The 57,671-nt window shown below is 50.1% G+C and carries 54 protein-coding genes, 1 tRNA gene and 1 pseudogene (1 of these 56 running past the window's edge); 20 read left to right on the plus strand and 36 right to left on the minus strand.

The window, feature by feature from the left end:
• The 3 genes from AC01YT_RS07280 to AC01YT_RS07290 all read right to left on the minus strand — a co-directional run.
• Positions 1-3,461 (minus strand): GAF domain-containing protein (locus AC01YT_RS07280; protein WP_476674092.1); only part of this gene is annotated, 3,461 nt, incomplete at its 3' end.
• An 18-nt stretch (positions 3,462-3,479) separates the two neighbouring features.
• Positions 3,480-3,914 carry an ATP-binding protein gene (locus tag AC01YT_RS07285; RefSeq protein WP_476674094.1) on the minus strand — a complete coding sequence of 145 codons (435 nt, stop codon included), beginning with the start codon at positions 3,912-3,914 and terminating at the stop codon, positions 3,480-3,482.
• A complete protein-coding gene (locus AC01YT_RS07290; protein WP_476674096.1) occupies positions 3,907-4,242 on the minus strand; it encodes an STAS domain-containing protein in 336 nt (111 codons plus the stop codon). The genes AC01YT_RS07285 and AC01YT_RS07290 overlap by 8 nt, the downstream gene beginning before the upstream one ends.
• Positions 4,243-4,439: 197 nt before the next feature.
• Here AC01YT_RS07290 and AC01YT_RS07295 point away from each other — a divergent pair, with 197 nt between their 5' ends.
• Entirely contained in the window at positions 4,440-5,183 is a 744-nt protein-coding gene (locus AC01YT_RS07295) for a LysM peptidoglycan-binding domain-containing protein (protein ID WP_476674098.1), read from the plus strand.
• Positions 5,184-5,516: 333 nt separating this feature from the next.
• A complete protein-coding gene (locus AC01YT_RS07300) occupies positions 5,517-6,734 on the plus strand; it encodes a hypothetical protein (RefSeq protein WP_476674100.1) in 1,218 nt (405 codons plus the stop codon).
• On the opposite strand, the gene AC01YT_RS07305 is transcribed toward AC01YT_RS07300, so the two are convergent.
• The 5 genes from AC01YT_RS07305 to AC01YT_RS07325 all read right to left on the minus strand — a co-directional run bounded on the left by AC01YT_RS07305 (position 6,726) and on the right by AC01YT_RS07325 (position 12,256).
• Positions 6,726-7,994, minus strand: a complete 1,269-nt coding sequence (locus tag AC01YT_RS07305; RefSeq protein ID WP_476674102.1) for an MFS transporter — start codon at positions 7,992-7,994, stop codon at positions 6,726-6,728. The two genes, AC01YT_RS07300 and AC01YT_RS07305, sit on opposite strands and share 9 nt — an antisense overlap.
• A gap of 91 nt (positions 7,995-8,085) precedes the next feature.
• Positions 8,086-8,319: a hypothetical protein gene (locus AC01YT_RS07310; RefSeq protein WP_315623260.1), complete on the minus strand. Its 234-nt coding sequence runs from the start codon at positions 8,317-8,319 to the stop codon at positions 8,086-8,088.
• A gap of 30 nt (positions 8,320-8,349) precedes the next feature.
• Positions 8,350-8,769, minus strand: a complete 420-nt coding sequence (locus AC01YT_RS07315; RefSeq protein ID WP_476674104.1) for a vitamin K epoxide reductase family protein — start codon at positions 8,767-8,769, stop codon at positions 8,350-8,352.
• 10 nt (positions 8,770-8,779) lie between these two features.
• Entirely contained in the window at positions 8,780-10,030 is a 1,251-nt protein-coding gene (locus AC01YT_RS07320; protein WP_476674106.1) for a molybdopterin molybdotransferase MoeA, read from the minus strand.
• Positions 10,031-10,060: 30 nt separating this feature from the next.
• Positions 10,061-12,256 carry a RelA/SpoT family protein gene (locus tag AC01YT_RS07325; RefSeq protein ID WP_476674108.1) on the minus strand — a complete coding sequence of 732 codons (2,196 nt, stop codon included), beginning with the start codon at positions 12,254-12,256 and terminating at the stop codon, positions 10,061-10,063.
• Positions 12,257-12,504: 248 nt separating this feature from the next.
• Between AC01YT_RS07325 and pfkA the strand changes: the two genes are divergently transcribed.
• Positions 12,505-13,473, plus strand: coding sequence for a 6-phosphofructokinase (pfkA, locus tag AC01YT_RS07330; RefSeq protein ID WP_315623268.1), 969 nt, complete (start codon positions 12,505-12,507; stop codon positions 13,471-13,473).
• 36 nt (positions 13,474-13,509) lie between these two features.
• On the opposite strand, the gene prfB is transcribed toward pfkA, so the two are convergent.
• From prfB to AC01YT_RS07365, 7 genes are all read right to left on the minus strand, one after another.
• A protein-coding gene (prfB, locus tag AC01YT_RS07335; protein WP_476674110.1) for a peptide chain release factor 2 occupies positions 13,510-14,620 on the minus strand; the annotation gives its coding sequence in 2 pieces (ribosomal slippage) (positions 13,510-14,553 and positions 14,555-14,620; 1,110 coding nt in all).
• A gap of 15 nt (positions 14,621-14,635) precedes the next feature.
• Complete coding sequence (gene ftsY, locus AC01YT_RS07340) at positions 14,636-15,547, minus strand: signal recognition particle-docking protein FtsY (protein ID WP_476674112.1); 912 nt, start codon at positions 15,545-15,547, stop codon at positions 14,636-14,638.
• 21 nt (positions 15,548-15,568) lie between these two features.
• On the minus strand, positions 15,569-16,636 hold the full coding sequence (gene rlmN, locus AC01YT_RS07345) for a dual-specificity RNA methyltransferase RlmN (RefSeq protein WP_476674114.1): 1,068 nt from the start codon (positions 16,634-16,636) through the stop codon (positions 15,569-15,571).
• Positions 16,633-17,430, minus strand: coding sequence for an HAD-IIA family hydrolase (locus tag AC01YT_RS07350; protein ID WP_476674116.1), 798 nt, complete (start codon positions 17,428-17,430; stop codon positions 16,633-16,635). Before AC01YT_RS07350 ends, rlmN begins: the two co-directional genes overlap by 4 nt.
• Before the next feature lie 97 nt (positions 17,431-17,527).
• Positions 17,528-18,133 (minus strand): ATP-dependent Clp protease proteolytic subunit, encoded by a 606-nt coding sequence (locus AC01YT_RS07355; RefSeq protein ID WP_299028337.1) that lies wholly within the window; start codon positions 18,131-18,133, stop codon positions 17,528-17,530.
• Between the two features lie 25 nt (positions 18,134-18,158).
• Positions 18,159-19,661 carry a trigger factor gene (gene tig / locus AC01YT_RS07360; protein WP_476674118.1) on the minus strand — a complete coding sequence of 501 codons (1,503 nt, stop codon included), beginning with the start codon at positions 19,659-19,661 and terminating at the stop codon, positions 18,159-18,161.
• Between the two features lie 37 nt (positions 19,662-19,698).
• Positions 19,699-19,780, minus strand: a tRNA-Leu gene (locus AC01YT_RS07365).
• Between the two features lie 172 nt (positions 19,781-19,952).
• Here AC01YT_RS07365 and AC01YT_RS07370 point away from each other — a divergent pair.
• Entirely contained in the window at positions 19,953-20,387 is a 435-nt protein-coding gene (locus AC01YT_RS07370) for a hypothetical protein (RefSeq protein WP_476674120.1), read from the plus strand.
• A gap of 52 nt (positions 20,388-20,439) precedes the next feature.
• Here AC01YT_RS07370 and ftsH read toward each other — a convergent pair whose 3' ends face one another.
• The gene (gene ftsH, locus AC01YT_RS07375) at positions 20,440-22,299 is read right to left on the minus strand and encodes an ATP-dependent zinc metalloprotease FtsH (RefSeq protein WP_315623303.1); all 1,860 of its coding nucleotides are present in this window, start codon (positions 22,297-22,299) and stop codon (positions 20,440-20,442) included.
• 197 nt (positions 22,300-22,496) lie between these two features.
• On the opposite strand from ftsH, the gene AC01YT_RS07380 reads away from it, so the two are divergent.
• Positions 22,497-23,435 (plus strand): hypothetical protein, encoded by a 939-nt coding sequence (locus AC01YT_RS07380; protein WP_476674122.1) that lies wholly within the window; start codon positions 22,497-22,499, stop codon positions 23,433-23,435.
• On the opposite strand, the gene AC01YT_RS07385 is transcribed toward AC01YT_RS07380, so the two are convergent.
• The 12 genes and pseudogenes from AC01YT_RS07385 to AC01YT_RS07440 form a co-directional block, all read right to left on the minus strand.
• A complete protein-coding gene (locus AC01YT_RS07385; RefSeq protein ID WP_476674124.1) occupies positions 23,432-24,652 on the minus strand; it encodes a DinB family protein in 1,221 nt (406 codons plus the stop codon). The two genes, AC01YT_RS07380 and AC01YT_RS07385, sit on opposite strands and share 4 nt — an antisense overlap.
• Before the next feature lie 364 nt (positions 24,653-25,016).
• The gene (efp, locus tag AC01YT_RS07390) at positions 25,017-25,580 is read right to left on the minus strand and encodes an elongation factor P (protein WP_476674126.1); all 564 of its coding nucleotides are present in this window, start codon (positions 25,578-25,580) and stop codon (positions 25,017-25,019) included.
• Positions 25,581-25,710: 130 nt separating this feature from the next.
• Positions 25,711-26,286, minus strand: coding sequence for a ribosome hibernation-promoting factor, HPF/YfiA family (hpf, locus tag AC01YT_RS07395; protein ID WP_476674128.1), 576 nt, complete (start codon positions 26,284-26,286; stop codon positions 25,711-25,713).
• Positions 26,287-26,345: 59 nt separating this feature from the next.
• Positions 26,346-26,864, minus strand: a complete 519-nt coding sequence (locus AC01YT_RS07400; RefSeq protein WP_476674181.1) for a ComF family protein — start codon at positions 26,862-26,864, stop codon at positions 26,346-26,348.
• A 21-nt stretch (positions 26,865-26,885) separates the two neighbouring features.
• Positions 26,886-27,110, minus strand: a pseudogene (locus AC01YT_RS07405) (double zinc ribbon domain-containing protein); the annotation flags it as partial.
• An 11-nt stretch (positions 27,111-27,121) separates the two neighbouring features.
• Positions 27,122-28,072 carry a type II secretion system F family protein gene (locus AC01YT_RS07410; RefSeq protein WP_315623314.1) on the minus strand — a complete coding sequence of 317 codons (951 nt, stop codon included), beginning with the start codon at positions 28,070-28,072 and terminating at the stop codon, positions 27,122-27,124.
• A gap of 19 nt (positions 28,073-28,091) precedes the next feature.
• A complete protein-coding gene (locus AC01YT_RS07415) occupies positions 28,092-29,060 on the minus strand; it encodes a type II secretion system F family protein (RefSeq protein ID WP_476674131.1) in 969 nt (322 codons plus the stop codon).
• Between the two features lie 31 nt (positions 29,061-29,091).
• Complete coding sequence (locus AC01YT_RS07420) at positions 29,092-30,489, minus strand: CpaF family protein (RefSeq protein WP_476674133.1); 1,398 nt, start codon at positions 30,487-30,489, stop codon at positions 29,092-29,094.
• Between the two features lie 3 nt (positions 30,490-30,492).
• The gene (locus AC01YT_RS07425; RefSeq protein WP_476674135.1) at positions 30,493-31,734 is read right to left on the minus strand and encodes a CpaE/TadZ family protein; all 1,242 of its coding nucleotides are present in this window, start codon (positions 31,732-31,734) and stop codon (positions 30,493-30,495) included.
• Positions 31,735-31,770: 36 nt separating this feature from the next.
• A complete protein-coding gene (gene cpaB / locus AC01YT_RS07430) occupies positions 31,771-32,862 on the minus strand; it encodes a Flp pilus assembly protein CpaB (RefSeq protein WP_476674137.1) in 1,092 nt (363 codons plus the stop codon).
• Between the two features lie 189 nt (positions 32,863-33,051).
• Positions 33,052-33,198: a Flp family type IVb pilin gene (locus AC01YT_RS07435; protein WP_476674139.1), complete on the minus strand. Its 147-nt coding sequence runs from the start codon at positions 33,196-33,198 to the stop codon at positions 33,052-33,054.
• Positions 33,199-33,388: 190 nt separating this feature from the next.
• Positions 33,389-33,535 (minus strand): Flp family type IVb pilin, encoded by a 147-nt coding sequence (locus AC01YT_RS07440; RefSeq protein ID WP_476674183.1) that lies wholly within the window; start codon positions 33,533-33,535, stop codon positions 33,389-33,391.
• Positions 33,536-33,738: 203 nt separating this feature from the next.
• Between AC01YT_RS07440 and AC01YT_RS07445 the strand changes: the two genes are divergently transcribed.
• From AC01YT_RS07445 to sucD, 4 genes are all read left to right on the plus strand, one after another.
• A complete protein-coding gene (locus AC01YT_RS07445) occupies positions 33,739-34,281 on the plus strand; it encodes a hypothetical protein (RefSeq protein ID WP_476674141.1) in 543 nt (180 codons plus the stop codon).
• A 42-nt stretch (positions 34,282-34,323) separates the two neighbouring features.
• Entirely contained in the window at positions 34,324-35,358 is a 1,035-nt protein-coding gene (locus AC01YT_RS07450; RefSeq protein ID WP_476674143.1) for an SPFH domain-containing protein, read from the plus strand.
• A 128-nt stretch (positions 35,359-35,486) separates the two neighbouring features.
• The gene (gene sucC, locus AC01YT_RS07455; RefSeq protein WP_476674144.1) at positions 35,487-36,644 is read left to right on the plus strand and encodes an ADP-forming succinate--CoA ligase subunit beta; all 1,158 of its coding nucleotides are present in this window, start codon (positions 35,487-35,489) and stop codon (positions 36,642-36,644) included.
• Positions 36,628-37,506, plus strand: a complete 879-nt coding sequence (gene sucD, locus AC01YT_RS07460; RefSeq protein ID WP_476674145.1) for a succinate--CoA ligase subunit alpha — start codon at positions 36,628-36,630, stop codon at positions 37,504-37,506. Before sucC ends, sucD begins: the two co-directional genes overlap by 17 nt.
• 64 nt (positions 37,507-37,570) lie before the next feature.
• Here the strand turns inward: sucD and acpP are convergent, their stop codons facing one another.
• Positions 37,571-37,810 (minus strand): acyl carrier protein, encoded by a 240-nt coding sequence (gene acpP / locus AC01YT_RS07465; RefSeq protein WP_315623332.1) that lies wholly within the window; start codon positions 37,808-37,810, stop codon positions 37,571-37,573.
• Between the two features lie 197 nt (positions 37,811-38,007).
• Here acpP and fni point away from each other — a divergent pair, with 197 nt between their 5' ends.
• Genes fni through folE form a run of 3 tightly spaced genes read left to right on the plus strand, consistent with a single transcriptional unit; the run spans position 38,008 to position 40,735 of the window.
• Positions 38,008-39,048: a type 2 isopentenyl-diphosphate Delta-isomerase gene (gene fni, locus AC01YT_RS07470; RefSeq protein WP_476674146.1), complete on the plus strand. Its 1,041-nt coding sequence runs from the start codon at positions 38,008-38,010 to the stop codon at positions 39,046-39,048.
• Positions 39,045-40,064, plus strand: coding sequence for a polyprenyl synthetase family protein (locus tag AC01YT_RS07475; RefSeq protein WP_476674147.1), 1,020 nt, complete (start codon positions 39,045-39,047; stop codon positions 40,062-40,064). The genes fni and AC01YT_RS07475 overlap by 4 nt, the downstream gene beginning before the upstream one ends.
• 44 nt (positions 40,065-40,108) lie before the next feature.
• Complete coding sequence (gene folE / locus AC01YT_RS07480) at positions 40,109-40,735, plus strand: GTP cyclohydrolase I FolE (RefSeq protein ID WP_476674185.1); 627 nt, start codon at positions 40,109-40,111, stop codon at positions 40,733-40,735.
• On the opposite strand, the gene folK is transcribed toward folE, so the two are convergent.
• From folK to AC01YT_RS07500, 4 genes are read right to left on the minus strand one after another with little or no spacing between them, the layout of a single operon-like run.
• The gene (folK, locus tag AC01YT_RS07485; protein WP_476674149.1) at positions 40,732-41,583 is read right to left on the minus strand and encodes a 2-amino-4-hydroxy-6-hydroxymethyldihydropteridine diphosphokinase; all 852 of its coding nucleotides are present in this window, start codon (positions 41,581-41,583) and stop codon (positions 40,732-40,734) included. The genes folE and folK overlap by 4 nt on opposite strands.
• A gap of 11 nt (positions 41,584-41,594) precedes the next feature.
• Complete coding sequence (locus AC01YT_RS07490; protein WP_476674151.1) at positions 41,595-42,320, minus strand: SDR family oxidoreductase; 726 nt, start codon at positions 42,318-42,320, stop codon at positions 41,595-41,597.
• Between the two features lie 3 nt (positions 42,321-42,323).
• On the minus strand, positions 42,324-43,058 hold the full coding sequence (locus AC01YT_RS07495; protein ID WP_476674153.1) for a prolipoprotein diacylglyceryl transferase: 735 nt from the start codon (positions 43,056-43,058) through the stop codon (positions 42,324-42,326).
• Between the two features lie 15 nt (positions 43,059-43,073).
• Positions 43,074-43,592: a TlpA family protein disulfide reductase gene (locus AC01YT_RS07500; protein WP_476674155.1), complete on the minus strand. Its 519-nt coding sequence runs from the start codon at positions 43,590-43,592 to the stop codon at positions 43,074-43,076.
• A 218-nt stretch (positions 43,593-43,810) separates the two neighbouring features.
• On the opposite strand from AC01YT_RS07500, the gene AC01YT_RS07505 reads away from it, so the two are divergent.
• The 6 genes from AC01YT_RS07505 (at position 43,811) to AC01YT_RS07530 (ending at position 52,251) form a co-directional block, all read left to right on the plus strand.
• Entirely contained in the window at positions 43,811-44,092 is a 282-nt protein-coding gene (locus AC01YT_RS07505) for a metal-sensitive transcriptional regulator (protein ID WP_476674157.1), read from the plus strand.
• A gap of 5 nt (positions 44,093-44,097) precedes the next feature.
• On the plus strand, positions 44,098-44,307 hold the full coding sequence (locus AC01YT_RS07510; protein ID WP_476674159.1) for a heavy-metal-associated domain-containing protein: 210 nt from the start codon (positions 44,098-44,100) through the stop codon (positions 44,305-44,307).
• Between the two features lie 63 nt (positions 44,308-44,370).
• Entirely contained in the window at positions 44,371-46,803 is a 2,433-nt protein-coding gene (locus tag AC01YT_RS07515; protein ID WP_476674161.1) for a heavy metal translocating P-type ATPase, read from the plus strand.
• A 138-nt stretch (positions 46,804-46,941) separates the two neighbouring features.
• On the plus strand, positions 46,942-48,957 hold the full coding sequence (gene tkt, locus AC01YT_RS07520; RefSeq protein ID WP_476674163.1) for a transketolase: 2,016 nt from the start codon (positions 46,942-46,944) through the stop codon (positions 48,955-48,957).
• A 15-nt stretch (positions 48,958-48,972) separates the two neighbouring features.
• Complete coding sequence (rpiB, locus tag AC01YT_RS07525; protein WP_476674165.1) at positions 48,973-49,428, plus strand: ribose 5-phosphate isomerase B; 456 nt, start codon at positions 48,973-48,975, stop codon at positions 49,426-49,428.
• 21 nt (positions 49,429-49,449) lie between these two features.
• Complete coding sequence (locus tag AC01YT_RS07530; protein WP_476674167.1) at positions 49,450-52,251, plus strand: bifunctional transaldolase/phosoglucose isomerase; 2,802 nt, start codon at positions 49,450-49,452, stop codon at positions 52,249-52,251.
• 37 nt (positions 52,252-52,288) lie between these two features.
• Here the strand turns inward: AC01YT_RS07530 and AC01YT_RS07535 are convergent, their stop codons facing one another.
• Together AC01YT_RS07535 and AC01YT_RS07540 are read right to left on the minus strand one after the other, a co-directional pair.
• Positions 52,289-53,290 (minus strand): hypothetical protein, encoded by a 1,002-nt coding sequence (locus AC01YT_RS07535; protein ID WP_476674169.1) that lies wholly within the window; start codon positions 53,288-53,290, stop codon positions 52,289-52,291.
• Positions 53,291-53,323: 33 nt separating this feature from the next.
• Complete coding sequence (locus AC01YT_RS07540) at positions 53,324-54,223, minus strand: ROK family protein (protein WP_476674171.1); 900 nt, start codon at positions 54,221-54,223, stop codon at positions 53,324-53,326.
• A 202-nt stretch (positions 54,224-54,425) separates the two neighbouring features.
• Between AC01YT_RS07540 and AC01YT_RS07545 the strand changes: the two genes are divergently transcribed.
• Positions 54,426-55,604: an aminotransferase class I/II-fold pyridoxal phosphate-dependent enzyme gene (locus AC01YT_RS07545; protein ID WP_476674173.1), complete on the plus strand. Its 1,179-nt coding sequence runs from the start codon at positions 54,426-54,428 to the stop codon at positions 55,602-55,604.
• Positions 55,605-55,649: 45 nt separating this feature from the next.
• On the opposite strand, the gene AC01YT_RS07550 is transcribed toward AC01YT_RS07545, so the two are convergent.
• Positions 55,650-56,501, minus strand: coding sequence for a DegV family protein (locus AC01YT_RS07550; RefSeq protein ID WP_476674175.1), 852 nt, complete (start codon positions 56,499-56,501; stop codon positions 55,650-55,652).
• Between the two features lie 71 nt (positions 56,502-56,572).
• On the opposite strand from AC01YT_RS07550, the gene AC01YT_RS07555 reads away from it, so the two are divergent.
• Positions 56,573-57,671, plus strand: partial view of a hypothetical protein gene (locus AC01YT_RS07555; protein WP_476674177.1) — the 5' portion only. It continues 170 nt past the right edge of the window; only the first 1,099 of its 1,269 coding nucleotides appear in the window; it begins with the start codon at positions 56,573-56,575; its stop codon lies off the right edge, out of view.

Here is a 57,671-nt window from a genome sequence, read left to right on the forward strand (position 1 = left end):
TTATGTCCTGCGTTTGCAAACTCAACTCTGCCATCTTCAAGGTGGAGGATAGCATATATTGCGGTAACATATAGGCCGTCAGGCGAATCAAAGAACAAGGAACGATTGACTCTCTGCAGAACTCTTGCTGGTGATGGTTGACCCGAAAGAGCAAAGGCGCGAATAAGAGTTCGTGCGACCGTCATATACAATGCTGCTGGCACCCCTTTATCGGACACATCGCCAATGACTAATCCCCAACGGTGCTGGGGGAGGCGAATAATATCGTAAAAATCTCCACCAACCTGACGGGCTGTTTCCCAATAAACATGGATATCCCACTCGGGGTGGGTTGGAAGTCGGGTCGGAAGAAACGTTTTCTGAATCTGACGGGCAACTTGAACTTCGCGTTCTAAGCGTTCCCGCTTTAGCATTTCGCGATTCAGATGCTCATTTTGAATGGCCAGGGCCACTTGTTGGGCTATGCCAGCGATAATCTCCAAACGGCGCTCTTGGGATCTCGTTGGGTGGAGGGCATCCCGGACAAGGATTGCCCCATACCGTTCCCCCTTCATGGAAAGGGGAATGCCTAGTAGCCTAAAAGAAGCGTTGGTTTCCGTTTCTTCATTGGCCACAAGGGGATGCCTTGCCCAGTCAGCGATGGGTAAATCGTTGTGGTGAAGCGGGCAGACCACCAATGTGTCATACTGGAGGAGAAAATCCAATAGCGGGGCTTCTCCTTGGACATACCGTGTGCCTTCTACTTCGCTCAAATGATGATGATTTTGATCAAAGGCCTTAACAAGGTGATATTCCTTGCGCTCTGCGTCCCACAGATAGATAGCACACGCCTCGGTTCCAACCAGGATGGGGATAAGGTGAACCGTGGTATCCAAGATGTCTTCCAGGTTGGACTGACTTACAATAGCCTGGGCCACCTGTAAAAGGGCAGCAGTAACGTAGGCTTCCTCCTGACGGGCTTCGAGGAGGCGAATGTTTTCTAGCGCCATAGCGGCTTGTTGAGCAATGCCCTGAAGAATGGCAAATAATTGGGGATCTATGCGGTAGTCATTAGAGATACGCTCGGGGTAGTATCCGATGAGCAGAGCACCGAGGATCTCTTCCCGACTGAGAAGGGGCAACACCAAATAAGTTCCTTGGCCGGTTTCCAGGTCAATGCCTAAAAAGGCCAATTCTTTGGCTGGATCCTGGATAAAAATCGGGCTTTGAGTTTCAAGTAAGCGCGCCACAGCCGGAACCCGGCTGTCAAATGGAACTTGGAAATATGATGATGAGGAAGAAAGGCCATGCTCTGCGATCAAGAAAAAGGCGCGGCGTGCTTCATCCCACAAAAAAATAGCACACTGTTTAACACCAACTAACAGCGGAATCAAGCGCGTTAGGGTCTCAGCCAACTCCTCCGCCGAACGTAGGGCCTGGCTGGTTTCGGCCACCTGAAGCAGGATGGTGGAGATCCAGGCCTGTTCTTGAGCCGAGGTGAAAAGGCGATTGTTTTGTATAGCCACCGCGGCATAACTTGCCAATGTGGCGGCGATAAGAAGCGCCTCGCTCCCATAGCGACCCGCTGTATGATGACCAAGAAGGAGTAGTCCCAGAGGTTGGCCTCCTGCTCTTAACGGGGCAAGTATAGCGGAATAATCGGAGGGGAACTTTAAGGCCAACCCTAAGGGATCGTGGGGATCAAGTGGGCGGCGAATTTTTGGCTCGGTTTGGGACAAGGCGCTTCTTAGCCAATTCTGCATCTCTTCTTGAGCGGTGATCCGTTCAAGTTGTTGAGATGGAATACCATGAACCGCAGCCAATCGGATGGCGGGTGGATTTAGGGCTTCTGGCCGGTAAGGTTCTTCTAATAGCCAAATGGCTGCTGCCTCACAGGGTAGGTTACGTTCTAATTCAGCCAGAATGCGCTCGAGCAATTCGTCTAAATTGATGTTCTCGGAAATCAACCCCGCGATATCACGGAAGGAGTCAGCAACCTGGCGCCGCCATGATTCGGTGCGGTATAACATGGCGTTACGCATGGCGATCGCTATGCTGGCGCCCAGTGCCTCGAGGTATGGGAGATCCTCAGGGTCAAAAGCGTTGCGATGATCGGATTGGAGGTCTAATACTCCAAGTACTTCGCCCCCATAAGCCAGGGGAATGGCCAGTTCAGATTGTGTTGTTTCGGGGGGGAGCGGTGAGGGACGGAACAAGGGATCTGACTCAACATCGTTTGCCAGGTAAAGTTTCCCCTCACGGGCTACCCAGGGAATGATACCAGTTGGGTCATCCAGATCATAGCTTACCTGGTGCTCTTCAAAAGCCTTACTGCGTGCTCCGCTACCAGCTTCATAAAAAATCTTTCGTCGCCCTTGGTGGACGCTAAATAAATGGACATATGGGTAACCGAACCAGCGCTGAATTGCCTCAACGACTTCCCCTAAAAGACGGTCCAGATCCAGGATAGATGTGAGTGCATGGCTGATTTCAAGCAGGGCGGAAATGCGGTCGGCACGATGGGCTAGGGTTTGGTAAAGTTTGATGCTTTCGAACGCAATGGCAATAGTGTCGGCAAGGGATCGGAATAATACCAAGTCATATTCGTGAAATGCATTAGGACGCTCACTTTGTAGATCTAAAACACCGAGTAGGCGGTTACCATGCTTAATGGGGAAAGCCGCTTCGGAGAGTGTTTGAGGTAGAGCCGGGCTAAAACGATAGCGGGGTTCCAATTGGACATTTCGGGCCACAATTTCCTGGCCGGTTTGAGCCACGGTTCCCACAATGCCTTGGCCGAGGTATATGGTGTCGTAGTCTTGATGATATTTTGGGGTATCTTTGCCGGCGCTCGCACAGAAACGCAACGCTGCTTGAACCTCATCCATCTCAAAGAGGCCTACATAGTAAAAATCGAACGTTTCTTGAATCTGGTGGGCGATTTGCTGGCATAAGGACGTTACATCGGTAAAGCGTGTGATCTGTGCAGTAATCGCTCGCACCAGGGTTAGTTGCTCGGTGCGCCAGATCTTAATGCGCTCTTGGCGGAAGGCCTGAAAGACCAGTGCAAGGTGTGCAGAGAGAAATTCCAGGAATCGGATTTCGTTTTGCTGGAAGGGATGTTCACGGATTACAGACAGAACCCCCAAAAGGGTACCTCGTAGGCTCAGTGGAAGCGCAATGGCGTGGGGCTCGGAGGATGGTGTGGTCGTCTCAAAGTCTGAGGCGGGTATTGGAAGCCGTAATTGAGCACAGTGTTGGATTAAAGGAGGTGTGCTCGGATCACTCAGAAGTGGAATTTCAGGTTCCCCAGGCAGGGGATACTGTGGTTGGGCAAACCAAAAAGAACATCGTCCTCCAATTTTATCTTGAAGATACTGGCCAATGGTTTCAATTTGGGCAAGGGTGTTAGGAAGCCCCAAAAGATTTTCCCCGAGGCGAATGACCTCTTCGAAGGTTAATACTCTCTCGGGCTTGGTCATAGGATGCCCCAAGGACTTCTATTTCTTTCGCTTAACCATGATAAGGGTATTGGTGCCCTCACCGAATTCAAAGCGCACGTCATCCATCCATTGGTAGATGAAGTAAAGTCCTAAACCATGGTTGCGGCGACGTTTCAATGGAGCCTTCTTATTGGGAGGGCGAATTTTTTGGGGATTGAAGGGCTTGCCATGATCCCGCAACGTTATGATAAGGGCATCGGCTTCAATTCGATACTCCAATTCAATTTCACCCCGTCCTTCACCACCATAGGCGTGCTCGATGATATTCGTACAGGCTTCATCAACGGCCATTTCGACCGTATAAGAGTCCAAAGAACTTAACCCCAATTCTTGAGTTGCTTGGCGAATCAGAGAGGCGATTTGGGCGAGGCTTTCATACCGCCCTGGAAAAGTGAATTTAGGCATTAGCGCATCGGCATGAGACTTAAACATTGGCTACGGCCGACACTACGTCGGGGTAGATTTTGAATAGCGTGGTAAAGCCGGCTAGATCGAGCGCGGCCTTGATGTTTTCTGGTACGTTGGTCAATACAACTTCACCCCGATTATAACGACGGCAAACCTTTTGGGCGCTGATCAGGGCACGAAGCCCGGCACTGGAGATAAATTGGAGGTCTCCCATGTCAATAACGATACGATAACGCCCCGAATTGGTTATTTGTTTGAGTTTCTCGTCGAATTCGGGTGCGCTGGCACTATCTAAGCGACCTTTAACCTTGACGAGATCGCAACGTTTGTAAGTAATGTGCTCGATTTCCATCGCGAGGCCTCCAAATTTTGTCTGGGTAAATTTCTTACGGAGATTATAACATGGGCAATCCAAAGACCTGGTTTTGATTGAGGAGATGTGGGCCTTAGGTTTTTTGGTAGAATCAATTCAGTTGACAAAATGGGTTTTACTATCTCTCGAACGCGGGTGTTTCATCCATAACCTAGCACAAGGAAAAGGAAAAAATCATGGCTGGAAAACAATCTCCCCAAAACGTCATCGAGGCTTATCGCCGTCGTCAACAGATGATGCCGTTTATCATTTGGGGACTGGCAATCCTTCTGATCGTTGTTGGGGTGATCGTTCTCGTTGTCTCGCTGACGGGTCCCAACCGCGGTAGTCTATTGGCGCTGTTCGCTTCGCCGACCCCGTCGGCGACTGCAACGGCAACACCAAGTCCGACCCAACCCACACCTACACCCTCCAACACCCCCACAGTTACTGAAACCTCATTATCTACCGAAACCCCAACTCCCAATGCACCTTTTGAGTACACGGTCCAGGAAGGGGATACCTGCTACGATTTAGCCATTAAGTACAATGTTGATTTGTTGGTACTTTTGGCGATTAACAACTTCCCCCTCGATCAGTGCCCAATTCGGGTAGGGGATAAAATCCTGATCCCGATTCCTGGTCAAACGTTACCCACGGCCACGCCATTGCCAACCAATTTGCCCCGAGGAACACGGATTGAGTATTATGTGATAGCCAATGATACACTGGACCTCATTGCAGCCCGCTTTAACAGCACCGTGGACGCGATTATGCGGGAAAATAAACTCGAGGATAAAAATAAGATATTTGTGGGACAGAAGTTAATCATCCCTGTAAATATTGTTACGCCGACGCCAACCCGCGCTCCTACCAACACTCCGGCGAGTACCACATCTCCCACCTCGACTGTGACGCCTTCTGCTACGCCTTTGCCTTAAAGTAATGGGAGTGTTGGTGTGGGTAGATTGTCTTATGTAATTGTTGTTATAGGCGCTTAACACGCCCTCAATTGAATAAGGTGCCAGTAATGGCATAGAGGAAGCCTTTTGGGTAAATCACGTTGGGGCTAGCCTGATGGAAATGGGTTATTTGCCCCACAACATTGTTTAGGTCTTGAGATAGAGTTACACGCTACAATGTTGAAGCAAAGACACTGGTTTTGGATGACTTTGATCATTCTTATAGGAGGATGGATCGGTTTCAGGCTATACGGGGCTAGTGCGGATTTTCTCCCTTCTCTTCGCTTGCCTGATGAGGGAAGTATTGGGGAAATGGGTCCCATTATTTTGGAGTTCCCCGGATCCGTAGAGAGATCCAAAGTGGAGGCGGCCTGGTACCTTGAGCCTTCGGTTAAAGGGCGTTTTGAGTGGCATGGACGGCAGTTATGGTTTTGGCCACAGACCGGATTGCAGCCCGATCAGGAGTATACCCTGAGGCTACAAGCGGGTTGGAGGAAAGACCAAGGAGGGTCGCCAATTCCGGAAGTCCATTTCACCATAAATGTTCGCGCACCGCGCTTACTTTATTTGGGGGCTCCCAACGAGTCCCCTGAAGTTTATAGCGCTACCCTTGATGGGCGCGATGTTAAACAATTGACGTATACGGGGGGACAAGTGTTAGAATTTGCCGTTTCCCCCGGCGGTAAATACATTGCGTTCAGTATGCGCAATGCTCAGGGTGGGACGGATATTGGCGTTGTCATGCGTGGAGGACAAGATCAGCGCATTCTCTCATCTTGTGGGCGGGATAGTTGCCGTTATCCTGTTTGGTCCCCAGATGGAAGATGGGTGACATTTATACGCATGACTCTAGCCGGGGGCGAAAAACGCTCAGTGTTGTGGAGTTACGATTTTAATGATCATCGTTTAATTCAAGTGCTGGATGCTCCCAATGTTGTGCCTACCCAACCCACGTGGTCTCCCGATGGAAATTATCTGGCCGTTTATGATGAACAACTGCAAGGTATTCGGATTGTTGGGCGAGAAGGACGGGAAAATGCGCTCATCCCCACGAACGTAAGCCAACAGCCACGGTGGTCTTGGGATAGCCAACGCTTGTTTTTTACTGTTGAAAATAATACTGGATTAATTCCATATCACGAGGCTTATGTGGCCGATTTGGAAAAGCGGTCTACACGCCGCCTATTTGCTAATGTGCCTCAAATCTGGGATGTCAGCATTCCTGCCGAATCACCGGATGGACAGTGGCTTGTGGTTGGGATGCGCATCCCCAACGGCCCGGTGAACAAGCAACTATGGTTATTCCCCGTTGAATCACTCGATACGACAGCAGAGGGGGTGCCGATCATGGCTGAGGCGATGATCAACGCTGCCGCATATCAATGGGAACCTGCAGGGCGTGCCCTGGTTTATCAACAGATTGATCTAACCTCTTCAGATGCCCAGCCCCAAATTGTCGTGTGGTGGCGGGATGACGACCAAGTTAGAGTCATCGCCAAAGAGGCTGCATTTCCTGCTTGGCTACCCTGAGGAGGCAGATACAGAGGCTTGATGTTCGCGTTCTGGGGAGCGGACAAAGAAGTGGAGCACGATCAGAGCCCCGAGACCCAAGAAGGCAGATGCGGCAAAGGTGGCCAAATAGCCGAATTGATCGGCTAACCATCCCCCTACAAGTGGTGATAGTGCTGCCGCTGGGGCAATCAGGGTGTTGGCGAGTCCAACATACGTGGGACGTTGATCCTCCGGTCCAAATTCCAGCGTAATGGCTAAACCAATGGCCCAGAAAACGGTATTAGCAATACCGGTTAGGATTATTACGAAATAGAACCAGGTTAAAGATGGCGCCAGCCAGGCCAAAAGGGCGCTTAGAACAACCGCGAGGGCACCAAGTTCCAGAACCGGCTGACGCTTCCATCGGTCTGCCAACCACCCCAAAAGGGGATTGGCAATGACCTGGGTGACAAACAAAACACTGGTCATGATACCGGCTTCAAATTTTCCGAGACCACGTTCCTGGACGGCATAAACGATATAAAAGGCGAACGCCATCATCGAAAACTGAAAGATGATTCGTCCCACCAGAAACCAGGTAAAGGACTTATCCTGCCTAAGGATAGTACGTACCTCAGACCAAAAGGCCTTGGAGTCCTGTACAGGGGCTTCGACGGTGTGAGGGGGTTCGCGCGTTAGGCTGATGAAGAAAAATGAAAGTCCCATCATTATCGAAGCCAAAAGAAAGCACAAAGCGAAGTTCCCTGGAAACACCAAGCGTTCCAGGATTAAACCGGCAATGGCAGCGCCAGCGCTTCCCAAGAGGTTGGCAGCAGCCGACTGCAGGCCGAAGAACGTAGCCCGATATTCAGGTGGGATAATTTTCCCAATCATGTTTTGCCAGGCATTGGCGGTGAAGCCTCCCCCTAAACCTTGCCAGGTGAGGGCTAGGAAGGAAAGCCAAAGGGCGGTGCTCTTCCCCAATAGCGGGCTAAACCAGGCAATTAGGCTCAAGAAGAGAAAGGGTATCCTCTCATGCACGGTCATGAAGAGTACCCAGGGCTTAAAGCGGTTTAGAGCCCGTATTTTCTGAGCCGTAAAGAGTTGGGGTAACTGCCATCCTACGGTGTGAATTGCAGGTACTAAGCCAACCAGGAGCGCCGAGTCACTCATTGTAGCAATGTAAAGGGGTAGTACTGTGGAGAGGGAAGCAAAGCCGAAGGCAAAGCCAAAAAAGCCCCCATCGAGCAGATTGACCCAAAAATTGAAGCGAAAGTGCTTGCAGATCTCGTTATCCATAGAGGACTACACTTATACACCAAAAACCCCGGCATGGGTCCCGGGGCTTGGGAGGGGAGAGGTATTTTACTTGGAAGGTGTCGGGTGTGGTTTAGTACTCTTCCTCTTCATCATCCAGCCACTCTTCTTCCTCTTCTTCTAAATCTTCCAGGTCTTCCCATTCTTCCTCGAGTTCTTCCTCTTCCCATTCTTCCTCTACCGGAGTTTCGGTAGTGGGAGAGTAGGTCATGCATCCCGAGTCCGGATCAAGTTCAATGAGTGCCGCGCTGCAGTATCCATCATCCAGGAATGCGCAATCAATGTAATGGCAGCGAATCTTGGGCATGTATTTTTTCCTCCTCTATAGTGTTGCCCCTTATGCCTTGAACAGTCGGGTTGTTGCGATGATGAATAATAACCCCATAACGATTGCCGAAAGCAGGCAGAACGGGCAAATCGCTTTTATAATCGCAAATTCCAGGTAAGTCAAGTAACCTGAATAACCTGTTCCGGCTAAAGTTAAACCGAATAACGCCAGATTGGCAAGTTCCTTCCCCGAAGGATACCGCCATCCAATCCCAAGTACCAATAAAATGGTCAAGTAAGCAGCAACACCTAGCGCGGCGACAGGGATGCCCATGATCTCGGAGTAGCGACTGTTATTGACGATGTCACAGTTCCCGATTCCCGGCAGGCATAAGGCCTCAGTATGGCTAATCTTGATCCAGGTGAGGTAAAGTGAGTCTATTAATCCGATAAGGGCGAGAACAAGGATAAAAAGGCCTGAACGCTTCAAGGTTGCCCCTCTATATCAAAGAATCATCTAAAGGCCAGATATCTACCTCGTGACCCGTGGGCAAAGATTTTACACCCGCCGGGACGATAAGTAAAGCATTTGCTTGGCTCAACCCGAACAAGTTCCCAGATCCCTGGTGTCCAACGAGGCGAGCCAGACGCTGCCCATTCGTATAACTTACAATCGCTCGCAGATAACTCTCGCGCCCGTCGGATTCAATCGGATGTTCGAGAATCGCTTTGAGACGAAGGGGTGGAACAGATGGAAGCCCTGCTAAGCGATGTATAGCAGGGCGAACAAACACCCAAAACCCAACGAAGGCAGATACCGGATTGCCGGGCAGAGAAAGGACAGGCATCTCATGATATCGCCCAAACAGAATGGGTTTCCCGGGGCGCATGTTCACTCGCCAGAGATGGCGTTCGCCTTCCTGCTCGATTAGGTGACGCACGACATCAAATACCCCAACGCTGACCCCGCCTGAGGTAAGAACGAGATCAACATTGTTGCGACGTGCGGTATCCAGGGTTGAACGGACGTTGTCTAGTGTATCGGTGACGATGCCCAAGTCTATGGCCTCACCCCCTGCTTGCTCTATCAGCATTTTTAACATCAGGCGATTGGAGTCGTAAATTTTTCCCGGGATAGGTTCAGTGCCAAGGGGAATGAGTTCGTCACCGGTTGAAAAAATGCCAAGCCGTGGCTGACGATAGACCTCAATGTGGGAGATTCCCAATGCTGCCAGCAGACCGATATCCTGGGGACGTAAGCGATGCCCAGGTTCAAAGACAGGGCGACCACGAACAATGTCCTGCCCGCGAGGACGAACGTTATCACCGGGTTTCACCGGGGTAAAGACTTGCACGGAATAGGGGGGCTGAGTGGCTTGGTCATGGAATGACAGATTGGTGTTCTCTATTGGTACCACGGCGTCGGCGCCATTTGGCAAAGGGGCACCCGTCATGATACGGGCGGCATGCCCCGGTGGAAGTGTAAAGTGGGGCAAGAACCCAGCAGGGATATCAGCGAACACCTTCAATTCAATCGGATGTACTTGAGAAGCCCCTTTGACATCAGAGGCTCGAACGGCGAAACCATCTACACTACTGTTAGTAAAGGGAGGAAGGTCAGAGGGTGCAAGAATGGGCGTTGCCAGTACTCGCCGAAAGGCTTGTTCCAAGGATACGGTTTCGACAGGGAGAGGACTGAGTTGTGATAGGATGTGATGACGAACCTCATCTACCGATAATAAGGTGCTCACGCCTTAATCCTCCAGAATTGGATAGGTATATTATTCGATCAGGCGGCGCGCTTCCATGATATTCGGAAGATTCTCAATACGATTGAGAACACGACTGAGATGAACAATGTCTCGAATTTCAATGATGGCGCGAATAGATGCAAGATTGTGGGTGACGCGGGTGCTTAGGTTCAAGACATTGGCCTTCTCGTCGCCAAAAATCTTGGAAATGTCGCTGAGTAGCCCCTGCCGATCATAGGCCTTAATTTCAATCGTCACCGGGTAGGTACGTTGCGTTTCGCCCCAAGTCACCTTAACGATTCGTTCTCGTTCCTGTATACGTAGGAAGTTCGGACAATCACGGCGATGCACTGTAACACCCCGCCCGCGGGTAATATAACCCATGATTTCATCGCCGGGCAAGGGCTTGCAACAGCGAGCAAAGTTGATCAGTAGGCCCTTTACGCCCAAGACCGAGATTTCGGCTCCGCCATCGGAAGGTTTGGGCTCATGGCTGGGTACCTGAACCAGCAGAGGATCTTTTTTAGGGGCAATATCGCTAATGCGGTTAATCACTCGTCCCAGGGGAATATCGCCGCACCCGATGGCTACATAGAGATCATCTGCATTGCGGAAGTCAAACGATTGGGCTAACTTTTCAATGTCCACGTCTTTGATGCCCAAGCGCGTGAGTTCTTTCTCCAGCATTGCCCGCCCCTGGTGGATGTTCTGCTCACGATCTTGGTGTTTGAACCAGGCACGGATTTTTGAGATAGCGCGCTGGGTTTTGACTAACCCCAGAGCGGGGTTCAACCAGTCACGGCTGGGGCCACCCTGTTTTGCGGTAAGGATTTCGACTTGATCACCGGTTTTTAGGGTGTAATCCAAAGAGACTAACTTCCCGTTGACCTTTGCTCCACGGCAGCGGTGGCCGATTTCGGTGTGAATGTAGTAAGCAAAGTCAATCGGTGTGGAACCCGCCGGCAAATCCACAATATCGCCCCGCGGCGTGAACACGTATACCCGATCCTGGAAAATGTCGCTCTTAAGTCCATCCACAAATTCCTGGGCATCCATGACTTCCTGGCGCCACTCGCTCAGAGTCTTGCGTAGCCAGTTAATACGCTGCTCGTAAAGTTCATCGCGGGGACTGCGTTCTTTATAGCGCCAGTGGGCGGCAATACCATACTCCGCGTTCTGATGCATTTCGTAGGTGCGAATCTGGACCTCGAGCGGTTTGCCATCATCATAGATGACCGCGGTGTGGAGAGATTGATAGAAGTTATCCTTGGGGGCGGCGATGTAGTCATCAAACTCTTGGGGAATGGGGCGCCAGTGCCCATGGATAACGCCCAGGGCGGCGTAACAAGTGGCTTTATCTTCTACCAGCAAGCGTACCCCGCGCAAGTCGCGCACCATGTCAAAGGTTTTGCCACGATCTACCATCTTGCGGTAAATCGAATAAATGTGTTTGGGACGCCCGGTGACTTCGGCTTTAATTCCGTTTTCCTCAAGTACCTTTTTCAGGCGAACGATTATCTGCTGGATCTCGCGCTCGCGATCTTCGCGCCGCTCGGCCAGCTTTTCAGCGATCTCGCGATATTTTTCTGGATTGACATAGCGAAACGCCAGATCCTCCAGTTCCCATTTGATCTGCCAAATCCCCAGGCGGTTGGCTAGCGGAGCAAAGATATCCAGCGTCTGTTGCGCAATGCGGCGGCGTTCCTCTTCTGGTAAGTAGCCCAGGGTGCGCATGTTATGCAGACGATCTGCCAGTTTTATCAGCACAATGCGAATATCGTCCCCCATTGCCAGAAAAACTTTGCGCAGTGTCTCATTCGTCAAATCGCTCTTCTTAGGGCGGGGGTAAGTGCTGATATTCGCCGTGGTTTCACCGTCACGGGTGGGTTTCTCATCAGGTGAGATGCGAGGTAGATTAGAGAGTTTGGTTACACCATCTACCAGGTGAGCGACTTCATCGCCGAATTCTCGCCGGAGATCTTCACGTGTGACAGGGGTATCTTCAACCGTATCATGGAGCAGTCCGGCTATAATCATGACCGGCGGTACCTGTAATTCGGCCAAGATGGCGGCAACTTCTACACAGTGTGTGATATAGGGTTCCCCTGAGGCACGCTTTTGGCCGCGATGGGCTTCTTCGGCAAAGCGATAGGCCCGCATTATGAGCTCACGTTCCACTAACGTGTAACTCTGTGGCAGACGTTCCATCAGGGACTCAATTTTCATATCTAATTCTTCCGCACCCATTGTTCTACCGATCATACCTTTAATTGCCTGTTCTAAAAGTAAGATCTAAATTTTCGTACCGATCCGATTTTTGATCTGCGTGATAGTATACTCCATACAAGATCAAAAGCAAGAGAGTCATCCGTAAGACATATAATTTGTTCAGACCTGAGCGTTATCTTTAGACTGATTCGAGATTTTTGTGTGTTAAAATCTACGCCGTTATGCGATTTTTTTCGGAGGGACTTATGAAACGGATTGCGGTACTGACAAGTGGGGGGGATGCGCCGGGGATGAATGCGGCGATCCGAGCAGTAGTGCGGACCGGCATATACCGCGGTTGGGAAGTCTATGGGGTACAGTTGGGTTACCAAGGGCTTATTGACGGTAAGGTGATCCCGCTAACTGCGCGAGATGTGGGTGGAATTATCCAACGCGGGGGCACCATCCTTGGCAGTGCGCGGTCGCTGGAATTTAAGACCAAAGCGGGACAACTTAAAGCGATTCGGACGCTTAATCAACATGGCATTGAAGCGCTGGTTGTCATTGGCGGTAACGGCTCTCAAACTGGATCGTATGCGCTGCACAGTTTGGGATTTCCGGTGGTAGGTGTAGCCTCGACCATTGATAATGATCTCTATGGTTCAGATATTACCATTGGAGTGGATACCGCGCTCAACATTGCTCTGGAAGCCATTGACCGATTAAAGACAACTGCATCTTCGCATCAGCGGGCGTTTCTGGTTGAAGTGATGGGAAGAGACTGTGGCTATCTGGCGCTGATGTCGGCTATTGCAGGAGGCGCTGAAGCGGTGGTGATACCCGAGGTGGAAGTGGATCCAGAGGAAATTGCTCAGCGTCTGATTCGCGCTTATGAACGTGGTAAAGCGCATGCGTTGGTTGTGGTGGCCGAAGGTGCGCGTTACAACGCGGAAGGTTTGGCCGAATACTTCAAGCAACATCATGAGCGCTTGGGTTTTGACTTGCGGGTTACCATTCTTGGCCATGTGCAACGTGGAGGCAATCCCAGCGCCTATGATCGCATTCTCGCCAGCCGCTTGGGGGCTGCAGCCACCGAAGCCATTGAACGGGGTGAGACGGGAGTATTGGTAGGATTAATTCGCGGCGAAGTGACAACAACGCCTCTCGAAGAGGTGGTCAATAATAAAAAGCCGATTGACCTGCGCTTGTTTGAACTAGCCAAGGTGTTGGATTAAAAAAGCCGGGCGCCGTTTCTTGGCGCCCGGTTTGATTCACTGCGTGGTAGAAACGTAGCGCGACCGCGCGCTTTGGCGTAAGTAGGCTTCAATAAAGCCATCAAGGTCACCATCCAAGACGGCTTGCGTGTTACCCACTTCATAATCCGTGCGATGATCCTTAACCATTTGATACGGATGTAAGACGTAGGAACGAATTTGATTACCCCATTCGGCTTTTTTGTATTCGCCTCTCAGTTCCGCCAATTTACGCTCTTGCTCCTCTTGTTTTAGCGCCGCTAAACGAGCGCGCAAGACGCGCATTGCATTCTCGCGGTTTTGTAATTGGGAACGTTCATTCTGACACGATACCACAATGCCGGTTGGCAGGTGAGTAATTCGGACGGCTGTGGCGTTTTTCTGTACATTCTGTCCGCCAGCACTGGACGAACGGAAAATATCGATACGTAGGTCGTTGGGGTTAATGACGATTTCCTCACTGTCTGAGGCGATCTCCGGGAGGACTTCAACCAAAGCAAATGAGGTGTGGCGGCGGTGAGCGGCATCAAATGGGGAGAGTCTTACCAGACGGTGAACTCCTTTTTCGGCTTTTAAGTAGCCATAGGCATTACGTCCGGCGATAACCATGGTGACGCTTTTAATGCCGGCTTCTTCTCCTTCGGAATAGTCCAGGATCTCAACTTCGTAGCCATGACGTTCTGCCCATCGCAGATACATACGTTGCAGCATGGCAGCCCAATCTTGGGCATCCACGCCGCCAGCACCAGCATGAATGGCTAAAATGGCATTGCCACGATCGTAAGGACCCGAGAGTAAAATATCCAGTTCGCGCTGTTCGAGGTCATGCTCAATGTCTTCGACCTCTTGCTCAATTTCGGTGCGGAGGGATTCGTCCTCAAGTTGTGCCAAGTCTAAAAGGTCTTGAACCCGCGAGGTTAGACGATCCCAGGACTCGAGTTCTTCTTTAACCTCCGCCAGGCGTTTCATGACGCGTTGTGCATGGCTTGGGTCGTCCCAAAGCGTGGGGTCTTCGCTTATTTTTTGCAGGGCTTCGAGGTCGGCACGTTTTTTATCCAGGTCAAAGATGCACCTGTAAATCGTGGATATGTCGTTTTATGTTCTCGAGACGTTCAATCAAATCCTGCATAAAACCCTCCCTAAACTAACCTTCTAAAATTCCTTGGACAAAGGCTTCCGGGTCAAAAATTTCCAAATCGCTTGGGGTTTCTCCTAGCCCGACAAAAAGGATGGGAATACCCAGAACGCTTTGGATGGCAAAAGTCATTCCCCCACGCGCGGAGGAATCAAGTTTAGCCAGAATAATCCCGTTCACATTAACCGCCTCTTTGAAAGCGCGCGCTTGCTGAAGAGCATTTTGCCCGGTGGTGGCATCTAAAACTAACCATACTGCATGCGGCGCTCCGGGGAGAGCCTTGCCCGCCACACGGTGGACCTTTTTGAGTTCCTCCATAAGATTATATCGGGTGTGCAGACGTCCGGCTGTATCTATCAAGACGACATCCGTTTTTCGTGCCAGGGCGGCCTGAATACCATCAAACGTGACGGCACCCGGATCGGCATTGAGTTGGCCAGCCACAATCGGGAGATTGAGGCGTTCTGCCCAAACTTGTAACTGATCTACAGCGGCAGCACGAAATGTATCAGCCGCAACCAAAAGAACTTTCTTGTTTTGGTTTTTGAACCATTGAGCCAATTTAGCAATGGTAGTGGTCTTGCCAGAACCATTAACCCCTACAATAAGGATAACTGCGGGTTGATGCGAGTCAAGGTCCAGGGTAGGAGGAGTATCTAAACGTTTAAGCAATTCCTCGCGCAAGGCTTGTTTGAGTTCGCCCGCCTTGGTTAATCCTTCCCGCTGCACGCGCTGACGTAAAGACTGCAAAATTTCTTGGGTTGTTTCTACTCCTAGATCAGATTGAAGAAGAAGTGCCTCAAGATCATCCCAGGTGCTATCGTCAATTTCGCTGACACCCAAGAGGGCTGCCAGACGACCAAAGGTGGCTTTGCGTGTGCGTTCAAGTCCTTGTTTCCATTTATTGATCAGGTCAATCATAGCGCGTAGATTATATCACTCCTATGAGTTCGAATTGTGTAATGTGGCCAATTGCCCGCATCCGGCTTGGATATCTATGCCGCGGCGGATACGGATGGTGCAGGGAATACCATGGCGTTCCAATTCTGCCTTAAACGCATTAGCACGCTCGCGAGTGCTTCCTGTTCCAGAGTAGCGGTGGGTTGGATTCAGGAGAATGACATTGACATGGCAAAGTAACCCTTTGAGCAGTGTTGCCAATTCTCGCGCCGTTTCTATCGAATCGTTTACGCCCTGAATAAGTGCCCACTCAAAGGTAATGCGCCGTCCCGTTTGTGCCACATAATCACGGCAGGCTGCTAAGAGATCTTGAAGGGGATATTTCCGGTTGATGGGGAGCAGGCTATTTCGTAATTCATCTCGGGTGGCATGCAGGCTGATGGCAAGGTTGACTTGCCGTTTTTCAGCGGCAAAACGCCGAATGGCCGGAACTAAGCCAACTGTGGAAATGGTGAAACGTCTGGCGCCAAGGTTCATGCCCAAGGGATGGTTAAGAATATCTATCGCTTTCATCGTAGCATCGTAATTGTGAAAAGGCTCTCCCATGCCCATGACAACAATATTAGTGACCTCTTCGTTTTCCTGGCGCAGTAGGTGGGCATAATACAGAACTTGTTCCACAATTTCCCCGGGTGAAAGATGGCGCTTAAAGCCCATTTGTCCGGTAGCACAGAAAACACAGCCCATCGCACAGCCCACTTGGGTGGAAATGCAGAGCGTATTGCGGCGTTCATACCGCATAAGAACGGCTTCAATAGCCAATCCATCAGGTAGTCGAAACAGGGTCTTGGTGGTATTGCCATCGCTAGAGCGCAATGAGGTTACCGGATTAAGGTAACTGAATGTAAACGCTTCACCCAACTTCTGGCGCAGATTTTTGGGTAAGGTGGTGAATTGATCTGGCAAGGTCCAAAGCTGTTGATAAATGCCGCGCCAGATTTGCTCGGCACGGTAGGGAGGTTCACCCCATTCTCGAAGGACAAGGTCCAATTCTGAGAACGAGAGGTCGAGAATAAACCGGCTTGGAGGGTTTAGATCTTTGGCTATCATTCTGCTTTTATACCTAAAAGATGGGCAAGGGTGGGTGCGATAAGAACAGGTGGGGGTGACCAGCGACTGGCTTCCTCGGCTGTGGTAACCCCACTTAACACTAAAGCCGCTCGCAGACCTGCCTGTTGAGCCCCCAAAATATCGGTATCTAATCGGTCCCCAACAACCAGAGTTTCATGGGAATCGCCATTCAAACGTTCCAGAGCTACTCGGAACAAAAAAGGAAAGGGTTTGCCGATAATAGTGGGTCGCACATCACTGGCAGCCTCTAGGGCGGCCAATACGGTGCCTGCACCAGGCACTAATCCTTCCGGACTTGGATAGGTGCGATCAGGATTGGTGCCAATAAAAGGAGTTCCTTGGCGAATGAGAAGGGTAGCTTTGCGCAGTTTTTCATAGGTGAGTTGGCGATCCAGGCCAGCGACCACAGCGAGGACTTGCCCATCTTCAACCGGATAAAAGCCATATTCAGCGAGTGCTTTTCGAAGTCCTTCTTCGCCGATTATGTAAACCGGGCCGCCATGTGGGAATTGCTGATGTAAGTAATGCGCTGTGGCATCGGCAGACGTAATGATAAATTGAGGATCAAATGTGACCCCAAGTTTTAGGAGCTTTTGGGCGTATTGCTCAGCCGTACGGGTAGCGTTATTGGTGGCTAAGGCCACGCGCAAGCCTTGTGTTTGGATGGCCTCGAAAATGGTCGGCAGGTTCCCAATGGGTTGATCGCCTCGCCAGAGGACACCATCCATGTCGAGGATCAAAGCGCGTACCGGGGGTGTGAGGTTTTGGACCATTGTTCTCTCCGATAGCGCAAGCCGGACAGCAAGGGCTATCCGGCTCGCAGTGGGCTACATAGGTGTAAAGATAACGGCAGAGCAAGTCTGTGATGCCTTACTTTTCCGGAGGTGTCAGCACCTGATCTACAATGCCGTATTCGACAGCCTGATAAGCATCCAGGTAGAAATCGCGCTCGGTATCCCGCTCGATAACTTCTAGCGGCTGTCCGGTGCACTCTGCCAGAATCTGGTTAAGTTGAGATTTGAGGCGAAGGATCTCTCGCGCCTGGATTTCGATATCCGATGCCTGCCCTTGCGCACCACCTAACGGTTGATGCATGTGAATCGTGGCGTGAGGCAGGGCGTACCGCTGACCCTTGGTACCCGCTGCAAGGAGCACGGTGCCAAAAGATGCAGTAACTCCGACCGCCACCGTGCTGATTTTGTTGGGAATCATCTTCATGGTATCGTAGATGGCCAAGCCAGCGTAGATCTGCCCACCGGGCGAATTGATATACATCTGGATGCCCTTTTCGGGATCTTCTCGACTCAGATAAAGCAATTGGGCAACGATCAGATTGGCGACCTGGTCATCAATAGGGGTACCAACAAAGATAATCCGCTCTTTGAGCAGGAGCGAATAGATATCATAGGCACGCTCACCCCGCGCCGAGGATTCGATGACCATTGGAATGATTAAGTCAAAGTTATTCAAACTCATAAAATCCCTTCACTTTCCTGATCTTCTAGGTTTCAGATGCTTCGGACATCTCTGCATTAGATTTTACTGTATTTGGCTCAACTTGGACAGCCTCTGTAGTATCTTCTCTCTCTGGCGATGATTCAGGAGTGGGTAGCTCAACCTTCTCAGAACCAGTTTCAGCGCTTGGGAGGCCTTCGTTTTCGGCTTGAGCTGAGATTTGGTCGAGTTGTCCATTTGCAATCGCTTTGAGGCGCTCAATCAGTTCTCCAACCAACTCATTGGTAAGACGACGCTCCAGTTCTGCTGAGATGCGGCGATTATCCAGCCGCTTTTGCTCTCGTTTGGGAAGTTGGGAGAGTTCTCCAGCCAGGCTTTGGAGCGCTCGTTGGTAGGATTCTTGCGAGAGTTGAATATTTTCTTGGGCGATAAGTTTGTCAATTAACAGCCGGCGCTCTAAGGCTTTAATCGCTTCGGGGCGTACGGTTTCGTTGACGAACGTTTGGGCGTCTTTGTTTGTGATTCGGAGGTAGGAATCGAGGTTAAGGCCGTATTTTTGCAATTCGCTTTCCCATCGGGCGAGCTGGCGCTGAATCTCTTCGTCAATGAGTTGAGGGGGGTACTTGAAGGTGGCTTGTTCGTGAATGCGCTCCAGCATTTTCTCAGCCAGGTCGGCATCTGCCCGTGCGCGTTGATTGGACTCGAGCACGGTGCGGACGCGGGCTCGAAATTCATCCACTGAGTTAAGATCAGTGAAGGTGGACTTTACAAAATCATCTGTAAGCTCGGGGATGTGCAATTCTTTCACACTTTGCACGGTGATTTTGTAAGCCACCTTCTTTCCCCGCAGGGTTTCATCTTCCCAATCAGCAGGGTATTCGTGAACAATAGTGACTTCCTGATCGGCGGTCAAGCCAATGAGGTGTTTGGAAAAACCAGGGAAAGGACGTTCTGTTTCGGTCTTTCGGCCCACAATATACTCGGCAGACTCGGGAGCCGAGAATTCATCCGATTGGTCGTCACTTTCGAGGATCGCCCACCGATACTTGACGTAAACCACATCACCTTCTTGAACTGGCCGTTCTACTGGTTCGGCTATCGAATTAGCCAATAATACGTTTTCGATGTAGTCTTCTACCTCTTCCTCAGAAACTGCTAGGGTCTCAGATTCGATTCGAATGCTGTGATAATCACCCAGTTCAACCACTGGCTCTAGAGGGACAGTGAAAGCCAAGCGTAAGGGATCGCGACTTATAATGTCTTCCAGGCGACCTGGTGCGCCGGGTGATACTTCGGCTGCAATGAGGACGTTGCCATACTCTTCGTCAACAAGCAATTCAATAGCAAGTTCTTCAACAGCCTCGTTGCCGACTACCCTGCGCACCATCTCTAGTGGGGCTTTACCCGGTCGAAATCCGGGGATGCGAACCCTTTCACCTAATTTTTTTGTGGCTTTTTGTTTATAGTTTTCCCAAACCTCGGGCTCGAATTCGGCTACGATGTAAGCCTGATGATCTTCACGCAGTGTTTTTTCGATGATGGTCACCACCTAAGTTATCCTTTCACTCAAGAGTTTTTCGCATTAGTGGGGAAGGCGGGACTCGAACCCGCACGCCTTGCGGCACGTGATCCTAAGTCACGCCTGTCTGCCAATTCCAGCACTTCCCCTAGCAGGCGGAATTATAAGCAGAACTATCCCTGACGTCAATGACCGCGGGATGAAGGGTGCTTCTGGACAAAAAAGCATGGGGCGGTTTGATTACAGTCGTTTGTTTAATGATGCCAGCCAATATAGGCTATAATTTGGGCAATTAAATCCTATATCCGCATAGGAGGACCTTTGAGCCGCGTTATCCAAACCGAAGGCGTAGGTAAGCAACGCCAGACATTGATGAGAGCATTGGCGTTAGCCGTGCGTGAATTGATGCGCAGAGGGGTGATCGATGCCCAAACGCGCGATCTGGTTGCCTTTCTCGTACTTGCGCTAGAAGATATTGCCCAAAATATCGATGATACCGTAAAAGCGTGGGAAAAACGGGGCTACTGGTTAAAGGCGGATCGCTTTAGACTCGATTGGGAATGGACTCAAACAGTAAGCCAACACTTAAGGAGGGCTATCGCCGAGGAAGATTGGGACTTGGTTGCTCAATTGGTCGGAGATATTGCAGGAAAAGTGTCTCATGTTGAAGTTCCCGCGCGACATCGTTTGGGAACTCCCTGGAGTGGTGCCTGGGAAAAACTAAAATTGAAGTCACTTGCAAAGGAAAGGGAATGAGAAGAAAAAGAGCGCCTTTCAGGGCGCTCTTTCAATGTCTGGGGACTTCAGCTTAGTTATTGGAAACCATGCTAGGAATACCGCTATGCTTCGGCACCGGTGGTGGGAAGATGGCTTCAAATTCTTCTCGGGAGAGTGTTTCAACCTCTAACAAGCGCTGAGCCACAGCATCCAGTTTGTCGCGATATTGAATCAGCAACTGGCGTGCCTTTTGATAGGCTTCATTGACAAGGCGACGAACTTCGCGGTCAATCTGTTCGGCCACGGCTTCAGAGTAATCTCGTTGTTCAGCAATTTCACGCCCAAGGAAGATCAATTCTTCTTTCTGGCCGTAAACCATTGGCCCGAGTTCTTCGCTCATGCCTAAGCGAGTAACCATAGTTCGTGCCAGTTGGGTAACGCGTTCCAGATCGTTGCCGGCACCTGATGTGATGTCATCAAAGACTAATTCCTCAGCAGCACGTCCTCCCAGAAGCCCTACCATCTCAGCAATGAGTTTCTTGCGCGGCATGAGGGTGCGATCCTCCTGGGGTAACGAGAGGGTATAACCAGCAGCCATACCGCGCGCAATAATCGAGACCTTTTGCACCGGGTCGGCCTCGGGTAGGGCGTTCATCACCACAGCGTGCCCGGCTTCATGATAGGCAATAATGCGTTTTTCTTCCTGGCTAATCAGGCGGCTCTTGCGCTCTGGCCCGGCGATAACGCGTTCAATGGCTTCCTCAAACTCGGCCATGGAAATGCTTTTGCGATTGCGACGCGCGGCGAGGATGGCAGCTTCGTTAACGAGATTTTCAAGATCAGCACCGACAAAACCAGGGGTGGCACGTGCTAATATTGAAAGATCCACATCACTATCTAAGGGTTTCCCTTTAACATGGACGCGTAATATTGCTTCGCGTCCTCGGACATCGGGGCGATCCAGGACAACCCGGCGATCAAAACGCCCCGGGCGTAGCAGAGCGGGATCTAGGATATCCGGACGGTTCGTGGCGGCCATGATAATAATGTTTGTGTCGGTGTCAAAGCCATCCATTTCGACCAGCAATTGGTTCAAAGTTTGCTCGCGTTCATCATGACTACCGCCCAATCCGGCGCCACGCTGACGTCCAACCGCGTCTATTTCGTCTACGAAAACAATGCAGGGTGAGTGTCGCTTGGCCTGGTCGAAGAGGTCGCGTACCCGGCTCGCGCCCACACCCACGAACATTTCCACGAACTCAGAACCAGAAATTGAGAAGAAAGGTACACCGGCTTCTCCTGAAACGGCTTTTGCCAGCAACGTTTTTCCCGTGCCTGGGGGACCAACTAAAAGCACACCCTTGGGGATACGTGCACCCAGAGCGATAAACTTTTGTGGCTCGCGCAGGAATTCCACGACTTCTCTGAGTTCTTCTTTGGCTTCGTCTACGCCAGCTACATCGGCAAAAGTTACCGTCGGATGGTCCCCGGTGAACATTCGCGCCCGCGATTTTCCAAATGACATGGCTGCGTTGTTAGTGCCTTGGGCTTGGCGAAAGATAAAGAAGAACGCCCCGATGAGAATGAGGAAAGGCAATATGTACCCCAAGGCAGTAATTACACCTAACCAGGGGCTTGGGGGTTTGATAATAATGCTAATGTTGTTCGGATGAAGTTGCTCTTGGGTTACACCCAAATTGAGCAATTGCTCAACCAGGGTGGCATCAGCTTCCTTCGTAGAGATTGCCTCCGTCAGGTCCTTGTATACAACGCGCAGACGATTTTCATTCTCTTCGATTTTACTGACGCGCCCTTGTTTGATATCCTCAGCCAGTTGATTGATTGAAACCTCAGACGTACTTCCCCGCTGGCTGAAATTGTAGACCACCATGACGATGATGGCCACGAACAGCAGCAGGTAGATGATGTAAGATTGGTTGCGTGAATTCACACTGACCTCCGTCAGTTTTTAACCTGTAAATTTTCTTGTCGCTTTCTCTAGGGAGGAATTATACCAATCTAAGCACCAAGATACCAGGATGAATAAAAACTGCTTGGTGGCTCGTACAGCCTTCTTAATCCTTTCCTTGCTTGACAGCCCAATTGGCGTGGATATACTCAAAATATCCTCAGAATAAGGAGGAAAAAATGTCTGATCAAGAGGCAAAATCAAACGCGGCTGAGGCAGAAGGTATTGTTAATATTGTTTCTGGGGCCGTAAAGGATCCAGTAACCCCGGAAGAAAATCCAAAAAGCCCTGTGGCTTCCGAGGTTGATAATTCTAATCCACCTGCAACGCCAGCACCTCATTCTTCGCTCGGGGAATCGTCAACCGCTGAGGAATCTGAAAGGCAGGCAGCAATCCCGCATATGTTTAGCCAACGAGCAGAGGAAGCGCGACTCAAAATCAAAACCGAACTCAACAATGCCGAAAAAGCAATGGCTTATCTCAATTTGTTGGAAAAAGCCCAAAATCTGGTTAGCCGGGGAAGTTCCTACTATGAAGAAGCGGAACGTCTTTTAAGCGAAGTGGAGTATCATTTAGCATTTCGTGAGCGGATGGTCAGAGCCTCGCGAGGGGTTGGGATGCCTCTGTTTTTCTATGAGGTGATTTGGTTCATTATACTTGTCTGGATACTGATCCAGATCAACACAGTACCCACCTATGAAATAATTCGCAATTCTAGCCCGATCACAGAAGTTAACCTGGTTCATTTGTTAAGCAGTCTAATTTGGGGAGGGCTAGGCGGGGTTGTTGGAGCGCTCTATGCGTTGTGGAAGCATATCGCGAAAGAGCAGGATTTTGATCCTCAATATGCATTGTGGTATCTCACCAATCCGGTACTGGGAGTGATGTTAGGTGGATTTATCTTTCTGGTCATTCAGGCGGGCTTCTTCTCGCTTACTGCGGGGGTTGAACCCGGTTTAGACATTCGTTCGGCCTTTGTAATTTACGTTCTAGCGTGGATATCTGGCTTTAAGCAGAATGTGGTCTACGAGATTGTGCGCCGCATTCTGGATGTGTTTCGCGTTGAAACACCCCCTACCTCTTCTGGAGCCAATGCTGAAACTAGGGCAGAGCGTTAGCTTGAAGGGATTATGCGCGCTTGATCAATAGTGTTTCCAATTTGACGAAGGTGCGTTTGGTCATGAGTTGCGACAAAGCCCATGAGCTCTTGCAGGGAGGTGTGACCAAAGATAGCATGACGGGCTGTCCGTTGCCAATCGCTCGGTGCGAGGGGCTCTAATTGGGTAAGGATGGTCTTTCGTGTAGCCGCAAAAGAATGGAGAGCCTCGGTGCCATCCTGAGCGCGATAATTGCGTGCTTCCGCCCAATTGTCGGTGTCTATTCCGGCGATAAAAGGATTGTCACTGGATAAAATGGCCCTTAGGCGGGGCAAATTGACTTCAGCATCTACATCCCGTAGATGACAAATAATTTCATTCACCGCCCATTCCTGCGGGGCAGGACGAACCATCCAGAGGGCAGGGGGTAAGTCACGGGTCAGGTTTTCTATAGCGGCTGGTGTGGCTGCTAGGGCGGCTAGAATTGCGGCTGGTGTTTTTAACTCGATTCCACTAGTGTGGTTTTCAATGGTGCTTAACCAGGCCCAAACCCCAGAAAGAGAGCCTTGGGAACTTAGAGGATGCTTTTGGTAGGTAAGGGGCTGAAAGTTCTCGTTGACCCAGTAGGTAGGTAAGCCAAGAGCCTCTGCAGGAAGGATGTCTTCCTCTATACTGTTGCCGATCATTACTGCAGGATCCTCGGGCCAGCGTAATGTCGCTAGTATCTCGGCTAGAAAAGCGGGATTTGGCTTGCAGTAGTGAAATGTTTCATAATCTGGTATCAAAGTGAAGGGATAGGTGTCGGGTGATAGGTTTGCCCACCGTAACCTTTCTAAAATTGCAACCCGAGGGAATAGGGGGTTTGTCGCAATAACTACTCGATGCCCATAGGAGACAGCCCTTTGAATTAAGTCGACGGCTTCGGGGCGCGGTTTGGTGTAACGACTTAGGGTTGGGAAAATTTGCGTATAAAATTTATCTATAAATGGTTGTAATGTAGAAGGGGAGACCCCAAGGGCAGGATAGAAATGGGTATCGAAGGTCTCTTTTAATGTTTCCTGCGGGATCTTCTTTTTATACATAGCACGGGTTGCGAATAAGAGTTGAGATATCATTTTTTCTGGCGGAACATATGGCTTAAGATGTTCAGCCAGAGCCTTCAAGTAAAACTCTTGAAATAATTCGGCATTATTAATCAGTAGGGTGTCATCCAGGTCAATCAATATGGTTAGAGTCATCGGTGGCGCTCAAGAAAGATGGAGGTAAGGGGTGGCACTCGCCGCAACCAATTTCGGGTTGAGCGACCCCATGTTGAACTTTCTGACAGAAGGCGGTTACTTTGACCTGCTTTCGCAACCCCAGCCACTGACGCTCTACACGTGCCCGAAGAATAAGATGGGGGCAAGCATTTGCCTGAAGGATCCGCGGAACAGGACACGTAGAGCATAAAGCAGGTGTCCAATGATTAGGTGGACGAGCCGCACCGATAAGGCGACATTCCTCCTGGGTTCGACCGCGAAAATAGTTCCCATAAAAGAATGGGCATTCGGTTCCGGCTGGGGTGCGCATGAGAATCACATGGTTGGGGCAACAAAACTTGGTTTAGGCTTGGACGCGCGTTACATACTCCCCGGTTCGGGTATCCACGCGGATGATATCACCGACTTCAACAAATGCCGGAACCTGAATTTGCATGCCGGTTTCAACGGTCACGGTTTTGGTCACACCTGTGGCCGTATCTCCCTTGACGGCAACGTCGGCCTGGACGACTTCAAGATCTACAGTAGTAGGAAGTTCAATGTCTAAAGGTTCATTATTGTAGAAAGTTAATTTCACTTCCAGATTTTCTTTTAGAAAGCCAGCCGATTCACCCAGGATCTCGGCACGAATGGGGTATTGCTCGAAAGTTTCGGTGTCCATGAAATAGTACGTGTCTCCATCATTGTATAGGTATTGCGCCGTATGATAGTCCAGGCGAATATCCTGCACCCGTTCGCCGGACACAAAGGTTTTCTCTATAGTAGCCCCAGAGCGGAGGTTACGGGCCTTAATGCGGATAATGGCATTCCCTCGCCCGGGTTTATGATGATGATATTCCAGCACTTTATACAGATTGCCATCAAGTTCAAAGGTTACCCCTTTACGGAGATCACTGACGTCGATCATAATAAAAACTCCTTCTTTGACTGTTAGAGTTGCAGGGCGGATTATAGCGCATGGGTTATGGCTTGGCAAGTCGAACTTTGACGCGTGGCAAAAAATTCCCCCTCAATATTGAGGGGGATACTCTTGGATTTTAGCCTATTTGGGGCTCAATAAGCCCGTATGTGCCATCCCTTCTGCGATAAAGGACGTTGATAGCATTGGTGTTGGCGTTATAAAACACAAAGAAGTTCTCGTGTCCCAAGAGTTTCATCTGTTCAATGGCTTCCATTTCGTCCATGGGAGCCAGTGTAAATGTTTTGCGACGAGCAATGATCGGCATTTCCTCTTCTTCAGTCTCTTGTGCCTCGGCGGGTGATACTACTGCCGCTACTGCTGAGGCGGGTGTACCATCTCCGCGCCCACGATAGTGCTTACCTTTATAGCGCGAAATTTGGCGTTGCATTTTATCAATAGCCTCATCGATGGCAGCAAAAAGATCATCAGAACGTTCTTCAACCCGCAGGATGAATCCCGGGCCGCGTAAAGTGATTTGGGCAACCTGACGATCTGCGGCATTGCGCGCCGATTTGACATAAGCCAGATCAACACGCGTTTCTTCAACTTCATTAATCAAACGCTCGAGTTTGGAAACCTTTTTATGAACATACTCCTTAATACGGTCGTTCAAGTCCAAATTGCGGGTAAATATTTCAATATTCATGCTCATAAGTCGTCCTCCGAAGTTTTTGCGCCCGCAGTGTTTTCGGGGCCTAATTCAAGTATATCTTAAAGTTGGTCATCTGAATGCGATAAGGCGCGTGCTAAAGTAAGGCCGTAAACAGAATGGGCACCCGCGTTTAGCAAGGCTTCTGCACATGCGCTCATTGTTGCGCCAGTGGTGACAACATCGTCTACTAATAGAATGCTGCGACCTGATACAAATCTGGAATGGGCGAAGAAGGCATCTTTGACATTCTCCTGGCGTTCATTTGCGGAACGCCCTACCTGAGAAGGCGTTTCGCGATGTTTGATAAGTGCACGTGAAATTAAGGGTTTATGAATAATCAGCGCTAATGGGAAGGCCAGAATTTCAGCCTGGTTATAGCCGCGCTGACGTCGGCGATTGGGGCTGAGGGGCACGGGAATAATGAGATCAATATTCCAATTTTGTGCTGCGAGTACCTGAATCAATGCTGGAGCAAAGTAGTCACCTAGGGCTAAGTTGCGATGGTATTTTAGCCCGTGGATCGCTTTACGCAATGGTCCCTGATATATCGCCCATGAGCGGATTGGGGGAATTGGCACGGAGGTTTCCCGACATGCAGGGCATATCGTATCTGAAAATGGATCAGTGGGGGCATAAGGGATACCGCACCAAGAACAAACCTGATTAAGGTCAATGGTTTTAATTTGTTCGCGGCACTCAGGACAAAGACGATATCCTGAGGTACCGCACCCCACACACACGGGTGGGAAAACCCAATCTATTACGCTCCAAAACGCGCGGGATAGGGTAAGAGTTATAGGAAATGATAGGCTTTCTGTTTTCAAAATTGATTCGCTTAGCGGAAGATGCCGGCCAAAGCGGAATGCATTAAACGCAAAGCCGCGGGGGTAAGTAGCACGATCATTAGTGATGGAAAGATTAATAGAGCCATTGGGATAAGCATTTTCAATGGGGCTTTGTGCGCTTCTTCCTCTGCGCGTTGTCGGCGTCGGATTCGCATTTGCTCGGACTGAATGCGTAGAACTTTTGCCAGACTTACACCTAACATTTCACTTTGTATCACGGCGGCAACGAACGAAGTCATCTCAGGAATTCCGATACGCTCAGCCATGGTACGCAGAGCTTCTCGGCGTGTTTTTCCTAATTGAATTTCCTGAATGGCGCGGGCAAACGCTAGTGAGAGTTCGCTTTGCCATTTTTCGCTCACTTTTTGCATAGCAGCATCGAATCCTAATCCGGCTTCTACACAGATGGTCAAGAGGTCTAATGCGTCAGGCATAGCCTTGCGAATCTCGCGTTGTCGGCGAGAGATACGGCTGGAGAGCAGCATGATAGGGAAAACAAAACCCAATAGGGCAAAGACAAAAGAGAAGAGGAGAGCAGTTCCAAGCGGTTGGCGGTTGGGTCCGAGCGTGAAGAGAAGAAATATCAAACCGCCAAACACAACGGCAAGCAGCCCTTGAGATACTAGGATGAGACCACCATCCCAAAAGCCGGTAACGCCAGCCAATTCTAGACGCTTATTGTAATTTTGAATAATATTAGCGGGTGTAAAGCGGGACGCAAACTCGCCTAATTTTCGCGCAAGAGGGAAGATAACGCGTTCTGTGAAAGGTTGAGAGAGTTCTAGTTTGCGCAAATCTACCGGTTCTCCGGTGCGGCTGAACTCTTCAAGGCGGGCTTGGAGAGCGCGTTCGCTGGCTAATTCGGGGTTACGTAACCCAATGACCGTTAAGATGATGACACCCACAATAATAAACACAAACAGCGCAATCACCAAACCCATACTTCACCTCCGAGATCGATCACACCTCGATGTTCCCTAATTTGTTCATTACGAAATAACCTGTAACGATTAGAAAAAGGGCTACTCCAAGTGCGATCAATCCACAAGGGAAATTTTCGGCTTTAAAGAATTCCATAATATAAGGGCGATTTATCAAATAAAGAACGGCGATCAGAATAATGGGTAGCAATGCAAGAAATCGCCCCGAATACATTACCTGAGTGGTTAAAACTCGAATCTCACCTTTTATGCGAACACGTTCGCGAATAGTGAATGAGATAGAGTCTAAGATTTCGGCTAAATTACCTCCAACTTCTCGCTGAACGTTCATAGCTGTGATCACTAGATCTAAATCGTCGCTAGGAATGCGTTGAAGCAGGTTATTCAATGCGCGATCCATCGGAACGCCTAACTGAATCTCTTGGACGACGCGTCGAAACTCGTCTGAAATAGGGCTGGGCATTTCGCGACTAACTGACTCCATGGCTTGAAGGGTGGAAAAACCTGCGCGTAAACCGTTTACCATGAGATTTAACATATCCGGAAGTTGTTCGTTGAATTTGATCAGTCGCTTACGCTGTTGTGTCTTAACATAGAACCGAGGAATCTGACTACCAATTATGGCGCCAAGAATCGCCATAACAATCGAGCGATCACCAATATTCCAGAAAATTAACCCCATAAGAGCAGTGCAGACTATGATGATCAGGATATATTCCCCGGATTTAAGTTTGAGATCCGCGCGAGCCAGTTCGCGTGAGAGACGGTCTCCATAGGATGTGCGTTCAACTTGGCGATTTAGCCAATCAACCAAAGGGCGTGTTCTTTCTTTCTCGCTCAGGGGTTGGACGCGTTGAAGTTCCACATAGCGCCCTAAGCGCTGCTCAACCAGTGCACGTTCACTGGTGATTGAAACAACAATTCCTATGAGCAAGAGGAGAAATGCTAGCCCTCCCCCGATCATCAAAACTACAAGTGGCTCGATCATAGTTCCTTATCCTAAAACCGAATGATCATTTCTACCGGCGCCGTTCCATCATTCCAAAAATCGAGGGTGGCAGGTGGATCCCGGCAGATTCAATCTTTTCCATAAACTTTGGACGTAAGCCAGTTGGGCGTAAACGTCCTATAACCTTACCGTTTTCGTAACCGGTTTGCTCGAAGACAAAGAGATCAGTCATGGTGATCACTTCGCCTTCCATACCCGTAATTTCGGAGATGCTTACCACTTTGCGTGTACCATCGCGCATGCGTTCTTGATGGATAACCAAATCAATTGCTGACGCAATTTGCTCACGAATAGCTCGACTGGGAAGATCCATACCGGCCATCATGGTCATCGTTTCAATGCGCGCCAAGGTATCACGTGGGCTGTTGGAGTGACAGGTGGTCATAGAGCCATCATGACCGGTGTTCATTGCTTGTAACATATCCAAGGCGGCTTCGTCGCGAATCTCACCTACGATAATGCGATCAGGTCGCATACGGAGAGCGTTAATCACCAATTGCCGAATGGTGATCTCACCACGTCCTTCGATATTGGGCGGTCTTGACTCAAGAGTAACAACATGCTCCTGGCGCAATTGCAATTCGGCTGCGTTCTCAATAGTGATAATCCGTTCATCGGGGGGAATAAAGCCAGAGAGAACATTGAGTAGAGTGGTTTTACCAGAACCGGTACCTCCTGAGATCACGATATTAATTCGTGCTTTGACACATGCATCTAAAAATTGGATCGCCTCGGGAGTTATAGAGCCGAATTGAATAAGTTGATCAACGGTGATAGGATTGCGGGCAAACTTGCGGATGGTTATAACTGGCCCAACCAGAGAGATGGGGGGAATAACGATGTTGACCCGCGAGCCATCGGGAAGGCGGGCATCTACGTAGGGTGAGGACTCATCCACCCGCCGCCCAAGTGGTGCAACGATACGTTCAATAATGCGCATCACATGATCGTTGTTCTCAAAGGAGAGTGGAACACGCTGGATCTTTCCACGTCGCTCAACATAGATGTTACGTGCCCCGTTTACCATGATTTCTGTAATAGTATCATCCTCAAGGAGGGGTTGAAGCGGGCCAAATCCCAATATCTCCGCAACAATCTGCTCGTACATTCTAGCGCGCTCTGGGCGCGAGAGGACAATATTTTCTTCATTCAGAATTTGTTCGAATAATTCCTGAATTGTCCGCCGCACCTCAGTGACTTTGGTAACGTCCATAGAAGGATCAAGCGTGGAGAGAAGTTTAGCCTGAACCCGGCTTTTTAAGTCTTGATAGGTATCGGTTCCCGTGGGTTGCACGGGAGTAGGGACTCGTTTGACAGGGGTAGAGGGGGAACGCAACACCCCCGCTCCACCATCTTGGTGATTATTGGGCGTTGAGGCTTCACCAGATAAACGCTTTAATAGAGACATGGCTTATACTCCCCATTTTTTACCAACAGTTTCACGCTCTTGGGATGTCTCGTGCTGTGCAATTTTGCGTGGAATGAGCTCGGCTAAACTTAGGATGGCTTTTGAGAGAGCACTTGACCGGTCTTCTAACACGAAGGGTCGTCCTTTCAGGATGGATTGAATAACGGTACGTTCATCAAGGGGGATGACAACCTCTACGGGGTGTTTGAGGCTGTTATTAATTCTTTCGGCGTCGAGATTTATCCGTTTATCGTATCGGTTGAGAATCAGGATAATGCGATCTCGCTGAATGTTTGAAGCGTCCGCTAAAGTGAGAAACAGACTAACGTTCTTGAGTGAGGGCAACTCTTGAGTCGTAATCAGCACGATGTAATCAGCGGTATCTAGAATTGCCTGGGTCGTGTCGCTAAGGTAGGAGGATGTATCTACTATCACAAAGCGATACAGGGTGGTCAAGAATTGAAGCAGTGTGGCAAATTGCTCTCCATTTACCTGGAGGGCCATCTCCGGTTTGGAAGGAGCCACCAAAATAGAGAGCTTGGTCTCACGGTGGGTAACAACAACGCCTTCAACCACCTCAGCATCTAGTTCATTGGCGCGAATGGCTAGATCTACGACGCTGTTCTTGCCACGCTCATTAAGAATAACGGCAATATCTCCAAATTGAAGATCTCCATCTACTAATATGGACTTATGGCCTTGAATCTGAAAGGCAATTGCGAGGTTCGTCGCAAGGATCGTTTTACCAGTCCCCCCTTTTGGTCCGTAGATGGCGATGATTTTCCCCTTTGAAGTACCGCCAAGCCCACTGCTACTTGTTCCACTTTCTGTTCCGGTTAAGATAGTGCTACGTTTTTCTTCCAACGCCATAGCCCCGGCGCGTTTTACCGCCGCTATTAACTCGTCAATATCTGGTGGCTTAGAGAGAAAATCGCGCGCACCGGCCAGCATGGCGCGCCGCATATATCCGGGGTCATTTTGCACCGAGAGAATCACCACTTGGGTATATGGAACTTTTCGGCGAATGGCTTCTGTGGCTGTAATGCCGTCCATGTCTGGCATGTTGATGTCCATAATCACTACATCGGGGCGGCTTTCATAAACCAATTCGATAGCTTCTTGACCATTTCTAGCCACTCCGACGATTTCGACACTGGGTTCGAGCTGAAGCGCGCGCCGAATCGTTTCCCTTGTTTCTAGGATATCGTCGACGATAATAACTTTGATCTTATCAGTGCTTGCCATGAATGCTCCTAAATAGAGCGCCAATTTAGAGTTGCTTTATGGCATTGGTGTAGGGGTGGCCTGGCTTTGCAATTGAGGAAATTCTAAATGGTCCACCCGTGGCTCAACTGCATAAGGCAATTTGGCCGGCAGGGGGATATTTTTCTGGTCCATCAGATATTGAAGGGTTACTGCATCGGTGACAATCGGCTTGGTGTCGGTTGGGTTGCGGAGGGCCAGATTGATCTTGATCCCTTCTAACATCATAAAATTCAAAATCACAGCATCCTCGGGGCTGACGACGAGGGTCACAACACTGGGAGCTGTTGTGGTAGTTGTCGTTGAAGCGGTTTCTCCAGGTTGAGGGGTTGGGGCGGGTTGCTGGGCGACGCTTGAGGCCTCTTGAGAAAACATTCCCATCCTTAGCACAACAGCATCTTGAATTATGGTTTGGCAGACTAAGCGGGGGCGTTGTGGTTCAGATGGAACGGCATAGAGTGGTTGATTAAGGGTGGGATCAAATTCCGCGCGTCCTTGGTCGGTTAAAACAGCACTGTCTAGGAAGCCAGGGGTTAACGACTCGGGTTCATTAACCAACCCCGGCTTAATGACCTGAGGAAGCTTGTTGGGGAGTTTAGATTGAAATTGTTGATCCACATCTACTAGCAACATACATCCAATGACCATAACGTGGTCGCCAGGTTGAAGGGCGTAAGAAACTGATGTGAGGCTTGAGATGGGTACGGATAGTGCAACATATTCTTTGGGTATATCAAACGAGACCACCGAGCCGGCGCCGGGTTCCAAGAGGACACCAGGGGTAAGGGGGATGCCTCGTTCTAAGTCATATTTAGCACGTTTACCGTAAACGGATTGAAGATCGGTGATGAAAGTGCCGGCAACAAGTTTATCGCGTGGATAAGGGATCGTCGTTACTGCGCCTTCGACGATCTCTGATCCTCGCGCAATGAATTGTGTGGTCACAACAATATCTACAAGGTCTTGGGGGGCTTGAGTAGGTAAGGGTTGAGCCTGCCCTGACAAGCCACCTTGCATTTGAAGCCACAGGTATGCGGCTCCGACCAATAAAAGAAGAATGAGTGCCACTATAATAATTAAGAGACCACCTCGCCTACTTCGACCGGCCATCTTTTATTACCTCCCAATTCTTGAAAAGTGAGGGGCTGAGAAGATACAACGATACATAGATAACACTATTATAAGGCAAAAGGAATAGAAAAGTATCTCTTCAAAATTGTTAGTTCATTGTCGTTATTCACGAAATAGACCCTGCTTGGCAGGGTCTATTTCGTGTTCGTGCAACGAGTGGCGGTGTATTTAGATGCTCTGCATAATTTTGCTGAAGACGTTACCGATGGCGGGGCCGAGGAGAGCAAGGACGACAATAACAACGACTGCAACCAGAACAAGGATCAATGCGTATTCGACCAGACCCTGGCCCTTCTCTTTAGGTGCAAACAACATTGCGGTTCACCTCCTTTCGGTTTATGAATGGTCTTGACTATATTATATAAATTTGCTCCTTAAAAACAAAGGGGGTGACTTTACAGAATGCTTACAAAGTTATCTGCAGAACACATCCCTCTATAGGCCTGCCCAGTTGTTTTTCTTGTGCCTGTTATTATGTGGAGATTCTGCTGAAACTTGATGGTTTTTAGATGCTCTGCATAATTTGGCTGAAGACGTTACCGATGGCGGGGCCGAGGAGAGCAAGGACGACAATAACAACGACTGCAACCAGAACAAGGATCAATGCGTATTCGACCAGACCCTGGCCCTTCTCTTTAGGTGCAAACAATATCGCGGTTCACCTCCTTTCGCGAAAAGTGAACATGTGGAGTACTATAAATACTACAAATAAGGTCACCTGTTGCAAATTTTTAGAGCATAATTCTGAAAATCTGGAAAGTTTTTAAATAAAAGCAATTGTCTCTCCAATCTTTTAGACCTATAATCAAAATGATAATGAAGTCCTATGAGTGAGATCAAGGCAAAGGAGGCCAGATGAGTGATATTTATGATCGCGTTAAGGGTGATCAAAACATTTTCAACCAATTGTTGAGCCGTATTCCGGGTTTCTCCGGTTATGTAGAACGGGCTCAACGCAGAGTGGCTGATAAGATGCTGCGCGAGGCCCTTGCAAACCGCTTCGAAGCGCTGTGGCAACGGGTCTCTGCTGTTCAGCGGGCGTTGTTAGGGGAGGGAGAATTGGAACTGGTGGACGATATTGAGCAGGCCTCATTGAAACTTCGCCAATTCATTGATCGGCTCAAAACAGCGGCCTATGGCTATACCGGGTTCTTCGATGCGGTGCGCATTCGCCCCGAGGACTTGGAACGGGTATACACCTATGATTTGGCGTTGGTGAACTTGGAGGACGAGGTTGCGCGTGCACTTGATCATGTTGAGGCATCTATTGGCGGCGAGGGATTGGGGGCAGCTGTGCGTCATCTTATCGCTGTGGCACAATCGTGTCTGGATGCTTTTGAGAAACGGACCGAAGTTTTGATGGGGATTTCCCCTGCAACATCGGAATCCACCCAATAGGTTCATCCAATTGCTTAAAAGAACGCAAGAAGGAGAAATCAGATGGCAAGAATATTTGATGTCGTTGAATATCCCAGCGAAATGGTGGATGAAATCGTGCATCGATTTCCGGAAGAAGGGGTGGCTGATCTGCGCATAGGATCACAGGTCATTGTGCGCGAATCACAACGCGCAGTGTTCTTCCGTGATGGGCGGGCTTTGGACTCCTTCGGTCCAGGGCGGCATACGATAACCACCGCAAACATCCCTTTGCTAATTGATTTCCTGGGGAAGGCGTTTAATAACCGCACCCCGTTCACCGCTGAGGTCTATTTTGTTTCCATGCGTGAATTTGTGGATCGAAAGTGGGGCACACCCCAACCGATTCTAGTGCGCAATCCGGGCATGGGGTTGGGGGTGGCGCTTCTTCAGGGGTTTGGTACCTACTCATTCCAGGTAAGAGATGCTCAGCAGTTTATAACCCAAGTCGTAGGGGCACAGAAGGTTTATCGCATGTCGGATATTGAGGATCGTTTGCGCGCGATTCTTCTCTCTAAATTGCAGGATTTGCTGGGCGAAACTGCGGCTAAACGTCCGGTTACCGATTTAATCGGATTAACCGAGGAGATTGGTGCCGGCGTTAGGGCCAAGGCTCAAGATGATTTTTCTGCCCTGGGTCTAACCCTCAAGACATTTTATATTGCTAATCTGAAACCCTCTGAAAAGTCGGCAGAAGATTTACGAGCAATGGGAGTGTTGGACCTGCAAACTTACACGCAATTACAGGCTGCAGATGCCCTGCGGGATGCCGCACAAAACCCAAGTGGTGGCGCGGGGTTAACAGCCGGCATTGGAGCCGGAGTGGGTTTGGGTAATGTGATTTCACAATCCCTTCAGGGCGCCGGAAAAAGCAGTGGAGAGGGGGGGAAGGCTACCGGGATCCCCGAAGTGATGACCCCAGCAGAGGCGGCAACGATACTGCGCGTCTCGGAAGAGGATGTTTTGGCTGCGATTCAGTCGGGAGAACTAAAGGCGAAAAAGATCGGTAATGCCTATCGGATCAGCCGCCAGGCCTTGGAAGATTTTCTCAAAGGGTGATTGGTTGCCTTCTGAGTCTATAAGATATAACCTGGCAATGCGTTTTTTTTTGCCGGGCTAATTAGCATTTGGGAAAGATGAGGATATAATGGGCTCGTCAATTCATGCTTAATGGGGTCAATGGATCTATGAATCTACACGAGTATCAATCCAAGCAGATCTTTGCACGCTTTGGCATTCCTATTCCCAGAGGTAAAGTCGCGCTGAACTCAACTGAGGTCAAGCATATTGCTGAGGAATTGGGTGGAAAGGTAGTCATTAAATCCCAGGTATTGATAGGAGGACGGGGTAAAGCAGGTGGAATTCGATTGGCGCGATCCCCGGAAGAGGCGGAGGAACTGGCGACGCTGATTTTGGGGATGGAGATCAAGGGTTTACCAGTGCGCAAAGTATTGGTTGATGAGGCGGTAAGTATTGAACGCGAACTTTATCTAGGAATCACGAACGACCGAACAAGGCGGTGCCCGATCATGATGGCTTCGGCGGAGGGAGGGGTGGATATCGAAGAAATTGCCCGCCGTTCTCCAGAAAAAATAATTAAGGTGCACATTGACCCTTTAATCGGATTACGCGATTACCAATCTCGCGACATTGCCGTAGCCATGGATCTGCCGCGGGAGTATTGGAAGACCTTTAGCGGAATTGCGGAGGGTTTATGGCGAGTGTATACCGCTCATGATGCAACCCTGGTGGAGATCAACCCTTTAGTCATTACTGCAGATAAGCGCATGTTAGCCTTGGACGGGAAGATGAGCATCGATGATAATGCGCTTTTCCGCCATCCCGACTTGGCTGAGATGCGTGACCCTGATGTAGAGGCGCCAGCAGAAGTTGAAGCCCGTAAATACGGCCTTTCTTATATCAAACTTGAAGGGGAGATTGGGTGCATGGTCAATGGCGCTGGCCTAGCCATGGCAACCATGGATATCATCAAACTACATGGGGGAGAGCCGGCCAATTTTTTGGATATAGGCGGAGGGGCTGGTGCGGATAAAGTGGCAGCGGCATTGCGTATTATCCTTTCAGATCCAAAGGTTAAGGTAGTGCTCATCAATATTTTTGGTGGAATTACCCGTTGTGACGAAGTAGCACGAGGTATCCTGAGTGCTTTATCAGAGGTCAAGCCAGGGGTACCCATGGTGATACGTTTAGTCGGTACCAATGCAGAAGAAGGGCGCAGGATGCTCGCAGATGCCCGTATGATCACTGCGGAAACCTTGGTGGAAGCCGCCCAAAAAGCCGTAGCCGTTAGCAAAGGAGATTTGATTTATGAGCATCTTGATTAACCGAAAATCTCGGGTTTTGGTCCAAGGCATTACAGGGCATGAGGGGTCCTTTCATACTCAGCAAATGTTTTCTTATGGAACGAATGTGGTGGCAGGAGTTACGCCGGGTAAAGGTGGGGAGTGGGTGTTAGATGGCAAAATTCCCGTATTTGACTCGGTCAAAGTCGCCGTAGAGGCAACAGGAGCCGATGTAAGCGTGATTTTTGTACCGGCTCGCTTTGCGCCAGATGCCATTTTTGAAGCAGCTGATGCTGGGATCGGCCTTATTTTCTGCATTACCGAGGGCATTCCAATCCAAGATATGATGCGTGTAACACGCTATTTGGAGCAAAAACAGGTGTGTTTGATTGGACCGAATTGCCCTGGTGCACTGACTCCGGGTGAATCCAAAGTGGGGATTATTCCCGGTAATATTGCATTACCGGGAAGCGTAGGGGTGGTTTCGCGTTCGGGTACATTGACCTACGAAGTGCTCTATGCTTTGAAAATGAAAGGTGTGGGGGTGAGCACGTGTGTGGGTATCGGCGGTGATCCTGTGCGTGGGACGGATTTTATTGATATTTTGTCATTGTTTGAAGCCGACCCTTACACGGAAGCGATAGTGTTAATTGGGGAAATTGGGGGCAACGATGAGGAACGCGCCGCGGAGTATATCGCCCGCCATGTTACTAAGCCTGTGATAGGGTTTGTTGCTGGTCGCACTGCCCCGCCCGGTAAGCGCATGGGACATGCAGGAGCGATTATCGAAGGCGGATCAGGTACAGCGGATCGAAAAATTGCTGCGTTAGAGGCAGCGGGAGTACGTATCACCCAACATCCCGAACAGGTGGCCGAGTTGGTTGCGCCTTATTTAGGAAAATAATGTGATCTTTGGGATGAAGGAGGCTAGGCACGGAAGAAATGGTTCTGCTTCCGTGCCATTTTGCTTATTGCTTTTTGTGAGTCTCGATATAACGCACGGCATCGGCCACGGTCTTGATTTGCCGTGCATCTTCATCCGAGATGGCCAAATCGAACTTTTGGCTGAGACCATCAATTAGGAAGAATTGGTCCATGGAATCGGCTTTGAGGTCTTCGATGATGCGCGTCTCGGGAGTGATTTCGCTGGGATCAATTTTCAATACATCAGCGATCACCGCTTTGACCTCTTCAAATACATCGCTCATTGCAACCTCCCGGGTCTCTAAGGTTGCAGTAATTGTAATTCGGGATTAGAAGGTGTCAAGATAATTGTCCCTACCTCCTACCCCAATAAAAAGGGAGGGAGAACCTGGTCTGGATGTACAATCTTTGCCTAAGCGGGATGTGTTCCCTACCCCCTTTCCTTTGGTATACTCAAACACACACTCTCTGGTAGGTGAATATGCAGGGACATGATCCTGAATTACAACCCCGAAAAACTGACCATATACGGATCAACCTTGAAAAGGATGTCCAATCGGGCTTGAACAATGGTTTGGATGCCTATACGTTTGAGCATTTGGCCTTGCCCGAACTGGATTTTGAAACTATAGACTTAAGAAGCGAATTTTTGGGGAAACCTCTGGGGGCACCGCTCTTAATCTCATCCATGACTGGAGGCACCTCCGAAGCCGAGGTGATAAATTTGCGCCTGGCTGAGGTAGCGGAACGTTTCGGTTTGGCGATGGGCGTGGGCTCCCAAAGAACAGCGTTTCAGCATCCTGAGAGTGTCGAGACTTTTCGGGTTCGGCGTGTTGCGCCTTCCATTCTCTTGTTTGCCAATTTGGGTGCGGTGCAACTTAATTATGGTTTCACTTCCGAGGATTGCCGCAGGGCGGTTGAGATGATTGAGGCGGATGCCTTGATTTTGCACCTTAATCCGCTTCAGGAGGCACTCCAGCTAGAGGGCAACACGCGGTTTAGCGGCCTGTTAAAAAAGATAGAGATCGTCTGTAAGGAAGTAGGGGTACCAGTGGTGGTGAAAGAGGTGGGATGGGGTATCTCTGCCCGGGTAGCTCGGCGCCTGGCTGATGTTGGCGTGGCGGCGATTGATGTTGCGGGGGCTGGGGGAACCTCGTGGTCGCAGGTTGAGATGTACCGCATGTCAGACGAGCGACGCGCCCGGGTGGCAGCCTTGTTTCGTGATTGGGGCATTCCCACAGCCCAGGCTTTGACCATGGTGCGCAATGTTGTGCCCGAACTTCCTTTGATCGCTTCAGGTGGCATTCGTCACGGACTCGATGTGGCAAAATGTATTGCATTGGGCGCTTCTCTGGTTGGCATGGCGGGCCCTTTCCTAAAGGCAGCAGCGCATTCCTTGGATGAGTTAATGGGCTTGGTGGAAGAAATCCTGCTGGCATTACGTATCGCGATGTTTGGGGTTGGGGCGTCCACGATTTCAGCCCTTCGTTCTACACCTCTGATCAAAAAAGGGTTTTCATGATGAGTACATTTACACCCTTCTTCTCACGCTATCGTCCCCAGTTAGAGGCTTTGTTACAAGAGATCCTAGATTATCCAATCCTAAAAGACTATCCTGGTATGGCGGCGATATTACGCTATCACATGGGATGGGAAGGAGAAGGTGCGGGTCAGGCGGCACAGGGAAAACGCCTCCGTCCCATGTTGTTGCTCTTGGTAACCGAGGCGGTGGGTGGGGATTGGGAAAAGGCTCTACCAGCGGCGGCAGCGGTTGAACTGCTACATAACTTTTCCCTCATCCATGATGATATTGAAGATCGAAGTCCCATGCGGCGTGGTCGCGCGACAGTTTGGGCCCGATGGGGTGAGGCGCAAGCCATCAATGCCGGTGATGCCATGTTTGCAGCAGCCTTTATGGCCTTGTCCAGATTACAACAAATTCTAAGCCCAAACGAGTATTTTCGTTCCCAAGCCCTGTTTATTGAAACCTGCTTGCGACTAACCGGGGGACAGCATCTTGATATTGCCTTTGAACAGGATCGCGAAATCTCATTTGAACACTATTGGACCATGATTGCCGGAAAGACGGCGGCGTTGATCCAAACATGTGCTCATTTAGGCGCGCTGATTGGAGGTGCGGAAGAATCCGTGCAACATGCCTTTGCAAGTTATGGAAATGCTTTGGGCTTGTGTTTCCAGGTTGTGGATGATTGGCTGGGAATTTGGGGCAGTGCGGCACTGACCGGAAAGTCCACTGAGAGCGATTTGGTGAGCGGGAAAAAGACTCTTCCGGTTGTGTTGGGCTTGGCTCGTAATGGGCGCTTTGCTCAGCGCTGGCGAGAAGGACAAATTCAACCCCATGAAGCCTCTGTACTGGCTCAATGGTTAATTGAAGAAGGTGTTCAACATCAAACGGAACTCGAAGCCGATAGACTTACTCATGAAGCTTTGAAATGGCTGGAAAGAACTGAGTTAGAGAACGAGGTTATGGTTGCCCTGAGGGAGTTGACACATTCTTTGCTGAGTCGTCAGCAATAATACTTTTTAGATCGTAAAATGTAAGATAAGGAGGAAAATTTATGATGAACGCTGATGTCTATGCCGCAGCCGACCTTTTAGATGGTAATGGAATTGATGCACAATCCATTCAAGAAAGTGTGCGCCAGATGTTAATCGCTTTTGGTGAAGATCCAAATCGCCAAGGCTTGCTGCGGACCCCTGAACGGGTAGCAAAAATGTATGAGGAATTGCTCGCTGGTTACCGTATAGATCCGGTTGAACTGATTAATGATGCCATCTTTGATGTCAATTATGACGAAATGGTCGTAGTACGGGATATAGAGTTTTATAGTTTATGCGAGCATCACATGTTGCCTTTTATCGGCCGCGCTCATGTGGCGTATATCCCCAAGGGCAAGGTGATCGGTCTTTCCAAGATTCCGCGAGTTGTGGACATGTTTGCGCGGCGGTTACAGGTTCAGGAGCGCATGACGCGCCAAATCGCGGACTTCATAAATGAGGTTTTGCACCCTATGGGGGTCGCAGTAGTTGTCGAGGCTATTCATATGTGCGCAATGATTCGGGGTGTCAAAAAGCACAACTCGCGAATGACGACTTCCACCATGCTGGGCGCATTTCGCACGAGCATGGCAACGCGGATGGAGTTTTTGGATAATATCTCGCGCAGTGCCGAACCCCTTCATATTTAACGCAAACGACTCAGATGTTGCAAATCGCTGCGTACAAAAGCAGAGGAGGTTGAACGAAGCCGCTGGGCGATTTCTGCCAGGCTTTCGCTGTTGGTGGAACGGCTGAGATCTGGACGTAATTCTGCCATCGGCAGCGCGATAAAATCGCGTTGCCAAATATTACTATCCAGGACTCGATCATCAAAGATAAGAACATCTAAATCTATAGTGCGGGGAGCGTTCTTATCGGGTGTTCGAACCCGTCCCAAAGCTTGTTCAATAGGCGCCAGGATTTGTTTTTTTAAGGCTTCCAAATCGAGGGGGGTTGAGAGCCAAACAACAGCATTTAAAAAGCGCGGACCGGGCGAGCCCACAGCCTCGGTATCCCAAATACTGGAAATGGCGTTAATGACACAGGATTCCTTCAGACGGTGAATGGCTGCAGCGATATTGACCTCAGGCTCGATGTTACTGCCTAAGAGGATATAAGCCTGATGCATGGCTGGGGTAGTTTTTGAATCCCGAAAACGCTCGATTTCTACCCCCACGGACCGGGCAAAACGGACGGCGCCTGGTTTTTCGACCCTCACCCGCACGCCTATAACATTGGGCTCTTCCAAGGATAAACGCGCAATATCAGCAGCGAGGGCTTCAACGGTGCAGCGCTCGGCGCGCTCAACGTAAGCCGTGATTTTCTTGGCAATGGTTCGATAGTTGATGCAGTCTTCGATGCGGTCTGTTTGGGCGGCTTTGCTAACATCCCCAAATAATACTAGGTTTATGAGGATGTCTTGAGGTTGCGAGCGCTCACGGTCACTAATACCAATGACACCGCGAACTAACAAATCTTGGATGAAAGTAACGTCCATAGACTCACTCCTTAGACAAGATGACGCCCACCATCAAGATGAATGATCTCGCCAGTGATATACATTGGGGCGCTTAGGAAAAAAATGAGAGTTTGCTCTACTTCCTCTATGGAAGCCCAGCGTTGGGCGGGGACAGAGTGAAGCAAATCTTCCTCCATATGACCATCGCTAGGGGGGAGGATGGCTCCCAAGGCTATTCCGTTGACCACGATACGCGGGGCTAAAGCCAATGCCAAACTACGCGTTAGCGCCGCCAGTGCTGCCTTGCTGATAGTGTAGGCAAAATGGTCGCTTCCCGGTCTCAAAGCACGCCAATCGAGGATATTGATAATGCGGCCACTTTGGGATGTGGGGAGAAGCATCGCAAAATGACGGCTGAGAAGAAAGGGGACGGTTAGGTTGATATTCAAGTGGCGTTGCCAAGTTTCCAGGTCCGTCTCCCAGAGATTGCGAGGTTCGAAAATGGCGGCATTATTCACCAGTCCGTCAAGAGGCGCCAATCTCCAGGCTTGGTCGAGGAGCGTTTCTGCGTTGGCGGGATTGGAAAGATCACCCTCAAGCACCCAGGCTTTAACCCCCATTTGTCGGGCGAGTTCAGCCACCTCGTGTGCTTCGGCAGGCGAATGTCCATGATGGATAATAATGTTCCCTCCTTCTTTGGCGATAGCCAGGGCGAAGACCCGACCTAAACGACGCGCCGCCCCCGTGACCAGGAAAGTTTTACCCAAAAGGTGCATGGATTACTCCTTGGGAATGAGTTTAATTCGTTTGGAGATCTGAAACAGGCTAATGAGCAGGACCACCCAAGCGATGATTTGAGCCTGACGGAAGATTCCTAATAAAATCACCGAGTCACCTCGAAATGGTTCGATAATCAACCGGGCTAAGGCGCTCAACCCAATAAAAACCCAGAATTGAAACCCTGCGGGGAAGTTGTAACGCGCTGTGTACAAAATAAAAATTACAATGCCCAGAGCCAAAATAAAGGCATAGACTTGAGTAGGATGACGACACTCACTCCAAAGATGAACACACCAAGGTAGTTGGGTGGGGGCACCATAAGCGTTGCCTGAAGCCAAGTTAGCGAGATGAATGGTGCTGACAAAAACTGCGGCAGGAGCCGTTAGTTGATCGAGTGTTTTCCAGAATTTCAGGCTGTGGCGGTAGCCGTAAACCAGCCCTGCCAGGAAGGCGGCCAAAATCCCTGCAGGAAGATCAAGCATAATTGGGGACGGAGTTATTAGGGCAAGGGGATCACTAATAAAAGCAGAGATGTGTTGAGCCGCATAACCCAAGCGAGCACCGATAATGCCTGCGAGTAGTGCTGTCAACACCAGGGTTTCGTAAGGAGAGGAAGAGTGCAAGAGGGTTAGGTTTTGCTTTTCTCCCACCCAAAGCGCTATCCACAGACCAGCAAGAAGGATCACAATAGACGTATTGATTGAAAGGGGACCGACATGGAGGACCGGAAACATTAAGGCAACTCATTACTAATGGTTCAGGATTTGCTCAATTTCGGAGCGCAGCCAGGCGGCTGAAACAGGACCGCCGATCATCACACTACGAATGCTCTTGTCACGCTCTAATAAGAACGTTGTGGGAAAGGCTTGAATTTGGTAAGTGCGGCTCACCTTTCCATCAAAATCGAGCACAACGGGGAAAGTAATGTTGTTCTCTCGCATAAATTGATGGATGTCGGAGAGATTGTCCTGGAAAGTCGCATTAACGCCGATAAAGAGTACCTGGTCTGGCTCAAATTCATGACTGAGGCGCTCGAATGTGGGCATTTCGGCGCGGCAGGGCGGGCACCAGGTAGCCCAAAAGTTTAGGATAATAACCTGGGCTTTGATTTGGGCAAGATCAAGAGTTTCTCCGTTGAGTGTGGTGAGTTCGAAATAGGGGGCAATAAATCCGGTTTTAGGCGCCATGTACCGGTCGCTATGAGGAGGAAACCAGTAGGTTGAGAAGCCCAGCCACAGCAGGCTTAGAAGTGCAGTACCAACCCTCATCAATCTCCACTGCTTTTGTAGACGACTTAACATAATACAATGCTATGAGTAAATTATGGGAATGTCAAGGCGAAGGTTCGGCATTAGTTTATATGTTTACAAATGAGAATTAATTATAAGAGGTGATACGAGTTTCAGAACTTGGGGTCTTGAAAATTTGGAGTAATGTGGTAAAATATAGTATCCCCCTCCCACTGGGGAGGGGGTAAGAATGAAGTATGATGCGCAACCCAGATGTTATCGCCCGGTTAAAAACTGCCGAGGGTCACTTGCGTGGAATTCAGCGCATGGTGGAAGAAGGTGTTTATTGCATTGATATCATTCGTCAAATTCAGGCGGTGCAGGCTGCTTTGGATAAGGTGAGCGCGATGATTTTGGAAGATCACCTTCATTCCTGTGTTATTTCGGCCATTCAGGGCGAAGATCCTCAGGAACGGGAGCGCGTTCTGAAAGAAATTATTGAGGTCTTTAACACTACTAACCTTTCCCAACGGAGGTAAATCTCATGGCAGAAGTTGAATTCTTTGTTCCGGCAATCCACTGTGCTCACTGTGTTCACACCATCAAAATGGAATTGCAGGAATTGAATGGCGTTCAAGGGGTTGAGGCCGATTTGACGAGCAAAAAGGTTCGAGTCAAGTACGAAGCTCCGGCATCCCCGGAGAGCATTGCCAAACTGCTCGAGGAGATAAACTATCCTCCCCAAAGGATTTAGGAGTTGAGACTTTACAACCTCGGGGCGCGAAAAACGCCCTGAGGTTGCTTACTGGAGGCCGTTATGGAAAAAACACAACAGGTGGTGCTACCCATCACTGGAATGACGTGCGCCAATTGTGTCGCCACCATCGAACGCAATTTGAAAAAAGAAAAAGGAGTAAACCACGTAGCTGTCAATCTCGCTTCAGAGCGCGCTACTGTGATCTTTGATCCGACCCTAACCCGATGGGAGGATTTGGTCGCACGCGTGGAACGGGCCGGTTATGGTGTTGCGACTGCAGACGTTCAATGGCCGATTGAAGGATTGAGCGATGATAACGATGCCCGCCGTATGGAACGCACCTTAGCACAATTGGTTGGGGTGCGCGAAGTTCATGTGCTTTACCCGGCACGGCAGGTGATTGTCCGTTATATACCCACCTTGATCAGTCAGCAGGAAATTCGCCACATCATTCGTCAGGTGGGTTTCGACGTAGTTGAAAGTACGGGGGAGTTTCAGGACGCTGAAGCTGAAGCCCGCCGAAGGGAAGTTACGCACCAAAAGCGTTTGCTGGTTATAGGGGTAGTGTTTACTCTACCCCTTTTCCTGTTGGCCATGGGGCGTGATTTGGGGATGTTGCCGATGACGTGGGTCCATTCTCCGAGACTGGATTGGCTTCTATGGGCGCTGGCGACCCCGGTTCAATTTTATGTGGGCTGGCAGTATTATCGGAATGGGTATAAAGCACTGCGAAATGGTGCTGCCAATATGGACGTCTTAATCGCAATGGGGTCCTCGGTGGCTTATCTCTATTCGGTGGCAGTAGTATTGGGATGGCTCAAAGGACATGTGTATTTCGAAACCGCGGCTGTGATTATCACCTTGGTGCGGCTGGGCAAGTATTTGGAAGCCCGCGCCCGTGGGTTGACCGGGGAAGCTATTCGCAAATTAATGGGATTGCAATCCCGGACGGCGCGTGTCCTCCGGGAAGGACATGAACTCGAGATTCCTATTGAAGAGGTTCAAATTGGCGACATTGTGCTGGTGCGGCCAGGTGAACGTATTCCGGTGGACGGCGTGGTTATCGAAGGACATTCAACGGTAGATGAATCTATGTTGACGGGGGAGTCTTTACCAGTGGTAAAAAAACCGGGGGACAATGTGATTGGAGGGACGCTCAATAAACAAGGTTTCTTGCGATTTGAGGCTACACGGATTGGAAAAGATACCGTTCTGGCCCAAATTGTGCGTTTGGTGCAAGAAGCCCAAGCGAGTAAAGCCCCCATCCAGCGTTTGGCAGATCGTATCGCGGCGGTATTTGTCCCTCTCGTTATCTTGATCGCAGTGATAACATTTGGCATCTGGTATTTCTTTGTGCCCATTCCAGGTGATCCAAATGCAACATTTGCACGCGCTTTGATCCACATGGTGGCGGTATTGGTGATTGCCTGCCCATGTGCTCTGGGATTGGCGACACCTACAGCGGTCATGGTAGGGACTGGCAAAGGGGCAGAACTGGGCATATTATTTCGCAACAGCGAAGCCTTGGAGCGGGCCGGGCAGGTTGATGTGGTCGTTCTGGATAAGACGGGAACGCTAACCCGAGGGCAACCTCAGGTAACCCAAATTTATCTTGCTCCAGAAAGCCCTCTGGGTAAAGATGAAAACCGTCTCCTTCAATTAGCAGCCAGCGTGGAACAGGTCAGTGGTCACCCATTGGGTGAAGCCATTGTGGCCGAAGCGAATGCGCGAGGTCTGCGACTGGAAAATCCAGCTGGTTTTACGGCAGATATTGGGCAAGGTGTCGAAGCGGAAATCCAAGGTTACCGGGTAATGATAGGAAGTCCGGGAATGTTTCAGCGGCGCGGGCTTTCTCTTAATGGGCTCGAGTCGGTTGTGGAAAAGATTAAGGCGGAGGCGCAAACGCCTGTATTGATCGCCGTGGATGGCGTTCTCAGCGGTGTAATTGGGATTGCCGATACCCTACAAGAAGGGGCTTACGAGGGTGTGCGTGCGCTGCGCGATCTGGGGTTGCGAGTGATAATGTTAACGGGGGATCAGCGTCCAACAGCGTTGGCAATTGCGTCACAGGTGGGTATCGAAGAAGTTATCGCCGAGGTTTTACCACAGCACAAGGCCGATGCGGTCAAATCGTTACAGCAACAGGGGCATATTGTGGCCATGGTGGGGGATGGAATTAATGACGCGCCTGCCTTGGCACAGGCTGATGTGGGGATTGCGATTGGCACAGGCACGGATATCGCCATGGCAACGGCACCGGTCACGTTGATCGGGAGTGATTTACGTGGCGTAGCACGGGCGATTCTACTTTCACGAAAAACACTGCTCACGATTCGCCAAAACCTCTTTTGGGCCTTTTTCTACAATGTGATTCTCATTCCCGCGGCGGCGATGGGCTATCTAAATCCGATCCTGGCGGCTTTGGCCATGGCATTCAGCAGTGTTTTTGTGGTGACTAATAGCCTGCGATTGCGGCGTGTGCACCTAATATGAAAACACAGATGAAAATGAATGGGCTTGCACAGTTGTGTAAGCCCTTTATTTTTTTCGAGGATGGTGTGTGATTGATGGTAGAATTTTGGCAATTAGGAGTTGCCTCTTATCTTGCCATCATCTCAAGGAGCACATCCCATGATTGTCACACCTGAATTTGAATCACGTGCAATTAATGCCTTGCGTTTTCTTTCGGCGGATGCAGTGCAGAACGCGAATTCAGGGCATCCGGGTCTGCCGATGGGGGCTGCAGCGATTGCCTATACTATCTGGACGCGCCACCTCAGGCATAACCCGCGCAATCCCCATTGGCCGAATCGAGATCGTTTTATCCTTTCGGGTGGACACGGTTGTGCCTTGCTGTATTCCTTGCTTCATTTGACGGGTTACGATCTGCCTTTAGAAGAACTCAAGCGCTTTCGTCAGTGGGGGAGTAAGACCCCAGGTCATCCCGAATATGGCTTGACCCCGGGCGTAGAGACGACGACCGGTCCCTTAGGGCAGGGCTTTGCCAATGGGGTAGGCATGGCGATTGCTGAAGCCCATCTGGCAGCGGAATTCAACCGCCCTGGTTTTAACATTGTGGATCACTATATCTACGCCCTGGTCACTGATGGGGACTTGATGGAAGGAGTAGCGTCTGAAGCCGCATCGCTGGCAGGTCACCTGCGATTGGGCAAGTTGATTTATCTTTATGATGACAACCGCATCTCGATTGACGGTTCAACGGATCTGACCTTTACCGAAGACCGTGCGCGCCGATTTGAAGCCTACGGCTGGCAGGTGTTACACGTGGCAGATGGCAATAATGTCGCTGCCCTTGATGCCGCCATCCGTGAGGCGAAAGCCGATCCGCGGCCCTCGTTGATTATCTGCCGCACCCAAATTGGTTACGGCTTACCCACGCGCCAAGGTACGGCCAAAGCCCATGGAGAACCGCCGGGTGAAGAAGAATTACGTGGTGCTAAAGAACGTCTGGGGTGGCCCTTGGAGCCGATGTTCTATATTCCCGAGGATGTGTTGACCTTTTACCGGCAAGCTGTGGAACAAGGAGAAATGGCCGAAAAGGCGTGGCAAGAGCAGTTTGAAGCCTATCGTCAGGCGTATCCAGACCTGGCGGCTGAGTTTGAGCGGCGCATGCAGGGGCGTTTACCAACCGATTGGGACAAAGACTTGCCGGAGTTTGCTCCAGATCCGAAAGGGATGGCGACACGGGCAGCTTCGGGGAAAGTCTTGAATGTCCTGGCCACACGGCTGCCGGAATTGATGGGCGGATCGGCTGACCTGACGCCTTCGAACAACACCTGGATGAACTGCACCACGGCCTTTCAGGCGGATAATCCGCTGGGGCGCTATCTCCATTTTGGGGTACGTGAGCATGGTATGGGGGCGGTGGTCAATGGAATGGCCTACTATCGGGGTATTATCCCGTTCGGTGCGACCTTCCTGGTCTTTTCGGATTATATGCGACCGGCGATCCGCCTTTCGGCCCTTTCACACCTCGGGAGCATCTGGATCTTTACCCACGATTCGATCGGTTTGGGTGAAGATGGGCCGACTCATCAACCCATTGAACAGTTACCCTCTCTGCGGGTGATCCCCAATCTGGTTGTCATTCGCCCTGCCGATGCCAACGAGGTGCGCGAAGCGTGGAGGGTAGCGATTGAGCGTCGGGATAGGCCAACGGCATTGGTATTGAGTCGGCAGGCCATTCCGGTGTTGGATCGTTCGGTATTCGCCCCGGCCAGTGGGTTGCGCCGTGGGGCGTATGTGTTGGCTGATCTGGGGGGCGGGCGCCCGCAGATCATTCTCATGGCGAGCGGCTCGGAAGTAAGCCTTATTGTTGAAGCGGGATATGCACTGGCGGCAGAGGGCTATAATGTCCGCTTGGTGTCCTTCCCGAGTTGGGAGTTGTTTGAAGCGCAGGAACGAGGATATCAGGATGAGGTGTTGCCGCCCTCCGTTGAGCGGCGCTTGGCCGTGGAGGCGGCCCGCCCTTTGGGTTGGGAGCGCTGGGTAGGGAGCAAAGGACGAATCCTGGGGATCAACCGTTTTGGGGCATCGGCGCCGTACAAAATAATCTATGAGCAGTTTGGCTTGACGGTAAGCGAAATTGTGCGTGAAGCCCATGGGTTGTTGGGAGTTGGCGAATAGGAAAGGGAGGCTAAAATGCGTGTAGCCATTGCATGTGATCATGGAGGTTTTCCTCTCAAAGCGCATGTCATCGAGGCTGTGCGTTCCTTGGGGCATGAGGTGGTGGATTTTGGGGTTTTCAGCGAGGAACGGGTGGACTATCCGGATTTTGCAGAAAAAGCAGGTCGGGCGCTTCAACGCGGGGAGGTAGAAAGAGCCATTCTGATCTGCGCTTCGGGCATTGGAGTCAATATTGCGGCGAATAAAATGCGCGGCGTCTATGCTGGTGTCTGCCATGATACCTATTCTGCTCATCAAGGGGTAGAACATGACAATATGAATACGCTGTGCCTAGGTGGGCGGATTATTGGTCCTGAGTTAGCCAAGGAAATTGTGCGCGCCTTTTTAAATGCCAAATTCTTGGGTGAAGATCGCTACCAACGTCGCTTTGAGAAGGTGCAAGCCTTGGAGGATGAGGCAAAACGCAGTTAAGTTGTTTGGGGAGAGGTAGAGATGGGCAACGAGGCTATTCAAAAATTACATGCGTTGGGTCAATCGCTCTGGTATGACAATATTCAGCGGCGGCTTCTGGAAAACGGTGAATTGGCCAGAATGATTGCTGAGGGGCTGATCCGAGGGGTTACCTCGAATCCGACTATCTTTCATCAAGCGATTGCGCGTTCTCACGATTATGATTCCGCCATTCAGCCTATGGCTTGGGCGGGATGGTCGGCGCTACAAATTTATGATCAACTGACAGTGGAAGACATCCAGAAGGCGGCCGACTTATTCCTGCCTGTTTATGAGGCTACCCAAGGCGAAGATGGCTATGTCAGTCTTGAAGTTGCTCCAACATTAGCCTATGATACTGAAGGTACTGTGGCAGAGGCAAAGCGCCTTTGGACGATAGTATCCCGACCCAACTTGATGATCAAGATCCCTGCCACCGCGCCCGGGGTGCCGGCTATTCGTCGAGCGATATATGAAGGAATTAACGTCAATGTGACGTTGATTTTCTCGTTGGAGCGCTATGCGCAGGTCATTGACGCGTATTTGAGCGGATTGGAAGACCGTTTGGAAGCCGGATTGCCGATTGACCGCATCGCCTCAGTAGCCTCGTTCTTTGTCTCGCGTGTGGATACGAAGGTTGATAGGTTATTGGAAGAAATTATTCGACAAGAGGGCCCCGGTGCTGAACAGGCTCGTTCGTTATTAGGTAAGGCGGCTATTGCAAATGCGCGTCTGGCTTATGCTCAATTCTTAGAAGCATTTAAGAGTGAGCGATTCCATACTCTTGCGCAACATGGTGCCCGAGTGCAGCGCCCGCTGTGGGCTTCGACGAGCACCAAAAATCCTGCGTATAGCGATGTGCTCTATGTAGAAACTTTGATTGGGCCTCAAACGGTCAACACGGTACCCCCTCAAACCCTGGCCGCGTTTGCTGATCATGGGAAAGCAACCTTAACTCTGAGTGCAGATGTCAATGCCGAGAAAGAGGTCATTTCAGCACTTGAGCGCTTGGGCATTTCCATGGCACGCGTCACCCAAGAACTTGAAGCAGAAGGGGTGAAGGCGTTTGCTGATGCCTTTGATGCTTTGTTGAAGACTATTGAAGAACGGCGGTCGGTGGCGGTTGCTGAATTAGGGCCATTGGCACATCTCTTACCGGCTCAAATTGAGCGGGCCGATCATGAGCGCTACGTCCAACGCTTGTTTGAGGCTGATGCCAGTTTGTGGACTGAGAATGCTGCTGGGCAGGCCGAGATTCGTCAACGATTGGGTTGGCTGATTGCCCCGCAAAAGAGTCGTCCTTTGGTTTCTGCATGGTTCAACCTGGCGCAACAAATCGCTCAAGAGGGCTATCGGCAAGCGATATTATTGGGAATGGGGGGATCATCCTTAGCCCCTGAGGTGTTTGCCTCGATTTTTGGGGTAGGACAACTTGGTCAATGGCCGGGTTTGCGCCTTACCGTTCTCGATAGTACGGATCCTGATCAGATTTCTGCGGTAGTACGTGATCTTGAATGGAAAGAAACTCTGTTCATCGTTTCCAGCAAGTCTGGAACAACGGTTGAGGTCAACGCTCTGATGGACTACTTCTGGACCTGGGTGAAAACCCAAGGCGAACCAAACCCTGGACATCGTTTTGTGGCCATTACCGACCCGGGGACTCCACTGGCCAAATTAGCCGAAGAGCGTGGCTTTCGAGAAGTTATTTACGGCGATCCCCATGTAGGGGGCCGCTATTCGGCGTTGACGGCGTTTGGCTTGTTTCCAGCAACTTTGTTGGGAATGAATATCGAGACCCTATTATCCCGGGCTGACCGCATGTTCGCGCAATGTTTACCCACCCAACCCGCCGGTCGCAATCCGGGTTTGGTGTTAGGGGTTCTGTTGGGTGTGGCAGCCGCTCAAGGGCGGGATAAACTGACCTTCCTTGCCGATCCTGAATTATTGCCCTTAGGGGCGTGGTTGGAGCAATTGGTGGCCGAATCGAGCGGCAAAGAAGGGCGGGGAATTATTCCGGTGGATCTTGAGCCGGAGATAGACCCTAAAGATTATGGCCAAGATCGGCTGTTTGTGTATTTTAACCTTAGTGGGGCAAAAGAAGAAAGAGCAAGCGCTTTATTAGCCGCCGGCCATCCAGTGATCACTCTGCGCTTGGAGGATGTATATGATCTTGGTGCCGAAATGTATCGGTGGGAAGTAGCGATCGCCATTGCCTGTGCAATTTTAAGCATAAACGCCTTTGACCAACCGGATGTTGAAGATAGTAAAATCCGCGCGCGAGCATTGCTGGCTGCTTTTCAAAACCAAGGGAAGTTGCCTTCCGAATCGCCATGTTGGGAAGATGAGCGTGTTGCAGTTTTTACCTCTCAGGACACGGGGATAGGGGGTTCGGAGCTAGCAGAGTTAATCGAACAATGGATCTCCCGAGCAGAGCCGGGTGATTATATCGCAATCAATGCCTACTTGCCCCGTAATGCTCGGACGCTTGAGCAATTACAGGCTCTACGGCGGAGAATCCTTGAAATGACACACTGTGCTACAACACTGGGCTTTGGACCGCGATTCTTGCACTCAACGGGACAATTGCATAAAGGTGGACCGAACCGGGGACTATTTATTCAAATCACACGTGAGCCCGAAACTGATTTGGACATTCCTAGTCAATCACTACGCTTTGGGACGTTAGAGCGTGCCCAGGCGATGGGTGACTTTGAGGCACTAAAGTCGCGTGGACGCCGTGTGCTCTATTTTCATTCTAAGACCCCGCTCATTGAGAATATCTTATTGAGATTAATGAGCTTGTGAGTTAAAGCGATTACGAGGAGAGCCCATAGGATCGGGTCTATTTACGGCGACTTCTTGGAAGCAATGCCTGAAGAATAAACACTGCGATAAAAAACACCCAGGGGTGCGAAAGTCCCCAAAGGGCTCGTCGTCCCCACCGCCGCCAGTGCTCGATTTTTTCCGCGGCTCGTAGCGGAAGCGCAGGCTTTTGCTGCCAGTCCATCTCGCGAATCAAGGGAAGAAACCCCTGGTGCACGCAGCCTTCAAGGCTGAAGATGTAAATATAATCCGTGTGTTGGTAAGCCAGTAAGAGATCACGTTGTAACTCTGCCCAACTGAGGGGCCTTGTATTGGCTACACCTTCTAAATCTACTCCCCCACCAGTACTTCCAACCCCAATGGCTTGAGCGTCAAAGGCATAACTCCATAAATAACCATCTCCCATAGGCCGAACGAAACTGGAATAAAGCATAAGGACTTCACGGTCAACAGTCAAATTCACGATCCCCAATAAGCGTTGAATTAGCGACGAGCGGGCACGACGTTCATCAACAATCAGGGGAATTTGATACGATTCCACTTGGTAACCATCACGATGGATGCGGTTAAGGAGCAGTTGGTAAGCTTGGCGCCCGTAAGTGCCTCGCTGACGATTGAAGGCTTGCCGAGCGAGGTACCATGCCCCATACCACGTACCGTGTCGAAGATATTCGATGACGCGGTAATCGGGTTCGATATCCAATCCAATGGCTTCCCATTGCAAATCGTATTCCCGGCTCCAGGCCTGGAATTGCTCGTAACGTTGGTAGGCTTGGTCAACATTATCTAAATTAAACCAATACCCCTGATCTTTAGGAAGCAAGAGCCATGCATGAACCGGAATATTTTCCCCGTTTAAGCGTCTGACAATTTCCGCACGCTCAGGACTCAGGTCGAGGATGCCAAGGCTGACGTGAGCGTTTAGAGTCTTCAGGTCGGGTATGAGTTCAGAAGTTTCAAACAATTTTTGTAGATGATTATTTTCAAGTTCACAAAAGAAGGTGAGTACAGGTTGATTCATTATCGCCTCGATGAGAAGCACAGATTGGGAAGGTTAGTTTTCCGCTGCTTGTTGTGCCAAGGCAATCGCACCTAAAACGCCCGTTAAACTGCCCAATTTGGGGGCGACGATGTAAGAATCTGTCTCTTCAAGGAGCGCCCTGGCCTGGATATAGCCATTTAACAAAGTGCGAGTGAGGGCTCGGATCCGGGGGAAGAGGTGGGTTTGCTGCATAACCCCACCCCCCAAGATTATCCGTTGAGGAGAAACAACACAAATAATGGTTTGTAAAGCCAAAGCAATATAGTTTACTTCCAGACCCCATATGGGATGATCAGAGGGCAAGGTTTCTGGATTTTGTCCCAAGCGCGCTTGCAGGGCTGGGCCGCTGGCCAAACCCTCAAAGCAATCGCCGTGAAAGGGGCAAATGCCGGGAAAGGGATCTTTCGTTAAATCGTGAGGGAGGGGCATGTGTCCCATTTCAGGGTGTAATAGGCCGTGAAACGGGCGTCCCTGAACGATCAGACCACCCCCAATTCCAGTACCAATGGTAATATAAACGTAATCTGAAAGTCCTGTAGCGCTTCCCCAGATACCTTCGGCCAATGCGGCGCCGTTTACGTCGGTATCAATGACCACCGGACATCCGGTACGAGCATGGAGTACATCCCGGATGGCGACATTTTGCCAGCCAGGTTTAGGCGTGGAGGTAATAAATCCATACGTGGGTGAGCGGGGATCAAGGTCTAGGGGGCCAAAGCTGGCGATTCCGATGCCATGGAGACGGGTTTGGGTTTGAATCATAAATTGGTTAAAGAATTCCGCAGCGCGGTTGAGCGTTTCTTCGGGGGTTGTGGTGGGGAAACGCGCTTGTGCTAAGAGTTCGTCGGGGCCGGAACCTACTGCACAAATGAATTTGGTGCCACCGGCTTCGATACCACCGAAAAGGGGCATAGATCACCTCATCTAAAAAGGTTGGATGAGAGAATTGCCTGCCGTAAAGGATGGAGAGGAGGAATAAACCCCAAAGGTTGGACTATTGGTATAATAGCGGGGAGCTCTTGTCCAGCCAGGCACGAGAGCATTCGGGTTACCTTTCAGGGCAGGGCTGTTTCAATCTTATCATAAAAATCAAAGCAGAAAGCGTGAGGGATCCATGGATATTTTCGCCAAATGTTACGACTTTACGATTGCGAAGCAAGCCATTGAGCAGGGGATTTATCCTTATTTCATCCCAATGACGGAAAATGAGGGGACGGAAGTCGTCTTTGAAGGTAAACGTCTGATCATGTGTGGGTCAAATAATTATCTGGGGTTAACTACTGACCCGCGGGTGAAAAAAGCAGCATGTGAGGCGATTGAACGGTTTGGCACCAGTTGCACTGGATCGCGTTTTCTCAACGGCACCCTGGCATTGCATGAACAACTTGAGCGTGAGTTAGCCGATTGGGTGGGAAAAGAAGCCGCATTGGTATTTTCTACCGGTATGCAAACCAACCTGGGCACAATCAGCGCTTTGGTTGGCCGCAATGATGTGGTGATTCTGGATAAAGATGACCATGCCAGTATCGTTGATGGCGCGCGTTTGGGATTTGGGAAAATTGAACGCTTTCGCCATAATGATGTTGAGCATTTAGAGCGCGTTCTTCGCTCCATTCCCGAAGAAAGCGGTAAATTAATCGTAGTGGACGGCTTATTCAGCATGGGAGGAGACTTAGCCCCCTTGCCGGATATTGTGGTAGTTGCACGCAAGTATGGTGCGCGAGTTATGGTGGATGATGCCCATGGCATGGGAGTCTTGGGCGGCGGGCGTGGCACAGCTGCACACTTTGGAGTCACCGAAGAGGTGGATTTGATCATGTCTACGTTCAGTAAATCCTTTGCTTCATTGGGGGGCTTTGTGGCGGGTGATGAGCAGGTCATCCACTATGTCAAGCACCATGCGCGCGCACTCATATTTAGCGCCAGCATTCCGGCCTCTAATGCGATAGCGGCCTTAACGGCCTTACGCATTATGCGTGAAGAGCCCGAGCGGATTGAGCGAGTCAATAAAATCGGTGAACGCATGCGGAATGCTTTCCGCGAAATGGGATTTAATGTCGGTAATTCTCAATCCCCAATCGTTCCTATTATTATTGGGGATGATGAAAAAACGTTTCTCACGTGGCGCTTGCTATTTGAAAATGGTGTCTTTGTCAATCCGGTCATCAGTCCGGCGGTTCCACCAGGAATGCAGTTATTGCGCACCAGTTATATGGCGACACACACGGATGAGCAATTGGACCGTGTTTTAGAAATTTTCTACAGAGTGGGAAAAATGGTTGGGTTAATTTGAGTAGTTGCCCAATTGACACAAACGATAAGGAGGCGTAGGGGCTTCCTACGCCTCAATTGTTAAGTGAGGGTCGGCAATGAAAAGAATGCCTATAGTATCGGGGCCACAATGGCTGGAAATGGTCGCTCCGGCTTGGGTGATACAGATTTCTTCAATTGGGGCCATAGACTGAACTGACTTGGCCAGGTAATTGGCATCCTCATCACATCCGGTATGGGTGATAAACACGCGATGGGGATCTAGGTGAGGTAGGTGAGAGCGAAAATCTTCGAGCATGGAATCTAAGGCTTTTCGACGCGTTCCGCGGATTTTGGCTTTGACGCCAAGGGTGCCATCAGGGCGTACCTCGATAATGGGGCGAATCTTCAATACACTGCCGACAATGGCCTGCAAGGCTGTACAGCGTCCACCTTTGTAGAGGTATTCCATGGTCTCTATGATAAAGGAGGTATGCACGCGAGGCACTGTAGCCAGAATCTCTCGGACTATATCTTCGGCTGCCCAGCCCTGATCGCGCAGTTCCGCCGCTTTGAGAACCAGTAGCCCAATACCGGTTGAAAGATTTTTGGAGTCAATTATGTGAATACGTTTTTGAGGTAGTTGATGGGCGGCTAATATCCCATTGGGTAGTGTCGCTGAGAGTTTTGAGGAAATCCCAATATAAATAATCTCATCTGCGGGCTCAAAAAATTCCAAAAATTCCTTAATCGAAGGGGCAGAGGTCTTTGGGAGTTCTCCGGTTTTTGATACAAGATCAAAGAGTTCTTGGGGAGAAATGGAGCCATCAGGTATGGTACGGTTATCTATAAAGACTTGCAGGGGAAGCACCCGGATATTAAACCTAGAAATTAATTCGGGGCTCAGATCAGCACAACTGTCGGTTACAATATCCACCATACAAAAACACCCTCCCTGAGGATTTCGGGCTAATTATAGTCTATGTTGGAAATGGTTTGAGGAGAGTTGTGATGAACAAGGAATTATCTATATATCTTTTTGACCTGGATGGGGTTTTGATTCAACCCGGAGGCTACCGCCGTGCTTTGAGAGATACGATCAATGATTGGGCTAGCCGCATGGGAATAACGCATGATATTGCGCCAAATGAAGAGGACATTGCGTTATTAGAAGCGCAGGGCGTTACAAGTGAATGGGACATGATCCCTTTTTCATTGGCGTTAATTATTGAGTCCTGGTGGAATAATCATCCTGAGATCATGCTTCCTGAAGATTTGAATCAGGCTATATCTGTGATGAGCCAAGCCTCTCGTAATGAAGTACCTCGGCCTAGATACAATTGGGCTTTTAAGGAATTGGGCAATCAACGGGTTTCAGGTTATCCATTAGTCGAAGGGTTGGGGTTGAAAAGAGAAGAAGAGTGGATGAAAGAGAGATTTCCGCGCTTATCCCGACACCCGTTATTGGATACGTTGTTCTCGTCTACCCGCGATATTTTACGGCATCTCCCTAATCGAGATTTTCAGGTACGCGTCTTAGGAAGTGAGATTTTTGAGTCCACATATCAGATGGCAGCGCCTTTTATGACGCATTCCTACCTGGCAACTTGGGATCGTCCGTTAGTGGAGAGGGATCTTCTGGCTGAGATATTGCAGAGAGGTAATGGTCGGGGTGCTATAATTACTGCGCGACCCTCTCGCTCTCCTTTACCTTCCCAAAACCGCCAAGTGGGTTATAGTCCTGAGGCTGAAATCGCGGTGGGATTAATCGAACTGGACAGGATACCGGTGGTTGGCCATGGTGCGCTGACCTACATTGCTGAGCATTTGGAAATCCACGCGGAGCAATTGCTTAAGCCCTCACCCTTCCAGGCCCTGGCGGCTATCATAGCGGCTCTAAGTGGTGATGCGTTAATAGGGCTATTATGGGCGTACCAAGTTTATGCCAAGCCGTCCTGGGGCACTAATCGTTATCTGGAGTTGCTGGTAGATAAATATCGCTCGCGGTTTCCGCAGTTACCTTCTGGTTTAACGGTGCATGTTTTTGAGGATTCGCCGATTGGCATCCAGGCAAGCCGGCGATCAACCCAATTTCTAAGCAAGTTGGGTT

The organism is Thermanaerothrix sp. (assembly GCF_056331585.1).

Excerpts from the sequence above, each read along its gene's own strand:
- AC01YT_RS07285 (WP_476674094.1), bottom strand. The coding sequence starts at position 3,914 with ATGTTTAAGTCTCATGCCGATGCGCTAATGCCTAAATTCACTTTTCCA.
- AC01YT_RS07290 (WP_476674096.1), bottom strand. The coding sequence starts at position 4,242 with ATGGAAATCGAGCACATTACTTACAAACGTTGCGATCTCGTCAAGGTT.
- AC01YT_RS07295 (WP_476674098.1), top strand. The coding sequence starts at position 4,440 with ATGGCTGGAAAACAATCTCCCCAAAACGTCATCGAGGCTTATCGCCGT.
- AC01YT_RS07300 (WP_476674100.1), top strand. The coding sequence starts at position 5,517 with ATGGGTCCCATTATTTTGGAGTTCCCCGGATCCGTAGAGAGATCCAAA.
- AC01YT_RS07305 (WP_476674102.1), bottom strand. The coding sequence starts at position 7,994 with ATGGATAACGAGATCTGCAAGCACTTTCGCTTCAATTTTTGGGTCAAT.
- AC01YT_RS07310 (WP_315623260.1), bottom strand. The coding sequence starts at position 8,319 with ATGCCCAAGATTCGCTGCCATTACATTGATTGCGCATTCCTGGATGAT.
- AC01YT_RS07325 (WP_476674108.1), bottom strand. The coding sequence starts at position 12,256 with ATGAAAATTGAGTCCCTGATGGAACGTCTGCCACAGAGTTACACGTTA.
- pfkA (WP_315623268.1), top strand. The coding sequence starts at position 12,505 with ATGAAACGGATTGCGGTACTGACAAGTGGGGGGGATGCGCCGGGGATG.
- ftsY (WP_476674112.1), bottom strand. The coding sequence starts at position 15,547 with ATGATTGACCTGATCAATAAATGGAAACAAGGACTTGAACGCACACGC.
- rlmN (WP_476674114.1), bottom strand. The coding sequence starts at position 16,636 with ATGATAGCCAAAGATCTAAACCCTCCAAGCCGGTTTATTCTCGACCTC.
- AC01YT_RS07350 (WP_476674116.1), bottom strand. The coding sequence starts at position 17,430 with ATGGTCCAAAACCTCACACCCCCGGTACGCGCTTTGATCCTCGACATG.
- AC01YT_RS07355 (WP_299028337.1), bottom strand. The coding sequence starts at position 18,133 with ATGAGTTTGAATAACTTTGACTTAATCATTCCAATGGTCATCGAATCC.
- AC01YT_RS07380 (WP_476674122.1), top strand. The coding sequence starts at position 22,497 with ATGTCTGATCAAGAGGCAAAATCAAACGCGGCTGAGGCAGAAGGTATT.
- AC01YT_RS07385 (WP_476674124.1), bottom strand. The coding sequence starts at position 24,652 with ATGACTCTAACCATATTGATTGACCTGGATGACACCCTACTGATTAAT.
- efp (WP_476674126.1), bottom strand. The coding sequence starts at position 25,580 with ATGATCGACGTCAGTGATCTCCGTAAAGGGGTAACCTTTGAACTTGAT.
- hpf (WP_476674128.1), bottom strand. The coding sequence starts at position 26,286 with ATGAGCATGAATATTGAAATATTTACCCGCAATTTGGACTTGAACGAC.
- AC01YT_RS07410 (WP_315623314.1), bottom strand. The coding sequence starts at position 28,072 with ATGGGTTTGGTGATTGCGCTGTTTGTGTTTATTATTGTGGGTGTCATC.
- AC01YT_RS07415 (WP_476674131.1), bottom strand. The coding sequence starts at position 29,060 with ATGATCGAGCCACTTGTAGTTTTGATGATCGGGGGAGGGCTAGCATTT.
- AC01YT_RS07420 (WP_476674133.1), bottom strand. The coding sequence starts at position 30,489 with ATGTCTCTATTAAAGCGTTTATCTGGTGAAGCCTCAACGCCCAATAAT.
- AC01YT_RS07425 (WP_476674135.1), bottom strand. The coding sequence starts at position 31,734 with ATGGCAAGCACTGATAAGATCAAAGTTATTATCGTCGACGATATCCTA.
- cpaB (WP_476674137.1), bottom strand. The coding sequence starts at position 32,862 with ATGGCCGGTCGAAGTAGGCGAGGTGGTCTCTTAATTATTATAGTGGCA.
- AC01YT_RS07435 (WP_476674139.1), bottom strand. The coding sequence starts at position 33,198 with ATGTTGTTTGCACCTAAAGAGAAGGGCCAGGGTCTGGTCGAATACGCA.
- AC01YT_RS07445 (WP_476674141.1), top strand. The coding sequence starts at position 33,739 with ATGAGTGATATTTATGATCGCGTTAAGGGTGATCAAAACATTTTCAAC.
- AC01YT_RS07450 (WP_476674143.1), top strand. The coding sequence starts at position 34,324 with ATGGCAAGAATATTTGATGTCGTTGAATATCCCAGCGAAATGGTGGAT.
- sucC (WP_476674144.1), top strand. The coding sequence starts at position 35,487 with ATGAATCTACACGAGTATCAATCCAAGCAGATCTTTGCACGCTTTGGC.
- sucD (WP_476674145.1), top strand. The coding sequence starts at position 36,628 with ATGAGCATCTTGATTAACCGAAAATCTCGGGTTTTGGTCCAAGGCATT.
- acpP (WP_315623332.1), bottom strand. The coding sequence starts at position 37,810 with ATGAGCGATGTATTTGAAGAGGTCAAAGCGGTGATCGCTGATGTATTG.
- fni (WP_476674146.1), top strand. The coding sequence starts at position 38,008 with ATGCAGGGACATGATCCTGAATTACAACCCCGAAAAACTGACCATATA.
- AC01YT_RS07475 (WP_476674147.1), top strand. The coding sequence starts at position 39,045 with ATGATGAGTACATTTACACCCTTCTTCTCACGCTATCGTCCCCAGTTA.
- folE (WP_476674185.1), top strand. The coding sequence starts at position 40,109 with ATGAACGCTGATGTCTATGCCGCAGCCGACCTTTTAGATGGTAATGGA.
- folK (WP_476674149.1), bottom strand. The coding sequence starts at position 41,583 with ATGGACGTTACTTTCATCCAAGATTTGTTAGTTCGCGGTGTCATTGGT.
- AC01YT_RS07490 (WP_476674151.1), bottom strand. The coding sequence starts at position 42,320 with ATGCACCTTTTGGGTAAAACTTTCCTGGTCACGGGGGCGGCGCGTCGT.
- AC01YT_RS07495 (WP_476674153.1), bottom strand. The coding sequence starts at position 43,058 with ATGTTTCCGGTCCTCCATGTCGGTCCCCTTTCAATCAATACGTCTATT.
- AC01YT_RS07500 (WP_476674155.1), bottom strand. The coding sequence starts at position 43,592 with ATGAGGGTTGGTACTGCACTTCTAAGCCTGCTGTGGCTGGGCTTCTCA.
- AC01YT_RS07505 (WP_476674157.1), top strand. The coding sequence starts at position 43,811 with ATGATGCGCAACCCAGATGTTATCGCCCGGTTAAAAACTGCCGAGGGT.
- AC01YT_RS07510 (WP_476674159.1), top strand. The coding sequence starts at position 44,098 with ATGGCAGAAGTTGAATTCTTTGTTCCGGCAATCCACTGTGCTCACTGT.
- AC01YT_RS07515 (WP_476674161.1), top strand. The coding sequence starts at position 44,371 with ATGGAAAAAACACAACAGGTGGTGCTACCCATCACTGGAATGACGTGC.
- tkt (WP_476674163.1), top strand. The coding sequence starts at position 46,942 with ATGATTGTCACACCTGAATTTGAATCACGTGCAATTAATGCCTTGCGT.
- rpiB (WP_476674165.1), top strand. The coding sequence starts at position 48,973 with ATGCGTGTAGCCATTGCATGTGATCATGGAGGTTTTCCTCTCAAAGCG.
- AC01YT_RS07530 (WP_476674167.1), top strand. The coding sequence starts at position 49,450 with ATGGGCAACGAGGCTATTCAAAAATTACATGCGTTGGGTCAATCGCTC.
- AC01YT_RS07535 (WP_476674169.1), bottom strand. The coding sequence starts at position 53,290 with ATGAATCAACCTGTACTCACCTTCTTTTGTGAACTTGAAAATAATCAT.
- AC01YT_RS07540 (WP_476674171.1), bottom strand. The coding sequence starts at position 54,223 with ATGCCCCTTTTCGGTGGTATCGAAGCCGGTGGCACCAAATTCATTTGT.
- AC01YT_RS07545 (WP_476674173.1), top strand. The coding sequence starts at position 54,426 with ATGGATATTTTCGCCAAATGTTACGACTTTACGATTGCGAAGCAAGCC.
- AC01YT_RS07550 (WP_476674175.1), bottom strand. The coding sequence starts at position 56,501 with ATGGTGGATATTGTAACCGACAGTTGTGCTGATCTGAGCCCCGAATTA.